This is a genomic window from Thiorhodococcus mannitoliphagus, from assembly GCF_010915725.1.
In the GTDB taxonomy this organism is placed as follows: Bacteria; Pseudomonadota; Gammaproteobacteria; order Chromatiales; family Chromatiaceae; genus Thiorhodococcus; species Thiorhodococcus mannitoliphagus.
In genome coordinates this window covers 1-56,412 of sequence record NZ_JAAIJR010000025.1, presented here as the reverse complement: position 1 = coordinate 56,412, position 56,412 = coordinate 1, and the positions used below count along the sequence as shown (strand labels likewise).

General features: G+C 63.6%; 47 protein-coding genes, 2 tRNA genes and 2 pseudogenes. 32 read left to right on the top strand and 19 right to left on the bottom strand.

The window, feature by feature from the left end:
• Positions 1–111: 111 nt before the first annotated feature.
• From G3480_RS08345 to G3480_RS08320, 6 genes are all read right to left on the bottom strand, one after another.
• The gene (locus tag G3480_RS08345) at positions 112–2,181 is read right to left on the bottom strand and encodes a response regulator (protein WP_164653414.1); all 2,070 of its coding nucleotides are present in this window, start codon (positions 2,179–2,181) and stop codon (positions 112–114) included.
• 444 nt (positions 2,182–2,625) lie between these two features.
• The gene (locus G3480_RS08340) at positions 2,626–3,918 is read right to left on the bottom strand and encodes a DUF4340 domain-containing protein (protein WP_164653413.1); all 1,293 of its coding nucleotides are present in this window, start codon (positions 3,916–3,918) and stop codon (positions 2,626–2,628) included.
• Entirely contained in the window at positions 3,915–6,848 is a 2,934-nt protein-coding gene (locus tag G3480_RS08335; RefSeq protein ID WP_164653412.1) for a Gldg family protein, read from the bottom strand. Before G3480_RS08335 ends, G3480_RS08340 begins: the two co-directional genes overlap by 4 nt.
• Positions 6,841–7,779 (bottom strand): ABC transporter ATP-binding protein, encoded by a 939-nt coding sequence (locus G3480_RS08330; protein ID WP_164653411.1) that lies wholly within the window; start codon positions 7,777–7,779, stop codon positions 6,841–6,843. The genes G3480_RS08335 and G3480_RS08330 overlap by 8 nt, the downstream gene beginning before the upstream one ends.
• Positions 7,780–8,435: 656 nt before the next feature.
• Positions 8,436–9,431, bottom strand: a complete 996-nt coding sequence (locus G3480_RS08325; protein WP_164653410.1) for a YhdH/YhfP family quinone oxidoreductase — start codon at positions 9,429–9,431, stop codon at positions 8,436–8,438.
• A 178-nt stretch (positions 9,432–9,609) separates the two neighbouring features.
• On the bottom strand, positions 9,610–11,136 hold the full coding sequence (locus G3480_RS08320; protein WP_164653409.1) for a fumarate hydratase: 1,527 nt from the start codon (positions 11,134–11,136) through the stop codon (positions 9,610–9,612).
• A 152-nt stretch (positions 11,137–11,288) separates the two neighbouring features.
• Here G3480_RS08320 and G3480_RS08315 point away from each other — a divergent pair.
• From G3480_RS08315 to G3480_RS08245, 15 genes are all read left to right on the top strand, one after another.
• Positions 11,289–11,365 (top strand) — tRNA-Val (locus G3480_RS08315).
• Positions 11,366–11,572: 207 nt separating this feature from the next.
• Positions 11,573–13,492 carry a threonine--tRNA ligase gene (gene thrS / locus G3480_RS08310; protein WP_164653408.1) on the top strand — a complete coding sequence of 640 codons (1,920 nt, stop codon included), beginning with the start codon at positions 11,573–11,575 and terminating at the stop codon, positions 13,490–13,492.
• Positions 13,493–13,536: 44 nt separating this feature from the next.
• Entirely contained in the window at positions 13,537–14,085 is a 549-nt protein-coding gene (gene infC, locus G3480_RS08305; protein WP_164653418.1) for a translation initiation factor IF-3, read from the top strand.
• Positions 14,086–14,239: 154 nt separating this feature from the next.
• On the top strand, positions 14,240–14,434 hold the full coding sequence (gene rpmI, locus G3480_RS08300) for a 50S ribosomal protein L35 (RefSeq protein ID WP_164653407.1): 195 nt from the start codon (positions 14,240–14,242) through the stop codon (positions 14,432–14,434).
• Positions 14,435–14,465: 31 nt separating this feature from the next.
• Positions 14,466–14,822, top strand: coding sequence for a 50S ribosomal protein L20 (rplT, locus tag G3480_RS08295; protein ID WP_164450357.1), 357 nt, complete (start codon positions 14,466–14,468; stop codon positions 14,820–14,822).
• A 284-nt stretch (positions 14,823–15,106) separates the two neighbouring features.
• Positions 15,107–16,138 (top strand): phenylalanine--tRNA ligase subunit alpha, encoded by a 1,032-nt coding sequence (gene pheS / locus G3480_RS08290; protein WP_164653406.1) that lies wholly within the window; start codon positions 15,107–15,109, stop codon positions 16,136–16,138.
• 212 nt (positions 16,139–16,350) lie between these two features.
• Complete coding sequence (gene pheT / locus G3480_RS08285) at positions 16,351–18,729, top strand: phenylalanine--tRNA ligase subunit beta (protein ID WP_164653405.1); 2,379 nt, start codon at positions 16,351–16,353, stop codon at positions 18,727–18,729.
• A gap of 4 nt (positions 18,730–18,733) precedes the next feature.
• Positions 18,734–19,033: an integration host factor subunit alpha gene (gene ihfA, locus G3480_RS08280; RefSeq protein ID WP_164653404.1), complete on the top strand. Its 300-nt coding sequence runs from the start codon at positions 18,734–18,736 to the stop codon at positions 19,031–19,033.
• Positions 19,014–19,388, top strand: coding sequence for a MerR family transcriptional regulator (locus tag G3480_RS08275; protein ID WP_164653403.1), 375 nt, complete (start codon positions 19,014–19,016; stop codon positions 19,386–19,388). The genes ihfA and G3480_RS08275 overlap by 20 nt, the downstream gene beginning before the upstream one ends.
• A gap of 37 nt (positions 19,389–19,425) precedes the next feature.
• Positions 19,426–19,502: transfer RNA gene (locus G3480_RS08270), tRNA-Pro, on the top strand.
• A gap of 840 nt (positions 19,503–20,342) precedes the next feature.
• Complete coding sequence (locus G3480_RS08265) at positions 20,343–21,317, top strand: hypothetical protein (protein WP_164653402.1); 975 nt, start codon at positions 20,343–20,345, stop codon at positions 21,315–21,317.
• On the top strand, positions 21,307–22,134 hold the full coding sequence (locus tag G3480_RS08260) for a hypothetical protein (RefSeq protein ID WP_164653401.1): 828 nt from the start codon (positions 21,307–21,309) through the stop codon (positions 22,132–22,134). The genes G3480_RS08265 and G3480_RS08260 overlap by 11 nt, the downstream gene beginning before the upstream one ends.
• A 415-nt stretch (positions 22,135–22,549) precedes the next feature.
• Positions 22,550–22,696: a hypothetical protein gene (locus tag G3480_RS08255; RefSeq protein WP_164653400.1), complete on the top strand. Its 147-nt coding sequence runs from the start codon at positions 22,550–22,552 to the stop codon at positions 22,694–22,696.
• 406 nt (positions 22,697–23,102) lie between these two features.
• Entirely contained in the window at positions 23,103–23,435 is a 333-nt protein-coding gene (locus G3480_RS08250) for a hypothetical protein (protein WP_164653399.1), read from the top strand.
• Between the two features lie 142 nt (positions 23,436–23,577).
• Positions 23,578–25,848, top strand: coding sequence for an ATP-dependent helicase (locus G3480_RS08245; protein WP_164653398.1), 2,271 nt, complete (start codon positions 23,578–23,580; stop codon positions 25,846–25,848).
• A gap of 255 nt (positions 25,849–26,103) precedes the next feature.
• Here G3480_RS08245 and G3480_RS29455 read toward each other — a convergent pair.
• The 11 genes and pseudogenes from G3480_RS29455 to G3480_RS08190 all read right to left on the bottom strand — a co-directional run.
• Positions 26,104–26,235, bottom strand: a pseudogene (locus G3480_RS29455) (transposase); the annotation flags it as partial.
• A 6-nt stretch (positions 26,236–26,241) separates the two neighbouring features.
• Complete coding sequence (locus G3480_RS27840; protein WP_206171585.1) at positions 26,242–26,673, bottom strand: hypothetical protein; 432 nt, start codon at positions 26,671–26,673, stop codon at positions 26,242–26,244.
• Between the two features lie 18 nt (positions 26,674–26,691).
• Positions 26,692–28,539: an ATP-dependent helicase gene (locus G3480_RS08230; protein ID WP_164653397.1), complete on the bottom strand. Its 1,848-nt coding sequence runs from the start codon at positions 28,537–28,539 to the stop codon at positions 26,692–26,694.
• Positions 28,540–28,546: 7 nt separating this feature from the next.
• Complete coding sequence (locus G3480_RS08225; protein WP_164653396.1) at positions 28,547–30,358, bottom strand: ATP-dependent nuclease; 1,812 nt, start codon at positions 30,356–30,358, stop codon at positions 28,547–28,549.
• Between the two features lie 308 nt (positions 30,359–30,666).
• Positions 30,667–30,876, bottom strand: a complete 210-nt coding sequence (locus tag G3480_RS08220; protein WP_164653395.1) for a hypothetical protein — start codon at positions 30,874–30,876, stop codon at positions 30,667–30,669.
• A gap of 317 nt (positions 30,877–31,193) precedes the next feature.
• A complete protein-coding gene (locus G3480_RS08215) occupies positions 31,194–31,742 on the bottom strand; it encodes a class I SAM-dependent methyltransferase (protein ID WP_240905678.1) in 549 nt (182 codons plus the stop codon).
• Positions 31,743–31,880: 138 nt separating this feature from the next.
• Complete coding sequence (locus G3480_RS08210; RefSeq protein ID WP_206171584.1) at positions 31,881–32,162, bottom strand: hypothetical protein; 282 nt, start codon at positions 32,160–32,162, stop codon at positions 31,881–31,883.
• Positions 32,159–32,635, bottom strand: a complete 477-nt coding sequence (gene sixA, locus G3480_RS08205; protein ID WP_164653394.1) for a phosphohistidine phosphatase SixA — start codon at positions 32,633–32,635, stop codon at positions 32,159–32,161. The genes G3480_RS08210 and sixA overlap by 4 nt, the downstream gene beginning before the upstream one ends.
• A 44-nt stretch (positions 32,636–32,679) precedes the next feature.
• Positions 32,680–33,468, bottom strand: coding sequence for an SDR family oxidoreductase (locus G3480_RS08200; protein WP_164653393.1), 789 nt, complete (start codon positions 33,466–33,468; stop codon positions 32,680–32,682).
• Positions 33,461–33,760, bottom strand: a complete 300-nt coding sequence (locus G3480_RS08195) for a hypothetical protein (protein ID WP_240905677.1) — start codon at positions 33,758–33,760, stop codon at positions 33,461–33,463. Before G3480_RS08195 ends, G3480_RS08200 begins: the two co-directional genes overlap by 8 nt.
• A gap of 165 nt (positions 33,761–33,925) precedes the next feature.
• Positions 33,926–34,222, bottom strand: coding sequence for a hypothetical protein (locus G3480_RS08190; RefSeq protein WP_206171582.1), 297 nt, complete (start codon positions 34,220–34,222; stop codon positions 33,926–33,928).
• Positions 34,223–34,363: 141 nt separating this feature from the next.
• Here G3480_RS08190 and mobH point away from each other — a divergent pair, with 141 nt between their 5' ends.
• The 6 genes from mobH to G3480_RS08160 all read left to right on the top strand — a co-directional run bounded on the left by mobH (position 34,364) and on the right by G3480_RS08160 (position 42,649).
• Positions 34,364–36,553, top strand: a complete 2,190-nt coding sequence (gene mobH / locus G3480_RS08185; RefSeq protein WP_338114095.1) for a MobH family relaxase — start codon at positions 34,364–34,366, stop codon at positions 36,551–36,553.
• Entirely contained in the window at positions 36,543–38,333 is a 1,791-nt protein-coding gene (gene traD / locus G3480_RS08180) for a conjugative transfer system coupling protein TraD (RefSeq protein WP_206171580.1), read from the top strand. The genes mobH and traD overlap by 11 nt, the downstream gene beginning before the upstream one ends.
• A gap of 53 nt (positions 38,334–38,386) precedes the next feature.
• Positions 38,387–40,339: a phospholipase D-like domain-containing protein gene (locus G3480_RS08175; protein WP_164653392.1), complete on the top strand. Its 1,953-nt coding sequence runs from the start codon at positions 38,387–38,389 to the stop codon at positions 40,337–40,339.
• A gap of 152 nt (positions 40,340–40,491) precedes the next feature.
• Entirely contained in the window at positions 40,492–42,048 is a 1,557-nt protein-coding gene (locus G3480_RS08170; RefSeq protein WP_164653391.1) for a hypothetical protein, read from the top strand.
• 120 nt (positions 42,049–42,168) lie between these two features.
• Positions 42,169–42,495 carry a nucleotidyltransferase family protein gene (locus tag G3480_RS08165; protein ID WP_164653390.1) on the top strand — a complete coding sequence of 109 codons (327 nt, stop codon included), beginning with the start codon at positions 42,169–42,171 and terminating at the stop codon, positions 42,493–42,495.
• The gene (locus G3480_RS08160; RefSeq protein ID WP_164653389.1) at positions 42,488–42,649 is read left to right on the top strand and encodes a hypothetical protein; all 162 of its coding nucleotides are present in this window, start codon (positions 42,488–42,490) and stop codon (positions 42,647–42,649) included. The genes G3480_RS08165 and G3480_RS08160 overlap by 8 nt, the downstream gene beginning before the upstream one ends.
• A gap of 9 nt (positions 42,650–42,658) precedes the next feature.
• Here the strand turns inward: G3480_RS08160 and G3480_RS08155 are convergent, their stop codons facing one another.
• Complete coding sequence (locus G3480_RS08155; RefSeq protein WP_164653388.1) at positions 42,659–42,913, bottom strand: type II toxin-antitoxin system Phd/YefM family antitoxin; 255 nt, start codon at positions 42,911–42,913, stop codon at positions 42,659–42,661.
• Between the two features lie 295 nt (positions 42,914–43,208).
• On the opposite strand from G3480_RS08155, the gene G3480_RS08150 reads away from it, so the two are divergent.
• The 8 genes and pseudogenes from G3480_RS08150 to traN all read left to right on the top strand — a co-directional run bounded on the left by G3480_RS08150 (position 43,209) and on the right by traN (position 51,115).
• Entirely contained in the window at positions 43,209–43,523 is a 315-nt protein-coding gene (locus tag G3480_RS08150) for a hypothetical protein (protein WP_240905676.1), read from the top strand.
• Positions 43,520–43,864, top strand: coding sequence for a type II toxin-antitoxin system PemK/MazF family toxin (locus G3480_RS08145; RefSeq protein ID WP_164653387.1), 345 nt, complete (start codon positions 43,520–43,522; stop codon positions 43,862–43,864). The genes G3480_RS08150 and G3480_RS08145 overlap by 4 nt, the downstream gene beginning before the upstream one ends.
• 66 nt (positions 43,865–43,930) lie before the next feature.
• Positions 43,931–45,589 (top strand): annotated as a pseudogene (gene traC / locus G3480_RS08140) (type IV secretion system protein TraC); the annotation flags it as partial.
• Positions 45,582–45,941 (top strand): hypothetical protein, encoded by a 360-nt coding sequence (locus G3480_RS08135; protein WP_240905675.1) that lies wholly within the window; start codon positions 45,582–45,584, stop codon positions 45,939–45,941. The pseudogene traC and the gene G3480_RS08135, both read left to right, overlap by 8 nt.
• On the top strand, positions 45,928–46,500 hold the full coding sequence (gene lepB, locus G3480_RS08130) for a signal peptidase I (RefSeq protein WP_164653386.1): 573 nt from the start codon (positions 45,928–45,930) through the stop codon (positions 46,498–46,500). The genes G3480_RS08135 and lepB overlap by 14 nt, the downstream gene beginning before the upstream one ends.
• Positions 46,487–47,698, top strand: coding sequence for a TrbC family F-type conjugative pilus assembly protein (locus G3480_RS08125; RefSeq protein ID WP_164653385.1), 1,212 nt, complete (start codon positions 46,487–46,489; stop codon positions 47,696–47,698). The genes lepB and G3480_RS08125 overlap by 14 nt, the downstream gene beginning before the upstream one ends.
• A gap of 2 nt (positions 47,699–47,700) precedes the next feature.
• A complete protein-coding gene (locus tag G3480_RS08120) occupies positions 47,701–48,759 on the top strand; it encodes a TraU family protein (RefSeq protein WP_164653384.1) in 1,059 nt (352 codons plus the stop codon).
• Positions 48,734–51,115 carry a conjugal transfer protein TraN gene (gene traN / locus G3480_RS08115; protein WP_164653383.1) on the top strand — a complete coding sequence of 794 codons (2,382 nt, stop codon included), beginning with the start codon at positions 48,734–48,736 and terminating at the stop codon, positions 51,113–51,115. Before G3480_RS08120 ends, traN begins: the two co-directional genes overlap by 26 nt.
• A 36-nt stretch (positions 51,116–51,151) precedes the next feature.
• Here traN and G3480_RS08110 read toward each other — a convergent pair whose 3' ends face one another.
• Positions 51,152–52,186, bottom strand: coding sequence for a protein kinase domain-containing protein (locus G3480_RS08110; RefSeq protein ID WP_164653382.1), 1,035 nt, complete (start codon positions 52,184–52,186; stop codon positions 51,152–51,154).
• Positions 52,187–52,323: 137 nt separating this feature from the next.
• Here G3480_RS08110 and G3480_RS08105 point away from each other — a divergent pair, with 137 nt between their 5' ends.
• The 3 genes from G3480_RS08105 to G3480_RS08095 all read left to right on the top strand — a co-directional run bounded on the left by G3480_RS08105 (position 52,324) and on the right by G3480_RS08095 (position 56,271).
• Positions 52,324–52,995, top strand: a complete 672-nt coding sequence (locus G3480_RS08105; protein WP_164653381.1) for a vWA domain-containing protein — start codon at positions 52,324–52,326, stop codon at positions 52,993–52,995.
• A 196-nt stretch (positions 52,996–53,191) separates the two neighbouring features.
• Complete coding sequence (locus G3480_RS08100) at positions 53,192–54,982, top strand: protein phosphatase 2C domain-containing protein (RefSeq protein ID WP_164653380.1); 1,791 nt, start codon at positions 53,192–53,194, stop codon at positions 54,980–54,982.
• A 161-nt stretch (positions 54,983–55,143) separates the two neighbouring features.
• On the top strand, positions 55,144–56,271 hold the full coding sequence (locus G3480_RS08095) for a hypothetical protein (RefSeq protein WP_164653379.1): 1,128 nt from the start codon (positions 55,144–55,146) through the stop codon (positions 56,269–56,271).
• The last annotated feature ends 141 nt before the right edge of the window (positions 56,272–56,412 follow it).

Here is a 56,412-nt window from a genome sequence, read left to right as displayed (position 1 = left end):
AGAGGCTGTCTGAAAAACCTCAAGGGGCGACTTTAGTCGCCCTTGGCACTGGCGGGAGGGCGAATGAATTCGCCCCTACAGCTCGGGCGATTGCAATATTCAGACAGCCTCTCAGCACTGCGTCGCGAAGTGCAGCACGATTTCTTCGAGGATGTTGGGATTCAGCGGCTTGGTGATGTGTTCGTCCATGCCGGCTTCGAGACAGCGTTCGGCGTCGCTCTCGAGTGTGCGGGCCGTCATGCCGATGATGGGGGTGCGCTCGCCGTTCCGCTCGAGTTCGCGCAAGGCGCGGGCGGTTTCGATGCCGTCCATCCCAGGCATGTAGAGGTCTAGGAACACCAGGTGGAAACACTGGGAGCGATAGAGTTCGACCGCCTTCTGTCCATCCGTCGCGATGGTGACCTCATGACCCCACTCCTTGAGCAGGCTACCGGCGAGCTTTTGGGCGACGGGGTTGTCGTCGACCAGCAAGATGCGCAGTCGCTGACGGTGCTCGACCAAGTGATGTCGGGTCAAGAGCGGGGCGTCTGATGCGCTGTCGTTGGCGCTCAGAAAGTGTGTCAGGGTCTCACGCAGCTCCAAGGGCGTGACTGGCTTGGTCAGAAAGGCGCCGATCCCAACCTCGCGGCACCTGAGCGCGTCGCCGCGCTTGCCGGCGGCGGAGATCAGAATCATATGGCTCTGGCTGATCAGACCTGCGTCTTTGAGCAGGCTCGCGAGGCCGAAGCCGTCTACCTCCGGCTGAGCGGCATCGAGGAGATAGACATCGATCGGTTTGCCGTCGGACTGGCTCGTCTGGGCGATCTCTAAGGCTTGCTGGCCGTTGGCGGCCTCCTCAACCTCGAACCCCCATTGTTTGAACCAATAGCCCTGGGCGCGCCGGTTGGCCGGATGCGCGTCGACGACAAGGGCGCGCTTGCCTGGCCAGTGATGCAGCGGGGTTAGCAGCGCCGTTGGCGAGTCGGCGCGCGCCAGTGGCAGGCTCATGTGAAAGGTGCTGCCGACGCCTTCCTGGCTCTCCACCCAGATCCGCCCACCCATCAAATCGACGAGCCTGGCGCTGATGCTTAGACCCAGACCGGTTCCGCCGAAACGTTGCGTGACGGCGGTATCGCCCCGGCCGAAGGCCGTGAAGATCTCCTCGAGCTTCGCGTCTGGAATCCCGATGCCCGTGTCGCTGATCGCGACATGGATGTGGTCTCTGTCCGGTTCCCCTCCCGTGTCCGCTTGAACCTTGATGCGGATCTCGCCCTGATCCGTGAACTTGATGGCGTTGTCGCACAGCTGCCCGAGGATCTGACGGATGCGGCCGGGATCCCCGAGACTCTGGTGTGGTAAATCGCCAGCCTGATCGAAGACGAAACCAAGCCCCTTGTTGCTGGCGATGAGGGCGAAGGATTTCAGCATCTCAGACAGCATCACCGGGAAATTGAAGGGGATCTGCTCGACCTGCATCTGGTCCATGTCGATCTTGGTCAGGTCCAAGATGTCATTGAGCAGATTCAGCAGGGTGTCGGCCGAGCTGCGAATGAGTTCCATGTAGTCGTGCTGCATCGGACTCGGTCCGGAGTCGATCGCCAGCTCGGTCAGCCCCAAAATGCCGTTCAATGGGGTGCGAATCTCCTGGGCCATGCTCGTGACGAAGCGGCTTTTGGCGTGTTGGGCCGACTCAGTCGCGAGCTGCCGGTGCTCTATTTCGTGTTGCAGTCTTGACTCCAGAAGACAGGCACGCGCTGCGTTTGCGAGCTTCTGCCACAGTGGGGCGAGCGCCTGCTGAAGCGGCGTCGACAGTACCCCGGTGTCTGCATCGCGGATAAAGATCAGGACGCCAAAGTCGGGGAGGCGGAAGGCGTGGATGGCACTGTCCCCAGTCAGGGTGACGACGGGCGCGCCTTCAGGGCGCTCGGCCAGCGCCTTGTCGAGCGCGTTCGGGTGCCACTGCTCCCAGAAGCCCTTGTAGTCAGGATGGCGAGGAAGGTCTTGCGGCGTCATGCAGACGACCGGCGCAGACGCGGTCTCCGCCGTCTCGGGCTGATGGAACTGCAGGACCGCAGCGCCGGTGCCATTGACGAGCTCGCGCATCTGGGTGATGACTCGGTCGAGCATGGTCTCCAAATCCATGGAGCTGCCGATGGCCAGTGAGAGTTTGAAAAGGGGCTCGATGTCGGTCGCTGGGGTCATGGTCGGGTGCGGGGTGACCTTGCAAGGCTGTGGATTCTACCCCGAGGATGGGCAAAGCGCAGCGTGCGCGTCTTGTGAGTGCCGAGGTGTGAACGATGGGCGCCTGCCCAACTCCAGGGCTCTGATGCAGCCACCGAGCACGGGCGCTGCCCATCTTCGGCATGGGGACAGTATAGGCTTTCCCGGAAACCAACTTGGAAACTCTGAATCAACAACTTCCCCCCTTTCGCAAAGGGGGGGCAGGGGGGGATTTCGGGAGGCATCTCTGAGGACTAGATCATCCTCCGGCCCAAGCGCGTGGACGGTGGGAGCGGCGCCCCGCCGCGACGGGCGTGAGCCCAGGGCGAGACGGCCTGGCCTCGCGGATTTGCGGGCCTGTTGCGAGCCGAAGCACCGCGCCGCCGACCGGTTGGGCTGGTCGGCGGCGCGCGCTGACATGAGGGGCTACTCGGACGCTGGTTGGGAGACGTCTTCAGGCGCTGGCGTCGGAGCGGTTGCTTGCTCGGGCGCAGGCGATGCGGGCTGCTCGCTGGCTCGCCTTGCCTTGTCCGCCTCGATCGACTCCGTTTGTTCGACTTCTGGGCTAGGCTCGACTTTGGGGTCAGGCTCAGCTTCGGCGCTAGGCTCGGCTTTGGGGGCAGGCGCGACTTCTGGGCCAGGCTCAGCTTCGGCGCTGGGCTCGACTTCTGGGCCAGGCTCAGCTTTGGCGCTAGGCTCGACTTCGGCCGCAGGCACCGGCGCCGGCGGCTGCTCTTCCTCGGTGGGCTCGGGCTGGACGATCAGCTTCGATCGCTCCAGGTCAAGCAGCCCTTCGAGGTCGTACTCCGAGAGTTTGAAGTAGTAGGGCATGGCATCGGACTTAAGGACATAGTCCTCACTGTCCTCGGCCTTGGAGACCCGATAGGTCTTGGTGCTGCCGTCATCGAGGCGCAAGCCGATCTCGAGCACCGGTTCCTGCTGCTTGTAGGCAGGGTCGTCCGCGATGCCGAGCACACCCCGGTAGCGCAGGCCGGCCAGCTTCATGACGACGTCCTTGGCGGCGTCTTCATCCAGCGGCTCGTCGCTGTCGTCGAGGGTCCAGCCGTCGTCCGACTTGGTCAGGGTCCAATCCTGTCCGCTGATTGCGGCGATGGTCTCTGCGTCGAGGCTCAGCAGCCCGGTCTGTGACCAGTCGTCGCGTCGGCTTGAGATGTCGGAGAGGGCGAGCGGCAGATCGTAGACCGCGTCATCGCCGTCGGGACGACCGTAGAGGCGCCGGAAGCCGGGCGTTTCACCCAGAATGAGCGTCACCGCCTCGCCGTCCTTGGTCGCGACCGTGAGCCGACGCACGAAGTCGTCATCGGCCACCTTGAAGCGTTTGAGAGACGCCTCGCTGGTGCCGACGGGCAGGGGGCGCTTGAGGTCGGCAAGCTGCTTCAAGAGCAGATCGACCTTGCTGGTGGTGACGGGGAGGTCGGCGAGTTCGGCGATGACCCAGCCATCCTCCTCGCCCTTGCGGCTGAGCGTCACGCGCTCGCCTTCATCCGAGCCCTCGATCGTGATCGAGGTGACCTGCTCAGGATCGACCGCAACGAGGGGCGTTTGCGGGTTGAGTGCCGCCATGCCGGGCTTGCTCAGGCTTTGCCCGAGCGCGATCAAGAGCTGGAGCGCGAGCACCAGCAAGAGCCCCATGATCAGCGGCGAGCGCAAATCCTGCCCCCAGCGCAGATCGGCCTTCGACGTTTTGAGCTGATTCATGACTGAGTGCCTCCGTTACCCAGGATGTCGGCATAGGCGCGCTCGCGACGCGCGCGGCTCTGGCGATAGAGCAGATAGACCAGGGCCAGGCCGGCGAGGGCCAGGACATAGTTCAGCGACTCCCAGAACAGCCGCGTCTGCTGGCCGACCGGCTCGAGCATGCGGCTGAACTGACCGCGTCCGCGCAGCGCCAGCAGCCCGCGGTCCTCGAGCGACCATTCGACGGCGTTCTGCACCAGTTCGATGGGCTTGAGGTAGCGGGTCTGGGTGGCCTCATTGGCCAGGCTGATCGCGGTGTCCGTGAGGAAGCTGGACGAACCGATGAGGATGAGCCGGGCCGACTCTGGCGAAGACTCCACCACACCTGAGATCACGGGCGCCTGCGCTGTTTCGGGCTCGTCCGCAGTCGCTGTCGGATCCGCTGTATCGGCATCCTCCGCTTCGTCTGCAGGGGCGACGCTGGCGTCCGGCAGGAGTGGCGAGGGCTTGCCGGCGAAGGGCGACTGGAAACGTCCCTCAACGGCGACCGCGAGCAGCTTGCGGCCCTCGTCGTCGCCGACGGGGAAGCCGAGTCCGCCGTGCGCCTCGAAGTCTGGCTGCATCTCGGCGGAGTCGCTCGTCCAGGCGCTGGCGGAGCTTCGGATCAGCTTGGTGATGGCGCGGCTCGCGTTCTTCTCGGCATCAATGGTGATGGGGGACGACCAGTTCATGGTGATCTGTCCCAGGTTCGAGGTCATGCCGTTGTCCTCGGCCAGCCCGTCGCTGCGCACGTCCGGGAAGTAGGGGTAGTCCAGGGTCTGGATCTCTTGAACAACGAAACCGCCGACGTCCCGCTGTACCGGGATGGGGAAGGGGGTGTTCTGCGGGTCCAGTACCAGCGAGGGCTCGAGCCTGATGCCCTGATGATCGAGCCAGTCCTCGAGGCCGGTCGGGGCCTTGCGTGCGGAGATGCTGCCGCCGCCAAGGTCGATGTTGAAGCTGGATGCGGCCAGGATCACGGTGCCGCCCTGCATCAGGAACTGGTCGATGGCGAACTGCTGCTTCTCGTCCAGCGCCTCGGGACCGACGACCATGAGCAGGTCGGCCTCTTCGGGCACCTGGCCGGAGCTGAGATCCGTGTCGCGCAGCGAGAAGCTTTCCTGAAGGCTCTGCTGCAACAGGCCGTAGTCGCCGCCCTGGGGGCCGCCCATATAGGGGTTGGTCGGTGCCGGGGTGGGCGTATAGAGCGCGACGGTCCGCATGACGCCAGGGGCGAAGCGCTTGATCCCCGCCTCGATGGCACGGCTGAGACCAGCGCGATCCAGCGCCTCGGGCAGTGGGATCGGAATACGCTGGTCGTCGCCCTCCAGGACCATGTAGAAGTAGAAGGGTGTCGGATCGAGCAGGCTGATCACCAGCGGCTCGAAGCCGTACTCCTCTTGGATGGTCTTGGCCAGGCTGCCGTCACCCGCGCCTGGATCCTGGATCTCGAAGCTGAAGGTGTCCGGCGCCTGTGCCTGCAGCTCGCTGAGTACAGACTCCAAGTCTGCTCGCAGGGCGGGCAGGGGTTCGGGGAGCTGGTCCGCGGGAGAGATGTAGCCCTTCAGCTGCAGCGGCTTGCTGATGTTGGTGAAGACATCGCCGCCGCCCTGGTAGCCATAGAGTACCTTCTTGATGGTGCGCGTGAGGTCGTACTCCGGATTGCGCAGACGCACGTCCAAGTCGGTCTCGCTGCGGACCTTGACGTCGATGAGGTCCTGGAAGCCCAGGGTCTCGAATTGGTCGCCGTACTTCACCAGGATGTCGAAGTAGGAATTGACCACGGCGGACTGGTATTTGGAGGCGGTCTGGAAGGCCACGGGGCGGATGCCGTACTGCTCGCCGGCCTCGCGCTCCAGCTCGGGGGACTGCTGCGGGTCGACGATCTCGACGCGGACCTTGCCCTTGCCGGCGATCTGATATTCCTCGAGCAGGTCGCGCAGCTGCGGGACCAGGGGCGCGAGCAAGGGATGGGTCTCGGCGCTGAAGTAGCCGCGGATGAGCAGCGGCTCCTGGAGCTGGCCGAGGTAGTTCCGAGTCGCATCCGAGATGGTGTAGAGGTTGCCCTCGGTCAGGTCGGTGCGGACGTTGGTGACGCCCTGCATCCAGAGATTGGCCGCGATCAGGTTGGCGACGGTCAGTCCGGTGATCAGGGTCCAGCGATGGTGGCGACGCGGACTGGCGGCGTGCTCCGCCCAGCGCAGCCGCTCCAGGCTGTAGACCGTCAGGGCCAGGAAGGCGCCGACGATGCTCAGGTAGTAGTAGAGGTCGCGCAGGTCGATGACGCCGCGGGTGATGGACTCGAAGCGCGAGCCGCTGCCGATGAGCCGCAGGATCTCGCCGCCGCTGTGGCCGACCAGGCTGGTGAGCGCCGGCGAACCGAGCAGATAGAAGACGCCGCAGACCAGGGCGCTGCCGATGAGGGCGACGATGGGGTTGTCGGTCCGCGAGGAGATGAAGAGTCCGATCGACAGATAGGCCGCCGCCAGCAGGAGCGTTGCGAGATAGGCGCCGATGACCGGACCCCAGTCCAGCGGGCCGAGCAGGGACACCGTGATGGGCAAGGGTAGGGTCAGGGCCAGCGCGATGGCCACCAGGCCGAGCGCCGCCAGGAACTTGCCGAGCACCAGCTTGGGTGTCGCGACCGGCAGGGTTAGCAGGGTCTCCAGCGTGCCGGCCCGTCGCTCCTCGCTCCACAGGCGCATGCTCAAGGCGGCGCAGAGGAAGATCAGCAGGACCGGCATCCACTCGAAGAGCGGGCGTGCGTCCGCGATGTTGCGCGAGAAGAAGGCGTCGACCCAGAAGAAGACGAAGAGGCAGACCGCCAAGAAGGTCCCGATGAAGATGTAGGCCACCGGGGAGCCGAAGAAGGCCGCCAGCTCGCGGCGGGCCACGCGCGTGACTTCACCCATGGGCCACCTCAACTTGCTCGAGGGTGACGGCGCCGAACAGCGCCTCCAGGTCCTGCCGCTCGGGCTCGAGGCCGTAGAGTGGCCAGCCCTGCTGACTGACGGCCTGAGCGACCAGGGGCGATGTGGCGCGCAGATCGGCCGTCTCCAGGGCGAAGCGGCGCAGTCCGGCGTCCGCGTCGAGGACGCTGACGCTGCTCACACCGGCCAGCTTGGCGAGGATCGGCTGCACTTCGTCCGGGTCGCGGTCGAGGCTCACCAGCAGTCGCTGCTGACGCCCGATGGCGTCGAGCTGGCTGTCGAGGGCTAGACGGCCGCCACGCATGATGAGGACGCGTCCGCAGACGGCCTCGACTTCTTGCAGGATGTGGGTCGAGATGATGAGGGTCGCATCCACGGCCAGCTCGCGCACCAGGCTGCGCATGTGCTGGATCTGCGCTGGGTCCAGGCCGTTGGTGGGCTCGTCGAGGATGAGGATCTTGGGCTCGTGCAGGATGGCCTGGGCGACGCCGACGCGCTGCCGGTAGCCGCGCGAGAGGGTGCCGATGAGCGCCGTTGCCTTGGCCTCCAGCTCGGTGCGCTCCACGGCGCGGCGGATGGCCGAGCGTCGGGCTTGGGGCGCGATGCCGTGCAGCGACCCCTGATAGTCCAGGTAGTCCAGGACCGTCATCTCGGGATAGATGGGGCAGTTCTCGGCCAGATAGCCGATGCGTCGCTGGGCCTCGCGGCGTTGCTCGGCGATGTCCAGTCCGTCGATCCGGATCTCGCCGCCACTGGGCTCGAGATAGCCGGTCAGCATCTTCATGATGGTCGTCTTGCCGGCGCCGTTGTGGCCGAGCAGACCGACGATTTCACCATGTCCGATGCTGAAAGAGACGTCTTGGACCGCCTTGAGCTCGCCATAGCTGCGACTGAGCTCGCGAACCTCGATCATTGAGCTTCTCCTTGACTCGATTGCTCGTTAGTTGTGGGTTGTTCGGTCCCGGATATGGGGGCGTCGCGCGGGCGTAAAGATCCTTGCCCAAGGGGCGCCTCGAGCTGAGGCAAGCCTGGCCGCGCGGTCTGCCTCGGGTCCGATCCGAAAATGAAGGCTGCAGGCAGCGTACCGGCGCGGATTTCAACCAAGCCGCTCAGCTTGCGCAAGAGGCGAACTCGGCAGGCGTCGCAGTCGTTGCGGTTCCCGTGTCGAAAAGTCCTTTTCGATCAGAATCTAAAGCCTGTCATCTCGCGAGCGCGCACAGGGTTAAACTTTGGTAAGGCCAGCCGCGCGATTGGCCGGTAGGATCGGCGCCCCGCCGCGATCGGGTGCGCGTCGCGCCGAGCCGGGTAGGGTGGACAAGCACAGCGCAGTCCACCAAGGACGCCGCGGGATTCGGTGGACTTCGCTCGCGCTCGTCCACCCTACGAGTTCGTCCAGCCGCAGGGGCTCAATCGATTTCCACCAAGACCCGTCCATGCGTCTGTCCGGCGAGCATGCGCTCGAAGCCGGGTAGGGTGGACAAGCACAGCGCAGTCCACCAAGGACGCCGCGGGATTCGGTGGACTTCGCTCGCGCCCGTCCACCCTACGAGTTCGTCCAGCCGCAGGGGCTCAATCGATTTCCACCAAGACCCGTCCATGCGTCTGTCCGGCGAGCATGCGCTCGAAGACATCCGGCAGTCCCGCGAGATCGACCCTCTCCGTGAGCATGTCCTCCAGCTGCCCCGGCCGCCAGTCGCTGGCTAGATGACCCCAGAGTTCCCTCCGCACGGGAGCGGGAACATCCACTGAGTTGCAGCCGAGCAGGCTCACCCCGCGCAGGATGAAGGGCATGACCGTTGTATTCAGTTCATGCCCGCCCGCCAATCCAATGGCGGCGATATTGCCGTTCGGGGCCAGCGTGCGGGTGATCTGCGCCAGCATCTCACCGCCGACGCTGTCCACCGCGCCGCCCCATTCGGCCTTTTCCAGTGGTCGCTTGGCCTCGGACAAGGCATCGCGGCCGACGATGCGGGTCGCGCCCAAGGCCGTGAGCCAGTCGTGCAGCGCTGCCTTGCCGGAGACGGCGACGACCTCGTAGCCGAGTCGGGCGAAGATGGCCACGGCCATGGAGCCCACGCCGCCGCTCGCGCCGTTGACCAGGATGGGTCCCAGCTCCGGGCGCTGGCCGTTGACCAGCATCCGATGCACTGCGAGCGCGGCGGTGAAGCCGGCGGTCCCCAGGATCATCGCCGACCTGGCATCCAGACCCTCCGGCATGGCGACCAGCCAATCACCCGGCACGCAAAGGTATTGTGCATAGGCGCCGTCGTGGTCGAAGCTCAGGCCCCAACCGGTGGCGATGACGGCGTCTCCCGCCTTGTAGTCAGGATGGCTGGATGCCTCGACCTGTCCGGCCGCGTCGATGCCGCCGACCAGCGGGAAGGTCCGCAGAATTTTGCCCTTGCCGGTGCCCGCGAGGGCGTCCTTGTAGTTGACGGCGGAGTGTGTGACCCGGACCAGAACCTCGCCGTCTCCCGGCACGGGCTTCGGCAACTGCTCGATGCCGGCATGGTGACCCTGGTCGTCTTTGTGAATGCGGAAGGCGGAGTAGGTGTTCTTCGACATGACAGAGCCTCAGAATGATGGGTGTTGAATGTTTGTAGACCAGTGAGCTGGTGTTGATGGGCGCCCTTGACCGACGTCAGGCTGCAACTGACAACTGACAACTGACAACTGACAAAGGCGGCGCGGAATTCGGTGGACTTCGCTCTCGCTCGTCCACCCTACGCGGCCTATGCGTTGGTCAAGCGACGACCTCGACCGGGATGAGCCCAATCTTGCTGCGCCATTTCGCCGGGCCGCTCTGATGCACCGAGTCGCCGCGACTGTCGACCGCGACGGTCACCGGCATGTCCTCGACCTCGAATTCCCGGATAGCCTCCATCCCCAGGTCCTCGAAGGCGACCAGCCTGGAGCCCTTGATCGCCTTGGCGACCAGATAGGCCGCGCCGCCGACGGCCATGAGATAGACGGCACCATGGCGCTTGATCGCCTCGATGGCGGCGGGTCCGCGCTCGGCCTTGCCGACCATGCCGATGAGTCCGGTCTGGCTGAGCATCTGCTCGGTGAACTTGTCCATGCGGGTCGATGTGGTCGGGCCAGCGGGACCCACGACCTCGTCCCGGACCGGATCGACCGGGCCGACGTAGTAGATGAATCGGTTGGTCAGATCGACGCCGTCCGGCAGCGGTTCGCCGCGATTCAAGAGGTCGATGATCCGCTGGTGCGCGGCATCGCGGCCGGTCAGCAATTTGCCGGAGAGGAGAATCCGATCGCCTGGCTGCCAAGTTGCGATGTCCTCGCCTGTGACGCTGTCGAGATTCACCCGCTTGGCGCTGCTGTCGGCCTCCCAGACGATGGCGGGCCAGTCCTCCAGGCTCGGCGGGTCGAGCGTGACGGGGCCGGAGCCGTCCAGGGTGAATTCCAGATGACGCGTCGCGGCGCAGTTCGGAATCAAGGCCACCGGCAGGGACGCGGCGTGCGTCGGGTAGCTGTGGATCTTGACATCCAGCACCGTGGTCAGGCCGCCGAGCCCCTGGGCGCCGATTCCCAATGCGTTGACCTTCTCATAGAGTTCCAGGCGCAACTCTTCGATCGGATCGGAGGGGCCGCGCGCCTTGAGTTCATGGATGTCGATGGTCTCCATCAGCGCCTCTTTCGCCATCAGCATGGCCTTCTCGGCCGAGCCGCCGATGCCAATGCCGAGCATACCAGGCGGGCACCAGCCGGCACCCATGGTCGGCACCGTCTTCAGCACCCAGTCGACCAGGCTGTCGCTCGGGTTGAGGATGGTGAATTTGGACTTGTTCTCCGAGCCCCCGCCCTTGGCGGCGAGCTTGACCTCGACCTTGTCTCCGGGCACCAGCTCCATGTGGACGATGGCGGGGGTGTTGTCCCCCGTGTTCTTCCGCGCGCCGATCGGCGGGGTCACCATGGAGGCACGCAAGACATTGTCGGGATGCCCGTAGGCGCGGCGCACGCCCTCGTCGACCATGGCCTGGATGCCGCTTTGCGTCTCCCAACGGACCTCCATGCCGATCTTGAGGAAAACGACGACCATCCCCGTGTCTTGGCAGATAGGGCGATGGCCCTCGGCGCACATGCGTGAGTTGTAGAGGATCTGCGCCATGGCGTCGCGCGCGGCAGGCGATTCCTCGGCCTCGTAGGCTGCGGCCAAGGACTGGATGTAGTCGCTGGGGTGGTAGTAAGAGATGAACTGCAGGGCGTCGGCGATACTCTGGACGAAGTCGTTCTCGCGAATGGTGGTCATAGCTCTGGATGCTGATTGCTGCGGGTCGAGGGCCTGGGAGTATAGCGATGGTGCAGTGCGGAATTCGATGGGGCGGTGACTGTGGCGAGCGATGCGGAAAAAGTGCTTGCGGATCCCGAAAGCTGCTTGTAGTATGCGCGGCTCCTGACGACAGGCGCGTAGCTCAGTTGGTTAGAGCACCACCTTGACATGGTGGGGGTCGTTGGTTCGAGTCCAATCGCGCCTACCAAATTCTGAGGCTGCCAGCCTTCAGCGATCAGCTTTCAGCGATTTTCGGCTGAGAGTCGAACGCTGAAGGCTGGCAGCTTTTTTCTTGCCGCCAGGATTCACTGCTCCCGCCGCGGCTTCCGACGGCCAGGGTCGCCGACTGAATCAGCCGCGCAAACCGCATCATGTGATCCCTCGTATCGATCACCACTGAGACCAGGACCTCGACATGCCTCTGATTACGCTACCCGACGGCTCCGAACGTCAGTTCGACCAGCCTCTGTCTGTTCATGATGTCGCCGCCTCCATCGGCCCGGGCCTCGCCAAGGCCGCGCTGGCCGGTCGCGTGGACGGCCAGCTGGTGGATACCAGTCATGTCATGGATCGGGACGCGGCCTTGGAGATCATCACCAGCAAGGACGAGGAGGTCGCGCTCGAGCTGATGCGCCACGATGCGGCGCACGTCATGGCTCAAGCCGTTCAGGAACTCTATCCGGGGACGCAGGTGACCATTGGCCCGGCGATCGAGAACGGTTTCTACTATGACTTCGCGCGTGAAGAGCCCTTCACGCCCGCCGAACTGGAGCAGATCGAGGCGCGCATGCATGAGATCGTCAAGCGCGATCTCCCCATCGTGCGCGAGGTCATGGATCGCGAAGAGGCCAAGCGCGTCTTCGGTGAGCTGGGCGAGCAATACAAGGTCGAGATCATCGACGACATCATCCCCGAGGGCGAAGCGGTCTCCATCTACCGCCAGGGCGAATGGTTCGATGTCTGCCGCGGTCCGCACCTGCCGAGCACGGGTAAGCTGGGCAATGGCTTCAAGCTGACCAAGCTCGCCGGGGCCTACTGGCGCGGCGATTCCAGCAACGCCATGTTGCAGCGCATCTACGGCACCGCTTGGCGCGGCAAGAAGGAGCTGAAGGCCTATCTCCACCGCCTGGAGGAGGCCGAGAAGCGTGATCACCGCAGGCTCGGCAAGCAGTTGGACCTCTTCCACTTCCAGGACGAGGCCCCCGGCATGGCCTTCTGGCACGCCAAGGGCCGGGTGATCTACCGCCTCGCCGAGGCCTACATGCGCGAGAAGCTCGACGAGTACGGCTACCAAGAGGTCGAGACGCCTCAGGTACTGGACCGCTCGCTATGGGAGCGCTCGGGTCACTGGGAGAAGTTCGCGGACGACATGTTCACGACGCACCTGGACGACCGTGACTACGCCATCAAGCCGATGAACTGCCCGGGGCATATCCAGCTCTTCAACCAGGGGCTCAAGAGCTATCGCGACTTGCCGTTGCGCATCGCCGAGTTTGGCGTGGTGCACCGCAATGAGCCTTCGGGCACCCTGCATGGTCTGATGCGCGCGCGTCGTTTCACGCAGGATGACGCCCACGTCTTCTGCACCGACGAGCAGCTTCAGCCCGAGGTTGCGACGCTCATCGACATGGTCTTCGAGACCTATCGCGACTTCGGCTTCACCGAGATCGAGCTGGCGCTGTCGCTGCGCCCGGAGAAGCGCGTCGGCTCTGACGATCTGTGGGATAAGGGTGAGGCCGCGCTGGCGCAGTCCCTCACCGACAAGGGGCTGGCGTTCAAGGTCAAGCCGGGCGAGGGTGCCTTCTATGGCCCCAAGATCGAGTTCACCCTGCACGACAGCATCGGTCGCGCCTGGCAGTGCGGCACCATCCAAGTCGACTTCTCCATGCCGGGTCGACTGGGCGCGCACTACATCGCCGAGGACAACAGCAAGCAGACGCCGGTCATGATCCACCGCGCCATTCTGGGCTCGGTCGAGCGTTTCATCGGCATTCTCATCGAGCACTACGCCGGCTTGCTGCCGGTTTGGCTGTCGCCGGTGCAGGCGGTGCTGCTCAACATTACGGACCGCCAAGCAGATTTCGTCACAGAGTCTGCTAAGACGTTGCGCAACAAGGGCTTCCGCGTCGAGACGGACTTGAGAAACGAGAAGATCGGCTTTAAAATCCGCGAGCACACCCTGCAGAGGGTGCCCTACCTGCTCGTGGTAGGTGATCGGGAAGTCGAATCCCGGTCCTTGTCTGTTCGCGATCGCCAAGGCCAAGATCTGGGCACTTTTACGCTCGATGCCTTCGTCCAACGGCTGAGCGAAGAGGTCGCGAACCGAATTCACTAGCGTATGGCTAGGCGGGCCGGCTCGCGACACTGCTGGCTCGGCCCATTCTATTTGCGTATTCGGAGGAGTTTGCTATCGCCGCACCAAAGAGAAACCGCGTCAATAACGACATCAACGTGCCGGATGTCCGGCTCATCGGCGCCGATGGAAATCAAGTTGGGGTCGTCAGCACGCGTGAAGCGATGGAGCTTGCCACGGAGGCGGAGCTCGACCTCGTTGAGATCGTTCCTAACGCGGATCCACCGGTTTGTCGGTTGATGGACTACGGTCGGTTTCTCTTCGACCAGAAAAAGAAGAAGAACGAGGCCAAGAAGAAGCAGAAGCAGGTTCAAGTCAAGGAAGTCAAGTTTCGTCCAGGCACGGATTCAGGAGACTATCAGGTCAAACTACGCAACCTGACGCGTTTCCTACATGAAGGGGATAAGGCCAAGGTCACCATGCGTTTCCGCGGGCGTGAGCACGCCCACCGCGAGCTCGGTCTAGAGCTGCTGCGGCGTGTGGAAACGGACCTGGCCGAAATCAGCATCGTTGAGCAGCAGCCGCTGATGGAAGGGCGGCAGATGGTGATGGTGCTGGGCCCCAAAAAGAAATAGCGACGATCAAACGCCGGCCTCGGGGCGAATCCCACTGAGTGAGGCCAAGGAATGCATCGGGCGCCGCTCTGGCGCCCGATGCTTTCTTGGTGCATGCAGGGGTCGTCGTTCGTCGCATGACATCACATCAGCAATAGCGGAGTAATTGAGACCAATGCCCAAGCTGAAATCCAATCGCGGAGCCGCGAAGCGCTTCAAGCGCACTGCCTCCGGTGTCAAGTGCAACGCGTCGCACAGACGTCACATCCTGACGAAGAAGAGCACCAAGCGGAAGCGCCATCTGCGCGCCGCCAAGCAGCTCCACAAATCAGATGTGCGGTCTGCGCTGCGCATGATTCCTTATTGCTAGTTGCCCTTGATTTGAATCCGGAGAGTATTAGATGCCTAGAGTCAAACGCGGCGTCACCGCCCACGCCCGCCACAAGAAGGTCTTGGATGAAGCCAAGGGCTATTACGGCGCCAGAAGTAAGGTCTATCGTGTCGCCAAGCAGGCCGTCATCAAGGCCGGCCAATACGCCTATCGCGACCGTCGTCAGAAGAAGCGCCAGTTTCGCGCCCTGTGGATCGCGCGTATCAACGCCGCCGCGCGTGAGAATGGTCTCTCTTACAGCCGTCTCATCGATGGTCTGAAGAAGGCCGGTGTCGAGGTCGACCGCAAGGTTCTGGCGGACATCGCCTACCACGACAGCGTGGCCTTCGCGGCGATCGCAGCGCAGGCGAAGTCGGCCCTGGCCTGACCTAGCGCCGTCCCGTCCGCGTCCGCTGTCGACCGAGAGGGAAAGGCCATGGTCTTTCCCTCTTTTCGTTTGAGCGGGACGCGGCGAACCCATTGCAGTCGGAAGTGCCATCCCAAATCCGGCAATTGGAACCGCACAGGCGCGAAGGGCACGAAGAAGAGCCATGCGTCGTCTTGCCTGCGTCATTCACCCTGAGGGTGAAGGCCGCAGGCGAGGCAAAGCATCGAAATGCTTAGCGATCTTCCTGCTCTTGGCGGTTCAACTCATCTTTCTAGGTTCATAGCATGGCCGAGAATACCGAGCTTGGGCTCGACTCCTTGCAAGCGGCCGCTCTGACGGCCATCGCCGATGCCGCCGATCTGGCAGGCCTCGATCAGGTGCGGGTGCGCTATCTGGGCAAGAGCGGCGAGCTGACCGCGCTGCTCAAGCAGCTGGGCAAGTTGCCCGGGCCCGAACGCCCCGCAGCCGGACAGGCGATTAACCAGGCGAAGGTTGCTGTTCAGCAGGCGATCGATGCCCGCAAGTCGGCCCTCGAAGAGACGGCGCTGGCAGCCCGTCTCGCCGCTGAGCGGATCGACGTCACACTGCCCGGACGCGGACAGCGCCCCGGTGGTCTGCACCCGGTGACGCGCGCGCTGCGACGCATCGAGCGCCTCTTTGCCAATGCCGGCTTCGCCGTGGTCGAGGGGCCGGAGGTCGAGGACACCTACCATAACTTCGAGGCGCTCAACATCCCCGAGCACCACCCCGCCCGGGCGATGCACGACACCTTCTACTTCGACGCCGATCGGCTGCTGCGCACGCATACCTCCCCGGTGCAGATCCGCGTGATGGAGGAGCAGGCGCCGCCGTTGAAGATCATCGCGCCGGGCCGCGTCTACCGTTGCGACTCGGACTTGACCCACACACCCATGTTCCACCAAGTGGAGGGGCTGCTGGTCGACGAGCAGGTGAGCTTCGCCGACCTCAAGGGCGTGCTCTACGACTTCTTGACCAACTTCTTCGAGCGCGATCTCCAGCTGCGCTTTCGTCCCTCGTACTTCCCCTTCACCGAGCCCTCGGCGGAGGTGGATATTCAGTGTGTCATGTGCAACGGCAGTGGCTGTCGGGTCTGCAAGCAGACCGGCTGGCTGGAGGTGCTCGGGTGCGGCATGGTCTATCCCGAGGTGTTCCGCCACATCGGCATCGACCCGGACCAGTATCTGGGCTACGCCTTCGGCATGGGCGTCGAGCGCCTGGCCATGCTGCGCTATGGTATCGACGATATTCGCCTGAATTTCGAGAACGATTTGAGGTACTTGCGGCAGTTTGCTTGATCACGGCCGCCCCCTCGGAGCGGGGATGAGTTGAGCCGCAAAGGCGCAAAGCGCGTACAGGACTTTTCGGGTGACTGGATCTCTCGATGCGCTCGTCCGCAGCTCAGCGATGCTGCGATCAGTGCTTCAACTTTCCCCGATCGAAGACAACGACTTTTCAGCTGCCTCATCCGTTTTCGTGATGACGCGGCTAAGACATAGGACAGCGGGACATGCGATTCAGTGAGGCGTGGCTGCGCGAGTGGGTGAGCCCACCCGTCGACACCCAGCAATTGGCCGATCAGCTCAGCATGGCGGGTCTCGAAGTGGACGCCGTCGAGCCTGCGGCTCCGGTGTTCAATGGCGTGACCATTGGTCTGGTGCAGGGCATCGCGCCCCACCCGGATGCCGCCAAGTTGCGGATCTGTACCCTGGATGTGGGGCAGGGCGACCCGCTGCAGATCATCTGCGGCGCGGCTAACGTGGCCGAGGGCATGCGGGTTCCCGTGGCGACCATCGGCGCCGTGCTGCCGGGCGATTTCAAGATCAAGAAGGCCAAGCTGCGGGGCATCGAGTCCTTCGGCATGATCTGCTCGGCGAGCGAACTGGGCTTGGCCGAATCCTCCGACGGCATCCTGCCCTTGCCTGTGGACGCGCCCATTGGTGAGGACTTCCGCCGTTGGCTGAGCCTCGATGACCATTGCATCGAAGTGGATCTGACGCCCGACCGCGGCGATTGCCTCAGCCTTGCTGGGCTGGCGCGTGAGGTTGGCGTCATCAACCGCGTGCCGCTGACAGCGCCCGTCATCGAGTCAGTCGCGCCCGCCTCTGACGAGCGGTTCCCGGTCCAACTCCTCGCCCCCGAGGCCTGCCCGCGCTACCTCTGCCGCGGCATCCGCAACATCGACGCGAGCGCCGAGACGCCGATGTGGATGCAAGAACGGCTGCGCCGCAGCGGCCTGCGCACCATCAGTCCGGTCGTGGACGTGACCAACTATGTCCTACTCGAGCTGGGGCAGCCGATGCATGGCTTCGATCTCGGCAAACTGGCGGGCGAGATCCGCGTGCGCATGGCCGAAGCCGGCGAGAAGCTCGCCCTCTTGAACGGCGAAACGGTGACCCTGCGCGCGGATACCCTGGTGATCGCGGACGCCGAAAAGCCGGTCGCGATGGCCGGTATCATGGGTGGATCCGACAGCGGAGTGAGCGAGGGTACACGCGACATCCTGCTCGAGAGCGCCTTCTTCGCGCCCATTGCCATCAGCGGCAAGGCGCGCAGCTACGGCTTGCACACGGACTCCTCGCACCGCTTCGAGCGCGGCGTGGACCCTGACCTGCAAGCGACGGCCCTGGAGCGGGCGACGCGACTGCTGCTCGACATCGTCGGCGGTGAGCCCGGTCCAATCGTCGAGGCCTGCTCCGACTCACATCGCCCCAAGCGCGAGCCGCTGCATCTGCGCGAGCGCCGCGTCACCCAGATCCTAGGGTTGGCGCTGCCGGCCGAGACCATCGTCGACATCCTCGAGCGCCTGGGCATGCGTCTGGAGCGGCTGGACGACGGCTGGCGGGTTACGCCGCCAAGCGCGCGCTTCGACCTCCTCATGGAAGTCGACCTCATCGCCGACATCGGGCGCATCCACGGCTACAACGAGATCCCGGTGACCCACGCCAGCGCGGCGTCCGCGACCAAGGCCCCGCCGGAGACCGCCTTCGATCTCGACCGCGCACGCCTGGCCCTGGTCGACCGTGGCTTTCATGAGGTCATCACCTACAGCTTCGTCAGCCCGGAGATGCAGGCGCTCGTCGCCCCGGATGCGGAGACCCTCAAGCTGGCGAATCCGCTGAGTTCCGAGCTGTCGGTCATGCGCACCAGTCTCTGGTCCGGATTGCTGCAGGCCGCGACCTACAATCAATCGCGCCAGATGGAGCGCGTGCGCATCTTCGAGTCCGGTCTGCGTTTTCGTTCGACCGACGATGGGCTCGATCAGACACCGGGTCTTGGCGGCCTGATCCTGGGGGCGCGGCTGTCTGAGCAGTGGGGCGAGCCTTCCAGCACGACCGACTTCTACGACCTCAAGGCGGACGTCGAAGCCGTGCTCGGGCTGACAGGTGCCCTGGAGCAATTCCGCTTCGTCGCGACCACCCATCCGGCGCTGCATCCCGGGCAGACGGCCGCGATCGAAAGGGACGGACAAGCGGTGGGTGTGATCGGAATGCTCCACCCCTTGCTGGCCAAGAAGCTCGACCTCGACGGCGATGTCTTCCTCTTCGAGCTGGATCTCGAGCCGATCGCCAAGGGCGTCCTGCCGAAGTTCGAGAAGATCTCACGCTTCCCGAGTATCCGGCGCGACATCGCCTTGGTCGTCGACGCCTCGGTCACCTTTGAGGCCGTCGCCGACTGCGTGCGTGCCGCGGCGTCCGATCTCTTGAAAGACATCATCCTCTTCGATGTCTACACCGGTGAGAACGTCGAGACTGGACGAAAAAGTCTGGCTTTGGGATTGATTTTACAGTCTTCTTCTCAGACACTTGAAGACAACATCATTGAGACGACGGTGGGGCGAATCGTCACAAGCCTCACCACCCAGATTGGCGCGAGATTGAGGGACTGAAGGTATGGCGTTGACCAAAGCCGAGATGGCTGAGCATCTTTTCGACCAGCTGGGTCTGAACAAGCGCGAGGCCAAAGAAATCGTCGAGATGTTCTTCGAGGAGATCCGCACGGCCTTGGAGCGCGGGGAGCAAGTCAAGCTGTCGGGCTTCGGGAACTTCGATCTGCGCGAAAAAAAGGAGCGCCCGGGCCGTAATCCCAAAACAGGCGAAGAAATCCCCATCACCGCCCGCCGAGTCGTCACCTTCCGCCCTGGCCAGAAGCTCAAGTCACGGGTAGAGGCCTATGCTGGAACCCACCGATAGCGCCGAGGATGTCGGAGACGGCGATCTTCCGCCGATTCCCGGCAAGCGCTATTTCACCATTGGTGAAGTGAGCGAGCTGTGCGGCGTCAAGCCGCACGTCCTGCGCTATTGGGAGCAAGAGTTCCCGCAACTCAGTCCAGTCAAGCGCCGTGGTAACCGGCGCTACTACCAACGTCACGACGTGCTCATGGTTCGGCAGATCCGCAGCCTGCTCTACGACCAGGGATTCACCATCGGCGGTGCCCGCCAGCAGCTCAGCGGCGAAGGTGCCAAACACGACCTCAACCAGACCCACCAAATCCTTCGCCAGATGCGCACAGAACTCGAAGAGATCCTTCAGGTCCTGAGACGTTGACACCTTTCGAATCAAACCGTAGTATTGCTCGTCTTTACGGGGCGTAGCGCAGCCTGGTAGCGCACCTGAATGGGGTTCAGGTGGTCGGAGGTTCGAATCCTCTCGCCCCGACCAATAAAATCAACGGCTTAGGTTATTTAATACCTAAGCCGTTTTTGTTTGAGTCACCATAGAGTCACCACGCGGTTGCAGGTCGGCTCTGCACCAACCACGGCCCTCTCGTTACCGCTCGTGCGGCTACCGCAGCATGCCCGCTGCTGGAGCGCACGGCTAAGGCGTGGAGCCGTGAACTCCCTCCGAGACGATCCCCCGTGCGTCGCACATCTCCGCAATGGTCCAGACGGGAAACCGCGGTACCACTCCGCATCCGTGCTCGACGCGTTTAAGGCTCATCCAGGTCACTGTCTGGCAGGGCGTAACCCGAGACGGCTGGCTGCGGTTATTAGCGGGGGTGACCTGTCCTTAAGCGCGGAATGACACCTCATTGAGTCAATGACTTGCGCTTCTTCGCTGGCTCAGACGCGCAGCACCGCTGGAGCACCGCTAGAACGACAGCGGTGACCGCTCCAGCGGACGGCGTTGCTCTTCGTTAGAAATTCTCTCCGGCACAAAGACTTGCCTGACATGATCGTGTCGCTCTGACCTGGAGAGCGGCGTCGATCCATCCCGCCGGTCGACGCCGGAGCGCACCAGCCGTCCTTCACTCCTTAGTCAAGATATCCGGAAGACCGGTATCCGGGGCAAGAGGAGCTAACGCTCCTGTCGTGTGAGACCGCTCTGGTGGGTGGACGATGCGGATTTTCCTGCTGAGACCCTCACACGCTCGGTGACTGCACCGCATCGATCTCCACGCCCAAACGGTCTGATGAGCGAGGGACCGTTAAAGGGGGCAGAAGACGGTCGAGATTTGCGATAGTCCCCGCCCATGTCATCCGCCCGGAGGGAAGGGGACCCATGCGAACCAGCTGGAATCGTCGCGAGCACGAGGCACTGAGGGGACTCTCGTTGCTTGCCAAAACCCTGTACTTACTCGTCTTTCGCCATCGGATGGACTATGCCACCGGGATCGCTGGCGGGGCGGCGTTTCCCATCACCTACCAGACCGTCCTCAGCGAGCTGGAATTCCTGCCAACCCCCGGCAGTACGCGGTCACGCCAGCTTCCGAGCAAAGGCGAAGTGCGTGCCGCGATCCGCGCCTTGGAGCGCCGCGGACTGCTCACCGATGCCGGCTCCGACCGGCGGCAAGGCTACGTCAAGCGGCTCGCGCTGGCAGACTGCGATAAAGCGCCGTCCGCGCAGCGGCCCGGCTCTGTGCCAGCAGATATGTCGACCCAAGCGACCCGGGTGCGACGTCCGCGCCAAACGCCATCGATGACACCACCTCCGGCGCCGACCGCTCCTGCGCGCGATCGGCCACCGCCGGCCGTGGCCGCTGAAAGCTCTACCCTCAGGGTGACCTCGGACCCGACGCCGGTCACACCTCAGGCGATCTCGCCGTCCGTACCCGTCCTGGAGTCGCTGGCGTACCGAGCGCTGACGTCTGAGTGCGTCGATCCGGAGCGTCCCGATCCTGTTTCGCAGGTCTTCGACTACTGGCACGCCACCATGAACAAGACCCGTTGCCGGCTCGATAACAAGCGCCGGCGCGCGATCGCAGGGCGCTTGAAGGACGGCTACAGCGTCGAGGAGCTACGCGAGGCCATCGACGGCTGCAAGGGCTCCGCGTGGCACCAGGGCGCCAACATCAACCGGCGCGTCTATGACGACATCGAGTTGATCTGTCGTGACGCCGTCAAGGTCGACCAGTTCCGCAGCATTGCCGATGCGGCCCAACGCGAGCAGCGCGAGCTGGAGGACTTCCTCAGCGGCGGCAATGGGAGCTCGGACAGCGCACGCACCTTCGACGGTGAGTACGCCCGTGTTGACTGAACTCCAGCGCCCGGCCTTTTCCGACCTGCTCGATCGCGCCAGTCGTCTCTACGGCCAGCCGCCCCTGCCAGCCGGCGTGAAACAGCTCTGGTGGGAGCTGCTCGCGCCCCGCTTCGCGCTCGAGGGGCTCCAGCAGGCGCTCGAGCGTCACCTGTGCGACCCCGATCGCGGCAGACGCTTTCCCCTGCCGGCCGACGTAATCGCGGCCGCCGAGGCCGATCAGGCGGGCGCGCCCAGCGCTGACGAGGCGTGGAGCATCGCCCTGGCCAGTTTCGACGAAACGCAGACGGTGTGCGCGACGACCGAGATCTTGGAAGCCCGCAATCTAGCGGCGTCAATCTACAACGCCGGCGACGTGGTGGGTGCCCGCATGGCCTTTCGCGCGGCCTACGAGCGGCTGCAACGTCAGCGGCGCGAGGACGGAACCCCCGTTTGTTGGACCCTGTCCTTGGGCTGGGATCCAGAGGGGCGCTCGATAGCGCTCCAACAGGCACGCACGGTGCGGCGTCTGAGCCATGTGCCCCAGGCGGTGACCGAAGGTCTGCCAGCCCGGTCTACGCCCGAGGCGCGGGGGATTCAGGCGGCACTCCTGAGCACCGCGTCACCCGGCGCCAAGGCACCGCCCCAGCGATGGCTCTCGGAACTGCGCGCCATCCTTCGCCACACGGAGGAAACGCTCGACGCACCACCGTCATCGGTTTCCGCCAGCGAGCAGACCTGGCAACAGGTGTCCCAGCTAGCCGTGGACGCCGTGTCATCCCAACCCTCCTGCTCCGAAGCATCCACGGCGAACGACGCGCCTGACGGTTCGTTCTAGGCGCCCGACGCGTCGTTGGGCGAGGCGCTCCCCGCAGGACTGTCTCAGAGGATGGACGGCGCGTGTGTCTGATGAGAAAGGCTTCTTTCCTTCTCCAAGGATCCTGCCTCGCCGCGAGGCCTCCAAGGGCGGTCGCGACGACGGCGGTTGCGTGAATCTGGTCGATTCATCGCGCTGAGCAAGTTCATCGTCATCGACGCTGTTGGCTACGGGCAGATGACTGAGCACCTGTGTCATTGGTCCGGACGTGACAGGTCGTTGAGGGCTGGCGCCAGGGCATCCCGGTGATCAGCGAGGCCCTGGAAGCCGGGTGTATGTCTTCGGCGAGCGCGATGTTCAGGACGCCCGCGAGGGTGCCCTGAAGCTCTACAGCTGGCTGCTTGGGTAGCCGAGCGCGCGCGCCCATGAGCGCGCCATGCTGCGGATCGGCCCCAAGGCACAGCGCAGCGAAACTCGGCGTGATACCGCGCTCGCCACCCTGGAGCAGGCGCGGCTGGTCTACCGCGACGGTTCTCAGTGGGGTGTGATCACACGCCCGGATGAGGAGGAGGGTGGCGCATGAACGTCCTCGACCTTGTCGCCGATTTGTTGACACCCGCCCTGGAAGAGGCCGCTCAGGCGTCCTCCAACCGGGGCGACAGGGGCGACACGGGCGACAACGCTTCTGTTTCAAGGTCTTGCGCTTCACTCCAAGGGGGCGACACGGGGGCGACAAAGGGCGACATTGAGCCGTCCTTGGTGGCGATGTCGCCCCTTGTCGCCCCTCTGTCGCCCCCACAACAAAGGCGCAAGCGCTTGTTTCGAGGGTAATGTCGCCCTTGTCGCCCCTGTCGCCCAGCCCAGATTCACCATCGAGTGAGATGAATTGTGAACCGTGTACAATCGCGCCGATGGCCGGATGCGCGCCTTCGACGCTAACACCACCTGAAAAGCGGGCTTTAACCGGAGGACGGTTTGCGACAGGAGGGGTGACCGAGCCGCTCGATCCGCAGGTGCTGAGCGATGAACGGGCCACTCGGAGTGCGCGTGATCAGACGGGACCATCGGCGTCGGAGCCTCCAGCGACAGCATCGCCGTCTGGAGAACAGGCGGCAGGGCGCCGGCGTGCGTCCGACTCGGAGCACCTCAGCGATCGTGACGACACCCGCTATCGGCTCTGGGATGCGATCAAACCCCATGGGCAGAGTCTGTCGGTGTCGCTGATCCCGCCCGCGACCCATGCCGAGATGCAGGAGGCGCATCCGCAGTGGTGGATCACGCCCGTGATCGAACCTAGCGAAACGAATTCAGGCGGCCGATGAGGCTGGGTCAGCCTCTCCGAGACAGGTCACGTTGACCTTGGCGGACGCCGCTTCAACAATGCAAAGCGCGTCGTGACGCACTGACCACCCAGGCGCATCCTCCTGACACGCCACGGCCATCGCTTCAGAGATCCGTTCTATCATGCCCGCGTTGACCTACACCGAGGAGCAAAGACGCTCGATCGAGCACCCCAGGGGCCACTCCCTGACCTTCGCCGTGGCCGGCTCCGGGAAGACGCACATGCTCGTGGGGCGCGTGCTCTTCCTACTCGAGCAGGGCCTGATGCCCGAGCGCATCCGGGTGTTGGCCTTCAACCGGGCCGCCGCGACCGAATTCCGCGATCGTCTCACCGAGGCGCTTCCCGTTGGCGCGAAGGTGCCTGAGGTGCGTACCTTTCACAGCCTGGGCCTGAGGCTCACGGCGCACTTCGAGACGGTCGGCCTGCTGCCGCGGCGGCGCTTGGAGACCAAGGAGGCCGTGGCCAAGGCCCTCGCGCGTCAAGCCGCCCAGGCCGCCTTGCGCGAGGAAGGCGCCGACGACTATCCAAGCCCGGACGACCTGGAGGCCTTCGCCCGCTTCATCGACCTGGTGAAATCCGACCTCCTCTCCGCGGCCGACGCCTTCGAGGCGCTCTCGATCCCGCCTCAGTATGGCTATTTCATCCGCGGTTTTGCGCGCTTCGAGGAGGCGCGCGCACAGCAAGGTCTGCGCTTCTTCGCCGACCTGCAAAGTGAGCCCGTCGCGCTCTTGTCTCACAGCGCCGAGGCACAGCGGATGGTCACCAACAAGCTCGACGCCGTCATCGTCGATGAATTCCAGGACGTCAGCCGGGTGCAGGTCGAACTGCTCCGCCACCTCGTCGGCACACGCGCAAGCCTCAGTGCGGTCGGCGACGACTCCCAGTGCATCTATGCCTGGCGTGGCAGCAAACCGCAGTTCATGGGTGATGATTTCGACCACTGCTTTCCCGGTGCGACCCGCTACAGCCTCTCGCGCACCTTTCGCTTCGGTCATTCAGTTTCGCTCGCCGCCGCCCAGCTCATCGCGCACAACGCCGATCGCATCGACACCTTATGCGTCTCGGCGCCCGGAACGCCCCACACGCGCATCGAGGTGATTCGTGGCACCTCGAGCGGGGATCAGGCGGACGTCGTGGCGGCCATCGAGGCTTGGCACCACAGCGGTCGGCGCAACCGTGACTGTGCCGTGCTCGGGCGGCTCTGGGGCCAGACCCTGGGGCTGGAACTCGCCCTGCTCGAGCGCGGCATCCCCTTCACCAAGCCCGGCAAGGACACCGCCTTCCAGGTCCCCGATGTGGCCGGTCTGCTCGGCTACCTGCGCCTCGCCGCCGGCACCCTGTTCGAGGCGCCGAACGCGCGCGAGATCATCCGACACATGCTGGGTACCCCGAGCCTGCGCCTCGCCAATCGCGTGCTCGACGCCCTGATCGAGGCGATCCTCCAAGCCCCCGAGCAAGGCGCCGTGGCCATCGCCCAGGTCGCCAAGCGCGTCAAGACGCCCTTTCACGCCGAGAAGATCCGCGAGCGCGCGGCGCTGTGGCGCGAGGCCACCCAATGGCGTGCGTGGCCGGCCGCCGACGCCCTGCGCCTCTACGCCGCGCGGACGGACCTCCTGCGCGCCTATGCGACATCCGCCGACAGCGACACCGCCTCCGAAAAGCAGCTGGCCTACGACACCCTCCTTGGATGGGCGACGCGAACCGCGACCTCGGTGCCGGACTTTCTGTCCCGGATGGACGACCTGCGCCGCACGGCCGAGCGCTACGCCGCCGGCGGCGACGTGGTCTTGATCTCCTCGATCCACCAGGCGAAGGGCCGCGAATGGCCCATGGTGGTGGTCCTGGGGCTCGAGGAAGGCCTGTTTCCCGCAAAACGCGCCGATCGCCAGGAGGAACGGCGCTTGGCCTACGTCGCCTTGACGCGTTGCAAAGAGGCACTGCATCTAGTGATCCCCCCGGATGCACACTTCGACGCCCAGTGGCGTGGCGAGCCGATGAAGCCCTATGGTCTGGCTAGATGCAACGCGAGCCCCTTCGCGTTCGAGGCGCGCCTGCGGACCAGCCGTGAACTCGGTGAGGCCATCACCCGCCATCTTGAGGGTGAAGAACCGCTTGCGACCCTTCCGCCGGCGCCGACCGCTCGGCTCGCGGTGCTCAATCGCTATCTCGGTGAGGTCGGCATCGAAGCGCGATACGAGCGGCCGGCGTCGATGGCTCCTCGCAGCGGTGAGCCTCAGCGCCCGCCGCGTTGGGCGTTGAACGACCGCGTTCGGCATCGCGTATTCGGGGAAGGCTTTATTGTCGGCTTCGTTGATCGTGATATCGTCGACATCGATTTTCACGGCCAACTGCGACGGATCAAAACGAGTGTGGCTCCGCTGGAGCGGCTGTGACGGTTGATGGCCCGCTCTGCGCGTTGAGAGCATTGCAAGCGGGGTGGGGGGCTCGATGCGCCTTTTCGCCATCTCCGGTAAGCCGACGCTTAGTCTTCGGCGCGATCTGGTCGCAATGTCCCAGCTACAGTCGCTGACGCTGTCGAGGCCAGCGTCTGGAAGACGCGCATTGCTGTCACTCACGCCCGCGAGAGTCCACAGGCCGCTGGGACAAGAAGCGGACACTCCATCTGCAGCGGTGGGGCGAAAATGTACGGATTGCGGAATATCACCGGCATCCTCGGCTGGCTCGAAGACCCCGTCGATGACGCAGCAATGGTAATGGACGTGCCGGTTGAGGGAGGCACCGAAGCGGGGATGCGAGCCGGTGCGGCTGCCCTGGCGCAGAGGGGCCTAGATGACGCGCAGCAGGATGTGCAGCACCGCGCTGATCGCCCGCGGCTCGCGTTCCAGATACCAGCGCAAATGTTTGGGCACCAAGAGAACCCACTGGCACCATGTGAATATCGGTGCTGATCCCCTGGTGGTCAGAGACGGACAGTCGATGATCTCAAAGCCGGCGAGGTTGAACGCGGGTCGGAAACTCTGGTAGAGACCTGAGGGTTGAAGGTAGCAACGGCGGACCAGTATGCGACGCCGCGCCTCATCTGGCGCGGGCTGGGGCAGATCCAGTGAATCGACCAGCCAGTTCATCCACCGCTGAGGCGTCCTGGCGAACCGGTCGGCGACCGACGGATCGAACTTGCAGAGCCCGGAATAGACGCTGTCGAAGTCGACGAAGAGTGCGCTTTCCAAGCCGATGTTCCCGCGGAATCCGTGCTTCACGACGACGGCGCGCGTCTGTCAGGTCAGTCCGAGCTGCTGAAGGAAGCGTGAGGGTATCTGCGCTTTGGACGAACCCCAAGGCATCATCCGTTGCTCCGCATAGGAGAAGCACAGAAGGCGCTTGGAACGGGTCGCGGCGACGAACAGGTTACGTCGCTCTTCATCCAACGCCGATCCGGCCGCACGGTAGTCGGGGAAGACACCCTCCATCATGCCCATGATCACGACAACATCGAACTCCAAGCCTTTTGCTGAGTGCACCGTCAGCAGCGCAAGCCCGTCCTCGCGCGGCTGCTGGGTAGCGCCTAGAGCGATCTGCCCGAGGAAGGTCCGCAGGCTTCGTTGCAGGCCCGAAGCGCGGCGCACGAAGCGGTCCCAATCCTTACGCCATTGGCTTATGTCCTGCAGGACCATCGCGCGGTCATCGTCCTTCAGTGCATCGTCGGCGTAGGCCGCAAGGTGATCGAGCGCCGGCCCGAGACGGAGCTCACTGTCATTCAAATCCAAGCGTTGCACCGCTTCAAGGATAACGCGGCGAGGATTCCCACTCGGGAAGCGCTCCAGCTGCTGCATCAAAGCGCTGCAATCTAACGGTTCCGGGCGATCTGACTCCGAGACATCGATACGCCACCGATTCAAGAGTTGTTCCAAATGCAGGCGGTCACCGGGATTCGCCAAGAGGCGCAGACATATTTCGAAGTCTTCCAGCAGATCGGATTCGCTCTCCTGTTGCGTCGAGAGGTGTTTGTAGTAGGTCCAGCCCTCTCTAGATAGTGCGGGTTCCAAGCGGTTGAAGACGTAGCGGTTGCGTCCCAGGATCGCACACCGATCTAGCGTGATCTCTCCCTCGATATCCGCGTGTCCCGAGGCCTGTAGGTCGAGCAGATAGGCGATGACTTGGCGTGCTTCGTCCTCCTCATCCCGACCCCGAAGCACGGTGACCTCGCCGGCAATGGGGTACTCGCCTTCCACCTCATAATCGGGGGACAGCCGGACGGCAATCTCCACGACCGCGGCTGACGAGCGAAAGTTTTGGTTCAGAGCGATTCTCTGTGCCTCAAAGTCGCGCTCGAACAGGTCCAGGTACTTGGGATGAGCACCATTCCACTGGAAGATCGCCTGTTTCGGGTCTCCCACCATCATCAGGTTGCGGTAAGAGGAGCCGCACAAGGCCTGAAGCAGGCGGTACTGTGCCTCGTTGAGATCCTGTGCCTCGTCGATGCAGATGTAGCGGTAAAGCCTGCGGTAGAAACCGGCGATCTTCGGGCGCTCCAAGAAGAGGCGATAGGTGAGCAGCAACAAGTCATCGTAGTCAATGGCGCGCGACGCCCGCATCCCTTGATCATAAGCGAGGTAGAGCCTGCCGAAACGAGAGTCTTCAACCGCGTCCGGAAGCAACAGCTGTCCCTTTGCATCCGAGATCGCGTCGAGGAACTGCCACAGCGCCTTGTCTTGATCGCGGACCGATCCTTTCGAGAGCAAGATCTGCCTGAACTCGGGGTCGGCGAGCATCGCTTGGCGAAGTACCTGCTTGCGATCCTGGAACTGTTCGAACAGATTGGGCGCCCCATCGATGCCGACCTGCTGGCCGCGGCTGGTTAGGACCTCCATGCAGAAGCTGTGCAGGGTGCCGATGAAGGCGCGTTGATGGATGTCCGGAATTTCCTTCAGGCGCTCGCGCATCTCATTGGCGGCCTTATTGGTGAAGGTCAGAGCGAGTACGCGAAAATGCCCATCGCTCTCACACACGAGCCGCCGGACGCGTTCCGTCAGCACCCGTGTTTTACCGGAGCCGGGGCCGGCCACCACCAACAGGGCGCCTTCACCGTGCTGGACGACGCGGGCTTGGTCTTTGGAGAGGTTCATGGCGTGCTCAGGTCGCTTGGGTCAAGCCCAAGCGTAGGGACATAGTCTCGAGAAGCTCTCGGATCAATGTCGGGAAACGCGACGTCGGGTCTGTCATCGACGTGATGGCCAAGGCAAGCGGCAAGGCGTACCGCGTCTTGTTCGCCGATAGTTCCTGCTCGATCTTCGCGAGCTTGTTTGATTCGTTTGCCCATTGATGCCTCAGCGCCGCCTCATGCTGAGGCGTCCGGGAATTCTCTTTGATAATCATTTCGACCAAAACGGCCTCATAGACAGGTTGGATCAAGTAGGCCTCGAAGTCCTTGCCGCCAGGAATCACGAGGACGTTGTCGTTGGCGCTGTCGCTTAGGTCGGAGGGGCGACCAAGATTTCCGAGCATCGTGAGCAGACTAGCGATGGTTTGGGGCTCACCATCGGAGAAGATGAACCAGGGGATATCAAAGCTCTCGGCGAGGCGCACAAAGGGCAGATAGGCTTGACCGCCAACGCCAATCATCGAGATCCCCAAGGTGTGTATATGCTCGCCCCAGTAAGCCTTCGCGAAGAAGGGCAAGGCCTGTTCCTCCGTCTCGCCCTCGAAGAACACCAAGGCCCTGGCGAACAGGAGTTCGCCGCGAGTATTGAGCACCATGCGGTCGATCTTGCGCAGGTCTTCCGGACTTAGGCCGGAAAGGGTCATTTGGGAGACCGTCGTCTCGGCGCCTTCCTTGCGAAAATGCCTGAACTGGCCGATCTCGGCCTGGGCCGCAATGTACGGGGAGTGCGTGCTGATAAAGCGCTGACCGGGGATAGCCTCGATCTGGGCGAACAATGCCCTTTGGGCCTGGGGATGGAGGTGGGCCTCTGGCTCCTCCAGCGCTAACAGGGAATGTACGGCGCCGCCGCTGTCCCGTATTTGGCGCCACTGGCTGTAGGCGCGAAAGGTCAAGACCGCCGCTAGGCTGCGGGTTCCCATGCCGTGGCGGACCAGCGGAAAGGTCTGGGCACCCTTGGTCGAGAAGCCAATGTCCATACCCCGGCTGAGATCGCGCAGATGACGGGCCAGCGGCGTCACGTTGACCGCTCCCCTGCCGGACGAAACCGTCTTGTAAAGATCGTCGAGATGGGTTTGAACATGTGAGAGCACCGGGCTGCCATCGACGATGCTGGCGTTGAGCTTTGACAGTATCCGCTCGATCTTGGCAACCGTCTTTTCGGGCAGACCCGGATCGGAGATCAGCTTGTGCCAGAAGGAGCTGCGGCTTTGCAACTCGTCCTGGATGTCCCTCTTGGCATCCAACAGGTACAGGGCGATGGGTTCGAGCTGCGCGGTAGCGACAGCACCAGGCACGGTATTGGCGGCGTCGAGATCCGCCGCCGACGACCATTCGGCGAGAAATTGTCGCTTGGTCTCGTACTCCGCCTTACCCATATTCCAAGCCATCTTGGTACGGATGGCCATGAAGTCGTTGTCGTCCGCGTCTTGCGATATGCCGGTCCCCCAGAGCTCAAGCCAGTAGGAGCCTACGGGAAATTCGTCCAGGATTCCGGACGGATCCGCCGGGCGGAACAGCAGATCGATAACGATCGTCCGCTCCTGCGGCACCTTCGCCTCGCCGATGCCCAGAAATAGGTCGTCGGACGTGAGGACCCTGCGACCTGCGCCGATTGCAGCATAAAGGGCTTCCAAGAGACTGGTCTTTCCCGAGTTGTTCTCACCGATCAAGACCGTCAGCTCGTCGAATCGAATGTCCACCGCGCGCAGCGAGCGAAAGTTGCGAATGCGCGCCTCGACTAAGCGCAAGCCGCTGTCGACGCTGGTGGGGTTTACGGATGCCATCTACAAAGTCTCTGAATCTATGTGGTTTGCTGAACAACGACACCATAGTAGCAAAGCACTCCCGAATGCGATTGCTCATGGACGGATAGGCAATCCAACGGCCTCTGGGCGTCTGGCGGCGCCCGGGGCGACACCTGGGCGTTGAAGCGACCGGTGGATTGACGATCGGCCAAGGCGCCATCTGGGCGCTCAGCGGCCTCACGATGGAGCAGACATGCCGTGTTGCCGAGCGCTGGAACGCGATCCCCGGGCCCAGCGGACGGGCGGCACACAGGGGCGGTTGCAGCCTCGCTTGCAGGAGGAGGCGGCTACCAGGCGATGCGCTGATCAAACTCGACATGGGGCTCGGGCTGGCCGTGGAGGTCCCAGTCGGGCATCGGCCCGAGATCATCGTCCCAGCCGGTCAGTCCGCGCGCGGGGGCGATCCGGGGTGGGCGTGACGGCTCACCGATATGGTTGAGGATCTGCTCGATGGGAGCGGCATCCGTAATCAACGCAGCGCTCGTCTTTGCGTTCACGGGGCCGCGAACGGCCTATTGCCCACCGGGAATTTCTAGAGCCCGAGAGGGTGAAACCGTCTGCGGGAGATCGCCTCGCAACGTTCGCTTTGTGTAACCTTTTCCGGATCGTCTCTTCGGCGGTCAGTGACGGCAAGGCGTCCTGAGCAGTCACTGTGAGCATAAAGGGGAGTGCCCGGTATCCGCGTGATACGGACACAGCACGAGCAAACTCCCCTGTCCGCTTTTCTGGGGCGACGGGCTCATCACCGAGGGTCTGTCGGAAGGTGCAAGACGCGTCCCGCGTGGTTGACAGCGCGCCCTGGCGATGCCCCTGATCAGGGATGACGTTTGCGGAACCGGATGAAGAAGTTCTCGCGCAGTTCGAGCGGCTCATCAATGAGGTCGAACCCGGCCTGCGTGACCTCCTTGATGACGGTGCGGCGATCAGCGCGGACATGCTCGATGATCCAAGGCGCGCTGACGTCCGGCTCCCGTCGGTCGTCGATGATCGCGAGCACGCCGCCGGGTGCCAGTGCTTCGCGGATAGAGGCGAGCATCGCGTCCGGATACTCGAAGTGATGATAGGTGTCGCACAGGAAGACCAAATCGACAGTGGCGGTATCTAACGCGACGCTTGTCTGCTGGTTGACCACCGGCACCACATTCTCGAGTCCTTCGGCGCGTGCATGACGCCGAATCGAGTCGACGAAGGATTCCGAGACGTCCACCGCATAGACCCTCCCGCTCGGACCCACCGCCTCGGCAAAGCGCAGTGTGAAGAGTCCGGTTCCGGCGCCAACATCGGCGATCCACAGTCCGGGAGGAATCTGAGGCGATTTCCGGGAAACAACATACCTGCGGTTTCGATCCCGTAGGATGGGCAAAGCCCTGGCGATGCGCTTCTTTCGGAGTGCCGAGGGTCGCGGGGCGTGCCCATCATCCCAGCTCAGCGTCTTGCAAGATGGGCACGTCCGTCTGGCGTCGAGGCTAGGATCGAGCCCAGAGCGCGGACTTTGCCCATCCTACCGATCCGGATCTATTTGGGTAAGATCATTTCCGGAAATCGCCTGAAGCGCCTGCAGGATCTCGACGCGGCGGTCGAAGACCTCTCGACCGCTGCGCTCGAAGATGGATTCCCAGCGCTGGGGATCGGCGCCATGGTAGTGGGCGTTGATCTCCGGTCCGACCGCCGGGGTCTCGGCGGCCGACAGGACGGGCAGGAGGAGCCACAGCGCGATCAGCGCTGGGCCGCGGAGATGTTGGGCGATGGGCATCAGGCGTTGACCTCTGCGCGTCAATCTCATCGGGAGACCTCCGTCAAGAGCTCCGGTCGGAGCATCCCGGCCAGCCTCCAGTGACCGTCCGCGTCGCGCTCCAGACAGGCCAGGCTGCCCGGCTGAAAGGCGAGCAGCGCCTGGTTGGCGTCGGCAACGAGCAGGTGGGCGGCGAGCCGCCCCACAAAGGGCAGATGCCCGACGATCAAGGTGTCCGCTGACCAGTCGGCGATCTCCGAGGCCAGCGCCTCCACCGGGTCATTCGGCTTGAGGCCGCCGCGCGCCTGCGGCGCTGCGCTCGCCCGCAGCGGTCCGGCCAGGATCTTCGCGGTCTGCGCCGCCCGGGTCTTGCTGCGGTGCAGCACCGGCTCAACCACGATCCGGGCTCGACCCAGGCGCGCCGCGAGACGCTCAATGTCTGTACGGCCCTGCGGGCTCAAGGGACGCTCGGGATCGACGTCCTCGGGGACGGCCAAGCCATGCTGTGCGAGGTAGAGGTGCATCTTGGACTCCGAATCGTTTGGATAGCAGGCTCCCCCGGCCCGGCTCACTCCGCATAGCGCATGGTCCGCGTCATGCCGCCGTCGACCACCAGGTTCTGCCCGGTGATGAAGCCGGCTTGCGGGCTGGCCAGAAAGGCGACTGCCGCGACGATGTCGGCCGGCTCGCCGATCCGCCCCACGGCATGCTGGGCCTGGTCGATGGAGCGGTGTGTCGGGTTTTGGCGCCTGCCCGGTTTTTGCCAGGGGCCGGTCTCGATCCAGCCCGGACTGACCGCATTGACGCGGATCTCCGGTCCCAGGCTGATGGCCAGGGCATGGGTGAGGGCCAGCAGCCCACCCTTGGCCGCTGCATAGGCCTCGCACTGCGGCTCGGATTGGAGCGCGCGGGTCGATGCGATGTTGACGATGGCCCCGCGCCGCGCGCGCAGCCCAGGGATGGCCGCGCGGGTGCAGAGAAAGGCGCCGGTCAGATGACTGTCCTGCCAGCGGCGCCAGGCGGCGAGTGTCAGGGATTCCAGCGGACCGCTGACCGGATCGGCAATGCCCGCATTGTTGACCAACAGATCGATCCCCTCGGGCTGGTTGGTGCGTGCCTGCCACTCGGCCAGGGCCGCGAAGGCCGCGGTTACGGCCGCTTCCTCGCCCACATCCGCTGTGCATCCCAATAGGTCCTGGTGCTTCAGGCTGGCCTCCAGATCGGCTATGGCCTCGGCATCACGGTCCAGGACCAGGACCCGCCAGCCCGCGCTCAGGAAATGCTGCGTCAGGGCGCGGCCGATGCCTTGCGCGCCGCCCGTGACGATCGCGACCGGCGTTTGGTCCGCCTCAGTCATCGCCAGTGCTCCTCTGTGCGGCGGCGTTTGTGGCCCCGGCCGGGATGCCGTGGCCCACGTCGATCGGCTCGGGCCTCACCTGCCGCCGATAGCCCCGCTGCTGGCGTCGCCGCGTGATCGCCTCGAGCTTTCCCAAGCCCTCCGCCTCAGAGGCCACGCCGACGATGCGCAGGCGTCCGCGCCGTGAGCCGAGTGCGCCCCAGCACAGAACCAGCGTCCAGTCGCCGAGCAGGTCCTGAACCAGATCGACCAGGTCGTAGCGATCCTTCTCCGCATGGATCCAGCGTTGCATGGCGTCCGCCCACCAGGAAACATTGGTCCAATGATGGCACAGGAAGGGTTCATTGCTGGCTGGACCGTTTCAGGTTGAGGAGGACGTGTGTGCGGCGCAAAAAATCCCTGCCAGGGCGGCAGGGCAAGGACGGCCGAACAGGAACTGGAGCACGCGTCGCTGAGATCAGCCCGTGGGCGTGGGCCGCGGCCGGGATGGTGGCGTTGACTCAGCCATCGGACGTTGGCAGTGCACCTCACCGCCGTGTGTCAGACCGCAGACCTGCCCGTCGAGCGCCAGTGCATGTGTCCGCAGCCCGGCGCGCCACGCGGCGCCGGCGAGCCTCGGCTCGGGCGCATGGGTGGCACAACGCGGTAAGGGCATGCGGATCAGATGCGGGGTCGGTGGTGGCTGGATCGGTGGTGCGGCACAACCGACCAGACTGGCGAGCGCGGCGATGCTGAGCAAGGGATGCAGACGCATGGGGCAGGGACTCCGCGGATGGCACTGTCTGCGATCCTAGTCCGCCGACCTCACCCGCAACAGTCGAAAACGGTCCCCGGAGCGAGAGACCGTTTCGACTGTCCTGGCGTGTGCACATCTGCTGTGATGCAGCCATCTTCGGTGACTGATCAACCGCTTCTCCCGACCGCAATGCCGACCTTGCTGACCCGCTGCCGTGCAGCCTGGAGCGCCTTTCGCGTGGGCGAATCCGCCGCTGATCCAGCGTCGCCTCCAGCTGTCAGTGTCGCCATCGCCGAGTCCGACATCCCACGCTATCCGCCCTTTCTCCAGGGCCTGCCGGTGGCCAGCACCGCCCAGATCCTCGCCACCCAGTCCGAGCTGATCGCCAGTCTCCAAGAGGCGTTGGCGATGACCGACAGCGACTACCAGACCCTGGTCCTGCCGCTCATCGAGCGCTATGCCGCCTTCGCCCATTTGCTCCCGGCTTCGGAAACTCATCATCATCGCGGCGCCGGCGGACTCTTCCGCCATGGGCTCGAAGTCGCCTTCCAGTGCGCGCGGGCGAGTCGGGGACGCCTCTTCGCCGTCGATCGCATGCCCGAGGAGCGTCGCCTGCTCGAGCCGCGCTGGCAGCTCGCCGCCGCCGTCGTCGGACTGCTGCACGACGTTGGCAAGCCGGTCGCCGATCTCTTGGTGCTCGACCGTGAGGGCACGACCCGCTGGCAGCCGGTCGACGAGACCATTCTCGACTGGGCGACCCAGCACGGCATCGACCGCTACTTCCTGCGCTGGAACGGCCAGCGGCTGCATCAGGGGCATGAGGTCTTCACCACCTCGGTGTTTCCGCAATTCATCACCCGCGAGCTGCGCCGCTGGTTGATGGATCCCGATCCCCTGGTCTGGTACAGCCTGGGCAGCGTGCTCGCGGGGCGTGACGACCAGGCGCTGCTCGCCCAGTTGATGCGCGAGGCCGATCGCATCAGCGTCGAGCAGGACCTGCGCGAGAATCGCCTCGACCCCGAAGCGCTCTCGCTCGGGGTGCCGATCGAGCGCTATCTGATCGACACCATGCGTGCGTTGCTGCGCGATGGGACTTGGGCGGTCAACAGTCCGGGCGCACGGGTCTGGGTCTTTCCCGCCGGCCTCCATCTGGTCTGGCCCGAGAGTGCCCAGGACCTGGTGCAGCGCCTCGCCGAGGCCCGGGTGCCCGGCATCCCGCGTGATCCCGACACCCTGGCCGATCTGCTCCTGGAACGGCAGCTCGCCATCCCCTGTCCGCTGGAGGGGAGCGAGCGTCCAGCGCGCACCTGGCAGCTCGCCCCGCAGGCTCTAACGCGCGATCAGCCGCAGTGGCTCAGCTTCCTGCGCCTGGCCGAGCCCGAGCTGCTGTTCTCGGGCGTGCTTCCACGCGCAACAGCGTTGATCGAGGAGTCCACCGCTTCAGCACCGGCACCGCGCTCCGTGCCGACCGAGCTGGTGACCGAGGAGGCGCAGGCGAGGGCGGTTGGGTCGCCATTAGAGGCGGACGATACGGAGGCGATGCCCAAGGCGCTCCAGCCGCTGAAGGCGACGTCGAGCGCAGACACCGAGGCAGTGCCGGCGGCGGCGCCGTGGGGATCGTCGCGACCATCCAATCGAGCCGCACCATCCGAGTCGCCTGAGCCATCCCTTGCTGAATCGGCGCGCGCCTGGCTCGACCAGCATCCGCCCGCCGGTCCTGGTCTGATCGCACTCATGCGCCGGGTGGAGGAGGGGCGCCAACCAGCCGAGGGACAGCCCCGCTGGATCGACGGACAGTGTTTTCTCCCCTATCCGCACGCCTTCCTCGGGAGCGAGGACGATCCGGATCCGGAGCGGATCCTGGACGATCTCTGGATGCGCGACTGGATCACGCGCGATCCGCGTCGGCCGCTGGTTCGGGTGCGTGCGCTAGATGGCGTCAGCGGTGTCCTGCTGACATCGGCCATTTCTGAACGGCTGCTGGCCTTGGGCAACCCGGCCTCCAGCGTGTCGGCGGAATCCTGTCGTCCGGCCCCCGAGCGAGACGCACCGCCACCTCCGAAGTCGATGTCATCGACCACGAAAAAGCCGCGTTCGCGTCAAGCCACGCCAGCGCGGAGCCGCACCGGTGCGGCCGAGTATGCGCTTGCCCTGGAGCAGCGCCTCCTGGCCCGTGATCCGACGTTGGGACCAATCCAGGTGCATGAGAACGCCCTCTCGGTCGCACTGCACGGCCCGGTCCTGGACGGCGCCAAAGCCGCCGGCATTGCCGAGGCGACGTTGCTCCGAGCGCTGCGTAAACGGCCTCGGGGACAGGTCGAGCAGGGACGCTTCAGCCTTGGCCTATAGCCCACCCTGGCGACCCAACTTCGAGGGTGCGGCATTGCTGACCTGGCTGGTGGTCGCGTTCGTCGCTGCTGTGCTCCAGAGCCGCTGGCCGCTGCACCAGGCCCCCTTTCAGGCCCTCACGCTATTGGCCGTGGTCATGGCCCTGCGCTGGTTGCCCTCTGCGCTGCGTCACAGCCACCGCCGGGCCAAGCTGGCGGGGCTGCCGCAACGCTTTCTCACCCCCGCCGAGCTGACCCGGCAGCGGCGCGCACGCCCCGGCGACCTCTGGCTCGGCTGGGGCTTCGACTGGAACAGCGAGCATGCCCAGCTCGCACTCGATCTGATCCGCGCCGGACCCCATCGACTGATCCCCGGCGACGCCGAGACCCTCGGCGCCCACTGGCTCCATGGCCTGGCGGAGCGCGAAACGCCGGTGTGGCTGCCCATCGCCCACAGCGCCGGCCATCTCCTCATCGTCGGCACCACCGGCGCGGGCAAGACCCGGCTGCTCGATCTGCTGGTCACCCAGGCCGTATGCCGGGGCGAGGCGGTGGTCATCCTCGACCCCAAGGGCGACCAGGAATTGCAGTCCTCGGCGCGTCGCGCCTGTGGCGACCAGCCGGGCCGCTTTGTCAGCTTCCATCCCGCCTTCCCCGATCGCAGTCACCGCATTGATCCACTCTATTCCTTCAACCGCGCCACCGAATTGGCCAGCCGTATCGCCGCGATCCTTCCCAGCGAGACCGGCAACGACCCCTTCAAGAACTTCTCCCAGATGGCCCTCTCGCACGTCATCGGCGGGGTACTCGCTGCCGGGGAGCGCCCGAGTCTCGTGATGCTGCGCCGCTATCTGGAGGGTGGGGTGGATGCTTTGGTCGAGCGGGTGCTGCGTGAGTATCTGAAGACCCAGGTCCCCGGCTGGGATCCGGCGAGCAGCCGCTCGCTGGGCAAGGCCAACGACACCAATGCCCGGGCACGCGCCCTGGTGCGGCTCTATCAGGAGCAGCTGCGTCCGACCAAACCCTCGACGGTCATCGATGGCCTGGTCTCGCTGTTCGAGCACGACAAGGTGCACTTCTCCAAGATGGTCGCGAGCCTCTTTCCGCTGCTCAACATGCTGACCGCCGGTGCCTTGGGTCCCTTGCTCTCACCCGACAGCGACGATCCCAAGGATCCGCGCCCCATTACCGCCATGGCGCGCATCCTGGAACGCGGCCAGGTCGCCTACATCGGGCTGGACTCGCTTTCCGACACCCTCGTCGGCTCCGCTATTGGTTCCATCCTCATCGCCGACCTCGCCGCCGTGGCCGGGGATCGCTACAACTACAGCCCCAAACCGCCCCCGGTGAACGTCTTCATCGACGAGGCTGCGGAGCTCGTCAACGATCCACTGATCCAGCTCCTGAACAAAGGTCGCGGCGCGGGCCTGCGCCTGACCATCGCCACCCAGACCTTTGCCGATTTCGCCGCCCGCACTGGCAGCGAGGCCAAGGCACGCCAACTGCTCGGCAATCTCAACACCCTCATTGCCCTGCGTGTCCTCGATGCCGAGACCCAGGAGTACGTCACCGCGAGCCTGCCCAAGACCCGGCTCAAGACCCTGATACGCACCCAGGCGACCTCGACCCAACGCAATCCGCTCGAGCACGCCGGCAACGTCGGTGAGCGGCTGATGGAAGAGGAGGGCGAGCTGTTCCAGTCGGCGCTCTTGGGGGTGCGACAGAATCTCCTTAATGAGGGATTAACCTTGGCTCCAGATCTAGCCCCAACCCAAGGATGCGAGCAGACTACGCCAACCTGACGAACCTCCGGGTCTGGGCGACCGCCTGAACGTCACGTCATCAAGGAGCGAACATGGAAACGACGGCCCACTTCGAGAACATCCCCAAAGAGATCGCCAAGCGGCTAACCGCGGCATCGGCACACATCGCCATCGCCGTCACCCGCTTCACTGACCGCGACCTGTTCGACCTGCTATGCCGACAGGCCGGTCGCGGCCTTCAGGTGCAGTTGGCCGTCCCAAACGACGCGCACAACGTCGGCCCCGGACGACTCAACGTCCAGCGCTTGCGGGACAGCGGCGGCCACGTCTTCCTGCTCCCCGCCGGCAGCGACGATGCCCCGACCCTCGATCACAATTTCTGTGTCATCGACCAGGCTACCGTCATCACCGGCTCCTACCCCTGGACCCAGCCGGCACAGGACAACCCTGACGGACTCATCCTCGTCATCACGGACGGTACCCCCAATGGATTCGACAGCGAAAGCGATCTCAGCCGCACCATCGCCGCCGATTACCTCGACGCCTTCCAGACCCTGCTACGCGACCACGGCCTCGGCTTCCAGGGCATCGACCCCGCCGAGATCCGCCGACGCCTGGAGATCGTCCGCAACCTCCTGCTGCTGGAAGACTGGGACACCCTGGCCGCCCAGCTCGACAAACTCCAACCCGCCCGCCTTGCGCTGGGGCTCGATCCGCTGTTCGCCGCCCTGCAAGATCAGCACGGCGACGACGCCCTGATCTGGATCGATGACTATCTCACCGGCAGCGCCGAACGCGCCCCCGTCAAACATCAACAAACCGCCCTGCTGCATCTCGCCCTGCGCGCCCTGGATCTGCAAATCAACGCCCTGCGCGACGAGCAGGCCGAGATCGAGCGTCAGATCCACGCCTTTTCGCTCCGCGCCAGCCACGCGCTCGGCGACCTGACCAGCCGTTATCTGGAACTGCAAGCCGAGAAACAGCGCCGCCAGGCCGCGACCGATCCAGCCCTCCAAGCGGAGGCCGACCGCGCCCAGGCCGACTACGAGCAATATCGCGACGCCAACGCCCGCGCCCACGAGACACCGCCGCCCCCGCCGCTCAAGGCCGAAGACCTGGGCGAGCTGAAACGTCTCTATCGCGAGGCCAGCCAGCGCTGCCATCCGGACAAGGTGAATGCGGAAGACCAAGAGCGCGCTGGCGAGCTTTTCATCCAGCTCCAGGCTGCGTATCGCAACAACGACCTTGCCACCGTGCAGGCCATCCATGCCAGGGTGCGCGAGGGACAACTGTTCGTCACGCAGGGCGTGCCCCTGACCGATGCCGAAACGCTGCAACACGCCATCGTGGTGCTGCGCCACGACCTTGACCAGCTCATGGCCGAGCTTCAAGCACTGCGCCGCAACGACACCTATCAGACGCTCAAGGCGCTGACCGACTGGGACGCCTATTTCGACGAACAACGCCTCACCCTCGAAGAAGCCGTTTTCCAGCTCGAAGCGGAACTGGCCCGGATGGGATGGCAGGACAGGGATACGGAGGGCCAGGACATGGCCGAGCGCACCCGGTTCAAAGCCTTCCTGCAAGCGCACCCGCAATTCCTGCTGCCGGGCCTGTCCGGTCAGGCCCCCCTCGGTTTCGCGCTGCTCAAACGCTATCCCCAGCGCTGGGATTGGCAGGCGCTCTCCGCCAACCAGACCCTGCCGTGGAGCACGGCGCTACTCGTGCGCCTGACCGAGCATTGGGACTGGTCGGCCCTATCCGCCAATCCATCGCTGCCCTGGACTCCGGAGCTAATCGAACGCTTTGCGAATCGGTGGGATTGGGACGCGCTCTCCGACAACGCCGCACTCCCCTGGAGTCTGGAGCTGATCGAACGCCATGCCAACCGCTGGCATCCGACGGTCACGCGGCATCTCGCGGCACTCTGGCAGCGCCTGCACCGGCAGGACATCTTGGAGTTGATGGACAGCACGCCGGAGCCGCTCGAAGAAGACCCGGACGACGCCGACGAGTTTTCGGATGATGACGAGAGCCCGTTCTGACGGGTCTAACCAATCGACGATCAATCGAAAGGGCGCCCGAGTCCATCACGGCGCATCGGGTGCGACATGGACGAGTGAAAATCATGCTGGCGACCGTTCAGCCGCCCCTGTCCACCGACTGACGAGCAGAATCGATCAGGAGAATCCATGCAATGAGTGACGACTTACCCCATCCCACACGCGCCCTAGTGCCCGCCACCAGCCGCGCCTTGGCGCAGGTCACGGATCGAATACTGGCGGTTGCGGCCGTTGCCAAGAACGAGGTCGAGCGCGAGAGGTTTAAGGCGTTTCTTCGAAAGCGTCCAGATTTCTTGGTATCCGGCTTGTCGCTGCATTACCCAATCAGCAAAGATCTGATTGATCGCTATATAAGTTCATGGGAAATGGATTTTCTCTCGTCGAACGAAAATCTACCTTGGAGCCTAGAGCTTATCGAACAGTATTCAGATCTTTGGGCTTGGGCTCCAGCCTGTGATGCAGAATATGGTTTATCGTTCAATAAGTCTATTCCATGGGAAATGGATTTTATTCAGCGACATGCGGAGAAACTTATTGGCAGTCATATTTTGTCAAGCGTCAATTCGGAATCGATTTTATCTTATATTGATGGCTATACTGGATTAAATAATGATATTTTTGAAGCTCTTTCAGGAGCAGAGGGTTTTCAATGGGGCCTGGAACTGATTGAACGCTATGCGGAGCGTTGGAAGTGGGATTACCTGTCATGTAATAACGATTTACCTTGGAGCCTGGAACTGATCGAACGCTATGCGGAGCAGTGGGATTGGCATGGACTGTCTGGTAACAACGCCCTGCCCTGGAGTCTGGAACTGATTGAACGCTATGTAGATCGGTGGAGTTGGTATGGACTGTCTGGTAACAACGCCCTGCCCTGGAGCCTGGAACTGATTGAGCGCTATGTGGATCGGTGGCGTTGGGATGTACTGTCCGGCGATTATCATTGTCCCAATCTACCCTGGAGCCTAGATCTCATCGAACACTTTTCTGATCGATGGAACTGGGGATGTAAGGGGCTGTCCATCAATAACGATCTGCCTTGGAGCCTGGAACTGATTGATCGCTATGCGGAGCGGTGGGTTTGGGGATGGTTGGGACTGTCTAGCAATGACGCTCTGCCTTGGAGCCTGGAACTGATTGATCGCTATGCGGAGCGGTGGGATTGGGACAGCCTGTCAAGGAATAGCGCTTTACCCTGGAGCATGGAGCTGATCGAACGCTATGTAGATCGATGGAAGTGGGATGAACTGTCCGGCAATAATGCTCTGCCCTGGAGCCTGGAATTGATCGAGCGCTATGCGGAGCGGTGGAATTGGGATTTTTTTGGACTGTCTGGTAACAACGCTCTGCCCTGGAGTCTGGAACTGATCGAACGCTATGTAGATCGATGGAGGTGGGATGGTTGTAAGGGGCTGTCCAGTAATTCAGCCCTGCCCTGGAGCCTGGAATTGATCGAACGCTATGCTGATCGTTGGGAAGTATCATTCGAGTTGCTAGAAGTTCTCATGTGGCACCTCTTGCGTCGTCAAGACATCATCGAACTAATGGACGCCCTGCCTGCACAACCACAATCAGCCATCTCCCAAGCCGATCTCCCCAACACACAGCCCGCTCTCCCGAATCAAGAAAACCAGCCACCACCATCCGAGACTGACTACGGCCCCATAGATTTCGAAGACGATTTACTCTAGCCGTGCCCAGCCAGCGTCGAATACGTTCACTCACAGCGTCTGCCAAGCCATGCACCTCCATCCGCTTAGGATCAGGCTAATCACACAAAACGCAGTTTTGAATCAGGCATCAGATGCCCCATGACCAGAGCGCCCAACACCTCGCACGGCTCGCACTCGTCCCAGGATCAGGTACTCAGCACCCTGCGCCAATTCAAAGCGTCTCAGGGCGACGCCTTGGGGATCCTCGAACTGGGTATTTTTGGCTCCTTCGCGCGCGGCAATCCAACCGCCGCCAGTGATCTGGATATCTATGTCACGACCAGAACGCCCAACCCCTATCTTCTTGTTCATATTGAGGACGCCATCGAAGACCGTGTGCGCCGCAAGGTCGATATCGTGCGTCTGCGCGAGCGGATGAATCCCCTGCTCAAGGCCCGCATCGAGCGGGAAGGCATCGATGTCTGACCGCACCCTGGCGCTGGACATCCTGCGCCAGATCGATGAGGCACTGGGGAAGATTCAGGCGCGCTATGCGGGACGGGGTATTCACCCCCGTCCCGTACGTTTGGAGCGCTTCGAGAGGGCGACAGTCACTGATTCCTTCAGCGCATCAGGATGAAAGGCCAGTTCATAGGTCATCCAAGGACACCTTCAGCGGTGTCTGACCGTCGGCAAGACGGGCATCGGCCAGCGCATTGAGTTCCAAGTCTTCCAGCCGATCCATCAGCGCCTCGTAGGCGTGAGCCGGCACGCAATAGAACGCCGGCTCATTGCGGTTGAGGATCGCGACCGGAAAGCCTTCGCCAGCCGCCACGGTTCCCATGGGATTCCGCTTCAATTCGGTGACACTGGCGGTGACTTCCGCCAGGATGTGATGGGTCATCATGCTCTCCCGCGATCAAGAGCACTCAGAATAGCATCTGCAATCGGTCTTTGTTCAACCGACGGTCCTGCTGGCGTCCGGGCCGGAGGCGGGCCATGAAAGGCATCGCTTCCAGGGTGAGCACCGCTGCGCGCCGTCGTCGGATGCGATCAGGCACGAAACGCATCGATCGCGAAGACCGCGCCACGGAATGGTGCGGTTCGCGCTCGCTCATCGTATCCTGCGTGCTCAGAGTTTCCACGCTGTCTCTCGACCATGATCCTCCGGTGGGTGCTCGTCTTCTCGAAGAAACAGGATGAGTCATACGGCCTTTGGGCGCGCTTCGCGGACCTTGGCCTGCGCGGCACTGGAGCCGGCTTCCGATCACCGACTGATCCTTGCAGAGGTCCCCATGCCCAGCATTACCCTGAACGCCCATTTCGACGGCCAGTCGATCATTCTCGATGAGCCGTTCCAGCTTCCCAGCAATGCTCGGCTGTTGGTGACAGTGGTGTCGCCTTCAATGGACGCCGAACGCGAACCCTGGGCGGACCTCGCGGGAACGGGTCTCGCGCAAGCCTATGGAGACGACGAGCCCGAGTACAGCCTGACCGATGTGAGACATCCATGAACGAGGGCGATGTGGTTCTGACGCCGCTTCCCCAAGCTGACGGGCGCGCGAAGAACCGCCCGACGATTGCCCTGCGGCGCATGCCAGGTTTCGGGGACTGGTTGGTCTGTGGCGTCAGCACTCAGTTGCATCAGGAGATCGCGGGATTCGACGATCCGATCCTGGCGGACCATGCCGACTTTGCCGCCAGCGGTTTGAAGTCTCCCTCGCTCATCCGCCTGGGCTTCTTGGCCGTGCTGCCCGACAGGCGATTGCTCGGCGTTATCGGTACGCTCGCACCGGATCGACATCGCCGCCTATTGGAGCGGTTGTCCGCGTACCTGATCAAGACATCGGGCTGATCCGGCGATTGGCTGTCTTGTCAGTGGAGTCAGGTCCGCTGACACGAGAAAGACACTGCAACCTCCGCTGTTTCACAGGCTACTGCGCGTCGCTACCGCCAAACGCGCGGCATCCCGCACAACCTGCTGGTCTGTCTGAACCTCCATTTCCCCGAGCCCGAGGCAACCCGCGCGGTGCTGCAGGCGCAGAGCCAGTGGGCGACCAAGATGGCGGCGGGGCCGGTCGCCATGTATCTGCCGCGTCTGGGGGAGCGGGCACGCGGATTCCGTGTGCTGTTCGAGCGCCTGGATGCCGGGGACCGGCCGGTGCGGGCCTATCTGGGACTGGTGTTGTTCTCCCATCGCGATGAGGCGACAGCCGCCGCGTCCAATCTGCGCACCTACTGGCGGGAACTCGGGTTCCAGGTCGTGAGCGACCGCTTTTTCACCCTGCCGCTGTTCTTGAACTGTCTGCCCTTCGGCGCCGATCGCGGGGCGATTCGCGACCTGCAGCGCTACCGCACCCTATCCGCTACCCATGCGGTGAACCTCATGCCGGTGCATGGGGACTGGAAGGGGACCGGAACCCCGGTCTTCAACCTCATCAGCCGGGGTGGACAGCTGATGAATCTGTCGCTGTTCGACTCGGCCTCCAACTACAACGCTTGCATCGCCGCCCAGTCGGGCTCGGGCAAGTCGTTTCTGACCAACGAGCTGATCTCCACGACCTTGTCGGTCGGGGGGCGCTGCTGGGTGATCGACGTCGGGCGCTCCTACGAGAAGCTCTGCGAGGCGCTGGAAGGGCAGTTTCTAGCCTTCACCCGTGAGTCGACGATCTGTCTCAATCCCTTCCAGCTGGTCCACCACTGGGATGAGGAGGCGGACATGATCGCGACTTTGCTCGCGACCATGCTCGCGCCCTCGGAGCCGCTGGGGGATTACCGCCTCTCCGGGCTCAAACGCATCCTCAAGCAGGTCTGGGACGCGCTGGGGGCGGACATGACCATTGATGCGGTCGCCGCAGCGCTCGCGGCGGAGGCTGACGCACGGGTGCGGGATCTGAGCACCCAGCTCTATCCCTTCACCACCCAGGGCGAGTATGGGCGTTTCTTCAACGGACCCAACAGCATTGAGTTTTCAGCCCCGTTCGTGGTCCTGGAACTCGAAGAGCTGAAGGGCCGCAAACACCTCCAACAAGTGGTGCTGCTGCAGCTGATCTATCAGATCCAGCAGGCGATGTACCTCGGCGAGCGCGAGCAGCCCAAGCTCGTCATCATCGATGAGGCTTGGGATCTGCTCACCCAAGGCGATGTCGCCCGCTTCATCGAGACCGGCTACCGGCGCTTTCGCAAGTACCGCGGCGCGGCGGTGACCGTGACCCAGTCGCTCAACGATCTCTACGCCAACCCGACCGGACGGGCCATCGCCGAGAACTCGGCCCATACCTTCCTGCTCGCGCAGCCCGCGCAAGCCATCGATCAACTGCGCGAGGCCAAGCGCCTGCCGCTGACCGAGGCGGGGGCGGAGCTGCTGAAGACCGTCCACACACTCCCCGGCGCCTATTCCGAGATCATGACCGTCTGCGACAGCGGAGCGGGCATCGGCCGTTTGGTCGTCGATCCCTTCCGACAGCTGCTCTATTCGACCCATCCCCGGGATGTGGCGGCGCTTGATGCGCTGCGGCAGCAGGGGCTTTCGGTGACCGAGGCGATTCTGCGGCTGCTGAAGGAGCGGGGGCATGGCTGAAATCCGCACGCCGCCGCGGCGCACCTGCAAACCAACACCAACCGGTTATGGCTGGCCGCCAAGCATGCTCGCGCTACTTGTGTCGGTGGTTGTGACCGGCACCGGGCTGATCTGGATGCAGCGGGAACTGAACCGGTCACTCGCCGTGCGTCCGCCGATCGTGGTGCTCGACCTGTCCGCTGCTGCGCGGGAGGCAGATCCAGCGCGGTTGAAGGCGCTGCTGGACGACTATCGGACGACCGCCGAGCGGCTGGCTGGGCAGGGACTCCTGGTCTTTGATCGTCAGGCTGTCCTGGCAGCGCCGGCGGGTCTGATCCTGACGGAGCGGGAGGTGCGGCATGCAGCGGATTGAGCCGCTCGCCCAACGACAGCGCGGGCTTTTCGAGGCGAGGGCCGCGCATCCCCAGATCCGGGGACGCTCGCGGCGATTCCTCTGGCTGTCGTCTGTCCTGCTGCTTGTGCTGGTGGCCGCCGCGCTCTATGGGAGCGCACGCTATCGCCTCGGCATCGACACCCAGGCGCGGGTGAGTCTGGCCCCCTATCGCGTCTTCCTGGTCGATACCTGGCAGGGGCCGGAGGAGATCACCCAGGGCGATCTGGTGGCCTTCCGTGCCCAGGGGCTCGCGCCCTGGTTCCGTGATGGTCAGCTGCTGATCAAGCATGCCTTAGGGGTGCCGGGAGACTGGGTGACGGTCGATCCCGAGCACACCTGGATCAACGGGATGCGCATGGCCGACGGACTGGCCCTGGCGGTGACCCTGAAGCAGGATCCGACGACCTTTCTGCGTCATGAGCGGGTGCCGGTCGAGCATTTCTGGATGCTCGGCGAGACGGCGGACAGCTTCGACTCGCGCTACTGGGGCTTTCTGCCGCAGGCTCAGGTCGTGGGGAAGGCGTATGCGCTGTTCTGAGTGCTGGCTGGCGGCATGGGTGCTGGGACTCGTCGTCGGCAGCGGCGCAGTGACCTTCGCGTTGGCGCAGTCCGCGTTGCCCGAGACCAAGCTTCGGGACGAGGCCGTCCGCATCGAAGAGCAGGCGTTGAGGACGCCGTTGCCGGGATGGCTGACAGACCAGAAGGCGTCAATCGAGGCGTGGTCGCGACGGTTGAGCGATCTGGAGGCTGGTGCTCCGGCGTGGGTCATACCTCTGGCCCCCGATGCAGCGCCGACGGGGCAAAGCGACCGTGGGCTGACCCTTACCATCCTGGCTTCCCGCGCACTGGGTGAGGCTCAACTGCGCGACCTTTTCGCGCAGGCGGCCGGGCGGCCCGAGGTGCGGGTGGTCTTTCGTGGCGTGGCGCCCGGTGAATCGCTGGGTGCCTTCATCCGCCGGATCCACGGGCTCTTGCGTGGAACGAGCAACGACATGGATAGCGACGCACTTCCCCGCATCGAGATCGATCCGCGCCCCTTCCAGCCCCCGCTGGTGGCGGTCGCTCCGACGCTGATCGTCACCGATGGGGCCGGGAAAGAGGTCGCCCGCGTCAGCGGCATCAGCCGCCCGGACTGGGTCCTTGAGCAGGTAGAGGAGGGCAGGCGCGGTGATCTGGGCGTGCGTGGACCCACCGTCGCCGTCAGCGAGCCCGATCTGATTGCTGAGCTGCAGCGGCGTCTGTCCGGCATTGACTGGAGCGCCCAGCGTGAAGCAGCGTTAGCGCGCTATTGGGAGCGGGCGGCCTTTGCCGAGCTACCGGTGGCGGAGAAGCCCTGTGAGCGACGTCTGGATCTGACGCTCGTCGCTCAAGCCGATGCGACCCACCCGAACGGGACCACCCTGATCCGCGCTGGCGAGCGTGTCGATCCGCTTGCCGTCATGCCCTTCCGTCAGCGCCTTTTCGTCTTTGACGCCACCGACCCACGCCAAGTGGCCGAGGTCGCGCGGCTTGGAGCGGCGAGTCGCGTCGAGGGACGGCTGCCGCTCTATCTGGCAACACGGTTGGATCGCGCCGCCGGTTGGGAGGGCTATCGCGCCATTCAGACGGCCTTGCACGATCCGCTCTACCTCCTCACCCCCGACGTCCGGCGCCGCTTCCAGATCGAGCGAGTGCCCGCCGTGGTCGAGTCGCGTGACGGCGCACTGGTGGTCGCCGAATGGCCGCCGGAGGGCTGAGCATGCGCAGGATGCTGAGCTGCCGCTTCCTTCAGGCCGCCGTGCTGGTTGGTTTACTGCTCGCGCTGGCCCTGACCGTGCGCGCCCAGGAGGCGGCCACGACGGGTCTGGGCAACGCCGTCTGTCCCGATGCCGAGTTGCTCGGACCCAAGCTCATCACCGACATCTGCTGGAGCTGTCTCTTTCCGCTGCGCATCGCCGGGGCGCCGATCGGGGGCGGCTCGGTGCCGAGCGGTGCCAGCGACCAGGCGCTGTGCGCCTGCACCGACCCAGCCGGGCTGCCGAGTCCAGGTGTCGTGATCGGCATGTGGGAGCCAGCACGCATCGTCGAGCTGGTCCGTGTTCCTGGCTGTATGCCCTCGCTCGGCGGTGCCCGGCTCGATCTGGGTGCCTTCCGCACCCTCGGCACGCCGGGACAGGCCGAGTACGACGGCTCGGACAAGGCCTTCTACAACTATCACTACTACGCCTTCCCGGTCCTGGTGATGCTTGATCTGTTCTTCCCGGACCGCTGCAACGTCGACCACCTGACCGACTTCGATGTGCTCTATCTTTCCGAGCTGGATCCGACCTGGAACAACGACGAACTGGCCTTCTTCACCAATCCAGAGGCGGCCTTCGTGGCCAATCCCATTGCGCAGGCCGCCTGTCTGGTCGATGCCGCCTCGGCGACCACGGTGCAGCAACCGCTCGACACCCTCTTCTGGTGCGCCGGTGCCTGGGGCGGGCTCTATCCTTTCACCGGACGCATCCCGACGCTCAACGGCCGTCCCTCGGAGATGAGCCTGGCGAGCGCGCGGGTGCTTGCGGCCCTGCACCGGCGAGGACTGGCCCGCCAGACGGTCGGGGATGACGCCCTCTGCGAGGCGCCCTTTGCGCTGATGCTGCCCAAGACCCAGTACCGACTGTCCCAGTTCTATCCGCTCCCCGAGGCCAATTCCAACCACGTCATCGGCGAGAGCGAGCTGCGCTGGGGGATGTGGCGCAACATCCCTGGGGTCGGCGAGGACCACCTCTATCTGATCTGGCGCTGGCATGACTGCTGCGTTACCTGGTTGTGACCCCAGGCCGCTGGGTTGGTGCCGGCGCCTGTTGGTCGGCGTTCTGACCCTCGTCATCGTCTGGACCCCCTGGGCCTTGGTCTGGGGCGATGACCTGCGCCAGGCGCTCGACTTCGATCAGGCAGCCACCGATGGCCAGGATCTGGGAACCGCACTCGGGAGCGATTCGACGCTCTTGAGCCCCTTCGATCAGCCCGGCGACTATCGGGTCTACTTCCCGGGTGCGGACGAGGGCGAAGTCTCCGACTGGAGCACGCTCTATGGGAACCCCGCGGCGCTTGAAGCCGCCGGGTTGCAGACGCAGCAAGATCTGGTCGACACGCCCTATGCCGAGTCTTCAGCGACCGGTCAGGCGTACCAGACCCTCCTGGAGCCAGTGGATCGCGACCGCACCGATCTGAGCAGCGATCCGCTGTGGGACTTCACTGATGCGACCGTCAGCTCACTGGACAACTTCACCACGACCTATGCCGACTGCACCTGGGACAATAGCTTTCTCAGCCGTCCGCGCAGGGTGCATGTCCCCGAATACGAAGCCTGCCTGATCCCGGACAAGGATCAGCCAAAGCTCAGCTGCTTCGCCAGTCGGACGCTGGATGCCACGGTCTACTGGGACCCCGTGGAAGTGGGCACCGATCCCGAGACTGGCGAGCCGATCATCGAGTATGTCAGGCGGGTCGAGAAGCGCGTGGATCTGTGGAGTTGGGAGTCGGCCGCCTGCCTTGAAACGATCAGCGAGCGGTTGATGGACGGCTTCTGCCGCAGTACCACGACCTGCAGCAGTAACCCGGATGCCGACTGCGTCCCGGTCTCCGGCGGCGAACTCTGTGGCAGCGAGTTGGTTGCACCACCCTATCTGGGCGAGACAGGCAACGAGCCCTGGGAGCAGTTCTCCGGCATCGGCGCCGCCTGCATGCAGGTCAGCGTCGCCCTTGACTGCACCAGCTTCAACGAAGGCCAGATGGACTGCTGGACCGATCCGGACGGTGTGACGCACTGTCCCGAGAATCCCGGCGATCTGGACAACTGCGCGGTCCTCGACGCCAATCCCAACTGCCGACGGGTGAGCCGCCAGTGCGCCGAGGATGCGACCGGGAGGAGTGGCGTTTGCTACGTCGACCAACTGGTCTACGACTGCGGCACCGACCAGGAGATCGCCGGCATCGAGCGCACCTCCGAGCTGGACTGCGGCGGGGAGATCCGCTGCCTGGGCGACGACTGTGTGGCGATCGAGCCCGAGTCTTCCGACGACTTCGACGCGGCGGTGGCGGCGCTCAACGCCGCAGAGATGGTTTCGCTCGATGCCGACTGCACGACAGGGAGCTGTCAGGTCTTCAAGGGCGAGGCCCTGGAATGCAAGCGCGCGGTTGGCGGGATCGTCAACTGCTGCGAGCGCCCGAGCGGCATTTCGCTCGGGCTCTATCTGCAGCTGATGTTCTCGGTGGCCAAGCTCGACAGCGTCACGATGTCGCTCATGAAGGCCGGCGTCTCCAATCCCGCCTTCGGTGCCTGGGAGACCCTGCGCTCACCGCTGGTCGACACCTGGTCGGCGGTGAAGGACGCCTTCACCTCGGCGGTCAACAACATCACCGGCAATACCACGGCGGTGACGACGGAGGCGGCCAAGCAAGGTCTGATCGCCACCTTCAAGCAGCAGCTCCTGCAGCAGACGGTGCAGTGGACCGCTGAGGTCTTCGGCACTCAGGCGGCCAACGCGCTCTTCGTCGATGCCGCGACCGGTGGCGCTGCCGTGGCCGCCGATGGCTCGGTGGCCTCGACCGTCGCGCTCAATCCCGCCATTTCGGTCGTGCTCTACTGGGTGATGTGGGCCTATCTGATCTACACCATCGTCATGATCCTGATCCGGCTCATCTGGGAGTGCACCGAGGACGAGTTCACCCTCGGCGTGCAGCGCGAGCTGAGGTCTTGTCACCGGGTCGGCGCTTACTGCAAGAAGAATTTCTTCGGGGCCTGCATCGAGAGCCGCGACAGCTTCTGCTGCTTCAACTCACCGCTGTCGCGGATCCTGAATGAGCAGATCCGGGGCCAGGCCGGCATCGGCGGCTATGGGAGCGCCAAGCATCCCAACTGCACAGGGATCGCGGTCGAGACGCTGGCCCAGGTCGACTGGAGCCGAATCGATTTCTCCGAATGGCTGGTCATGCTGACCGAATCGGATCTGATCCTGACCACGACCGATCTGGATCTGGAGACGCTGACCGAAGGGCAGGGCAACCGCACGGCGGATCGGCTCCAGCATCTGAGCGACGTCCAGATGGTGGGGGAGGCCAATCGGGGGGCGGAGGCGCAGGGGTGGGACGAGACTCTGCCGGCGTTGCCGATGCCAGCCGACTGACCTGCGCTGCATCGACTGAAAATCCATCCTTGGTCATCAGCTCACCCAGTTCGACGCTTGAAGTGGTTGCTTGTTGAGTGTGTTCGCCAAAGCGCCTCGGAGCTTGCCTTGTGGTTTCGGTGCGGCTGGCCGGATCTCGTCGGAGAGCCAACCTTGCCTGATCGAATACTGATACTGCTTGAGCAGCAAGAACCAGTCGTCGATTCCGGGACGGGCCTGCGGATTGGCGGCGCCTTCCGTAAAAGTTTGGATGAAGGCGTTTTTCAGGCTGCCGGAGAGATGGCTCCATAGCAGATACCATGGCCCTTGGGGAATGGCGCCCTGGCTGCCGGGACGGGCGCCTCCCTTGCCATAGGGGAAATGTCCTTGCCTGAGATTGTCCACCGGATTGCAGCCACCCACGCTGTCATAAGGATGCCGTCCGAGCATCAGGCATTGGAACATCAGGATCGCCAGTGAGAAGGCGTCGCTTGCCGACGTGCGCCGAACGCGCGCGAAATCCACTCCCAGATGTTCCGGGGCCGTGGTGTCCTGGCTGCCGACCGGGCAGGGGAAAAAGGGGCCATTAGACTGCGCGATCTGGAAACTGTCGCAGTCGATCAGAGTGACTTGGCCGCTGAACGGGTCGCAGAGGAAGTTGTTCAGATTCACATCGCCCAGATGGATGCCCTGGCGATGGAGGATCTGGACACAGCGCAACACTTGCAGCAGGGACTCCACTACGAAGTGACGTGAAAGGCCGGGAAAATGTTGGTTGCTCAGCTTGGGATGAGCGAGCTTGCGCAACGTCACTCCAGCACCACGGCGCATCACGTACCCGATCCACTGGCCCTTATCGTCATAGATGCTCATTCGCGGCCAGGCAAGTGGCTCGTCCTTCAGGCAGGGCCAGGTCGCGATCTGGGCCTCGACCTTATCGCGCAATTGTTCGCCCCGCGAGGCCAGTTTCTCTGGGGCGTAGATCTTGACCACCAGATCGCCGCGTTCTGGAAGGAGGTAGACGGTTCCCTCTCCGCCCCGATCCAGTTCGGGACCAAGCGTTTTCCCCGCGCCCGCCGCATCGAAGACCACTTCGCTCATGTCTTGCTCCTGTCCAAGGGTGTTTCTCTGTCAACGCACTGCGCGAACGGATTTTCAACATTTCGGTTTTGAAAATATGGCTCGAAAGCGCGTTGTATCAGGTATCCAAACCTCACGAGGAACACATCATGGAATTCACGACCGCACTCACCCCCTACGCCGACCTCATCGAGAACCCCGTTGCCCGCTGCGCCTGCATGCTAGTCCTGGATGTCTCCAGCAGCATGGATGGCGAACCCATCCGGGAACTCAATGATGGCGTGCAACGCTTCATCGCCGAGATCCAAGAGGACGAGTTCGCCAGTCAGGCGATCGAACTGGGGATCGTTACCTTCGGCTCACGGGTGAATGTCACCTTGCCAATCACGCCCGCTCACCTGATCACCGATGTGCGGCCCTTGGAGGCCGACGGCATGACTCCGATGGGGGATGCGGTCGCCCAGTCGATGCAGGCGCTCGCCGCACGCAAGGCGGAATATCGTCAGACCGGTACCAGCTACTACCAGCCCTGGTTGGTCCTGATGAGTGATGGCGCCCCGAATGACGATTGGCGGGCGACGGCGGTCCAGTGCCGATCGCTCAGCGCAGAACGCAAGCTCGTCGTGCTCCCCGTTGGCGTGGGGGAAAGCGCGGATCTGGCGATCCTGGGCCAGTTTTCCCATCGCCCAGCAATGCCGATGGCAGGGCTGCGTTTCCGGGAGTTCTTCCAATGGCTCTCGGCCAGCATGAGCCGGGTCAGCCAATCGACACCGGGCACTGGTGTGAACCTGCCCCCGACCTCCGGCTGGGATCAGATCTAACCGCACCGTCCGGCTGGGTTCGTCGTGGTTGGCGGCTACTGCATCTGGATACCCAGAAGACCAGTTCGCCAGCCAGCGCCAGCCAATGTGGTGTGGGCGTTCCCGATTTTGTCCATTCGCGACCTGTCACTGGAAACCTGCAATGAAACAGCCTTCGTTCAGCACCTCTCATCCCGATCGCACAGGAACATCGCCCATGATCGCTCGCCGTGCCTGCATGCTGATCCTCGACACCTCCGCCGCGATGCGGGGGGTGTCGCTTGTCCAATTGCAGGACGTGCTGCAAAAGCTCGTCGCTGGACTGAAAGCGGAGGCGGTCACCACCGATGTGCTCGACCTTGGCATCCTCACCCTGGGCGCGAAAGTGCATCGCTTGCACGAGATGGTGCCGTTGCACCGGATCGCCGTTCCGACCCGACTGATAGCGGCGGGGCCGGCGCCCCTGGGGCAGGCGGTTGCTCGCACATTGCAGACGCTGGAGTCGCAGGAAGTGCAGTACCGGCAGCATGGCATGACATTCAGCCCTTCCCGGCTGGTGGTGCTTGGGCGGGGACGGGCAACCGATGATTGGCAACCGGTGGCGGCTGCCTGCCGCGACCTTGTGCATCAGGGCAGACTCGAAATCATTGCGGCCGGCGTGGGGGCAGATGCCGATTTGTCCGTGCTCGGCGCGTTCGGCGACGGACACCCTTTGTCGCTCGCTAGGCTTGGGATGCGAGCGTTCCTGGACACCTTGCAGAGTCGTCTGACGGGAGACGCAGGCAAGCTGGGCACGCTGAGCCTGGTCCAGCCGACGAACCAGGGTGCCAGCGTGTCCGATCAGCCCCCCGTGAGGGCGTCACGGGCAGCGGCGGATAAGACGCCAACGCCATCCTTGGGGTCGGATTCGAGCAGATCGGCTGCGCTGACCGCTGCCCCGGTGGACGGCACCGACGACCAAACTCCGAACTCGCCGGTGGAAATGCTTCACGACGCCGCAGTCCAGCTCCAGTCCGGTCGGATGGAGGCTCCCGAGTCCGCAGACGACCCGTGGCAGGGTTCGTGTTTCCGGCGGCGCCTCATGCTGACGCGCAATGAACGCAAGAACTGGGGGCGCAAACCTCAATCATGGCCTGAACCCTCTCCCGCGCAGAAACTCAAGCGGCGTCTGGCCAAACGGCACGCACGCTCGGCCCACATCCTTGAGCCGGCACCGGAACTTCGAATCCCACCCGCCCGCGCTTGGTTCGGCGCGGCCGACACCTGTGTTGGGGCCGCCCATCTGCGCCACGAACCTCCGACACCCTGCCAGGATGCCGCACTGGTCGTCGCTGGTGATCGCCCGATGCTGGTGGTCGCCGATGGGGCAGGATCCTCGCCGGTCTCGGATCTAGGAGCCGAAATCGTGGTGATGGGTCTGCGCCGTCTGGTGGACAGCGTCTCGCGTCAGTTCCGAACCGTGCTGGATGCGTCCGACGCTCCGCCCGATGCGACGGCCCGGGCGCTTGCACATACCTTGGTGCGTCATGCCTGCGGTCTGCTCGAGGATTTGGCCAGTCTTCACCGTCGCCCCGTCACGGATTTTCGCAGTACCCTGCTGGTGGCGGTCGGCGGGCGATCCCACTGGTTGTGGTCGCGGGTCGGCGATGGCGCTCTGGTTGTGGAGCGTGACGGTGCGTTGAAGCTGCTAGGGGAGACAGGCAAGGGTGAATTCGCGAACCAGACCGTCTTTCTGGGGCGGGAACTGCGGCCCGAGCAGGTTCAGTGGGGTCTCGAACCGACGCTGGGAATGACCGGCCTGGCCGCGATGACCGACGGTGCCGCTGAGCGTCTGGTGAGCCTGGATGGCTCCCGGATCAGCGGCCAACTCGCCACCTTCTTCAACGAGGCGCGGAACGAAAAGCTAAGCCGGACCGGACTGCGGTCATTCCTGCAGGAGCGCGAGGTCTGGCGCAGCACCTCCGGTGATGACCGCGGACTGGCGATTCTCGCTTGTGATGGTGAATAGATGCTACTACGTGTTGAATCCCGTGCGATTTAGAACTGAATTTTTTTAAAGCGGAACAAAAGCGCATAACTGAAGATCACGTTGTGCAGCTATAAATCGACAAGCCTGTTGGGTGTTCATACACTTGAGGATTCGCTATGAAATTAGGTAGACAGTTAAACGTGAGGATCATTGAGTACATCAGCGACAGAAAGGCTCGGGTCGTCGATGAGAACAACAAAAATCCTGGCATCCTCCTGATAAAAGGAAAACCTAATGAACGAAAAAATGGCATCATCAAAGCATGGGTGATTCAGTATGATAGAAACCAGGGTTTGTATCTATATGCAAATGCCTACTTCGGCAAGCATGACATATCTCAAGGCCTTACCGAAAGATATGTTGGTATTTTGCGAAAAATGTTTGATCATCCCGAAGCATTGGTCGACACTGACATCAGTGTTTTAAAAGGCATGTGCAATCGGTGCCTCAAGAAAGATCAATGGGACTGGTTTACAACTTACAAGTATCTTGGGTACCCCGTTCATCCCGTGCTACGGGAGTTCGTCGCCGACGCATTGGTTCAAAGGAATAAACTGAGAACAGGAGACTACGTCGGTCTACCAGAGTTCAGAAGAAAATATCAATTTATGTTGAGCAGTATCTTGTTTCATTTGACTGAGGAATTGGAAGATGAAAATCTGTACGTCGACATTCCGATACCCGACTTCGACCAGATTCAGTGGAAAAAAATGTCTTATGCTTCGCGCAGAAATCTCAAGATAGCTGAGCGAATTTTTAAAAAATCATCACTTTTTAGTTTAATGCACTATTTTGTGACACTTGAGCAGGAATTCGACGACCATTTTATTCAGCCATTTATCGACCTGCACAGAAACAAGCTATCACAAACGTCATGTCACGGCGTTCGCTATCAACGCACGCACGATGTATTGGTTGGCAAGAGCCGCTTAACGCTTGGGGCAGTGAATTTTCTCAGAGCGCACATCAAAAGTAATAATGCATGCGCGAAGAGCGAGGCAGTACGGATGTTTTCTGATTTCCTTGAGCTCAAGCGAGATGCGTTCTCGGAATTATGCTCACTGATCGCCGAAACAAGAGTCAACGGTATTCCGCTGCCTCAGCTTAGAAATGGTCTCGCTCATGGAGACGTGGATGTGACCGTGCACATTGACGGTGCGGCCTTCGACAATCTGCGTTCGTGCCTTCTTGATCCGCCAGTCCAGATCTTCAGTAGAATTCTTTCAAATTCATTGCAGGATTCGGTGCCAGCAAAGTTGGACTCCTGAAATCCTGTAACTATGGCTGAAAGATGGGTGCAACCCGCCTCCCGCGCCCTTTATTCTGCCCCCGTTGAAAGCTGAGTCTGCTACAGCTCCCGCTAGCGAGGGTGTAGACAGCGGCCCGGTGAAGAGTCAGTCTCTGTGAAA

Excerpts from the sequence above, each read along its gene's own strand:
- G3480_RS08175 (WP_164653392.1), top strand. The coding sequence starts at position 38,387 with ATGGAAACGACGGCCCACTTCGAGAACATCCCCAAAGAGATCGCCAAG.
- G3480_RS08225 (WP_164653396.1), bottom strand. The coding sequence starts at position 30,358 with ATGGCATCCGTAAACCCCACCAGCGTCGACAGCGGCTTGCGCTTAGTC.
- G3480_RS08125 (WP_164653385.1), top strand. The coding sequence starts at position 46,487 with ATGCGCTGTTCTGAGTGCTGGCTGGCGGCATGGGTGCTGGGACTCGTC.
- rpmI (WP_164653407.1), top strand. The coding sequence starts at position 14,240 with ATGCCCAAGCTGAAATCCAATCGCGGAGCCGCGAAGCGCTTCAAGCGC.
- G3480_RS08210 (WP_206171584.1), bottom strand. The coding sequence starts at position 32,162 with ATGAGATTGACGCGCAGAGGTCAACGCCTGATGCCCATCGCCCAACAT.
- G3480_RS08200 (WP_164653393.1), bottom strand. The coding sequence starts at position 33,468 with ATGACTGAGGCGGACCAAACGCCGGTCGCGATCGTCACGGGCGGCGCG.
- G3480_RS08170 (WP_164653391.1), top strand. The coding sequence starts at position 40,492 with ATGAGTGACGACTTACCCCATCCCACACGCGCCCTAGTGCCCGCCACC.
- G3480_RS08150 (WP_240905676.1), top strand. The coding sequence starts at position 43,209 with ATGAGTCATACGGCCTTTGGGCGCGCTTCGCGGACCTTGGCCTGCGCG.
- G3480_RS08230 (WP_164653397.1), bottom strand. The coding sequence starts at position 28,539 with ATGAACCTCTCCAAAGACCAAGCCCGCGTCGTCCAGCACGGTGAAGGC.
- ihfA (WP_164653404.1), top strand. The coding sequence starts at position 18,734 with ATGGCGTTGACCAAAGCCGAGATGGCTGAGCATCTTTTCGACCAGCTG.
- G3480_RS08335 (WP_164653412.1), bottom strand. The coding sequence starts at position 6,848 with ATGGGTGAAGTCACGCGCGTGGCCCGCCGCGAGCTGGCGGCCTTCTTC.
- G3480_RS08275 (WP_164653403.1), top strand. The coding sequence starts at position 19,014 with ATGCTGGAACCCACCGATAGCGCCGAGGATGTCGGAGACGGCGATCTT.
- G3480_RS08155 (WP_164653388.1), bottom strand. The coding sequence starts at position 42,913 with ATGACCCATCACATCCTGGCGGAAGTCACCGCCAGTGTCACCGAATTG.
- traN (WP_164653383.1), top strand. The coding sequence starts at position 48,734 with ATGACTGCTGCGTTACCTGGTTGTGACCCCAGGCCGCTGGGTTGGTGC.
- pheS (WP_164653406.1), top strand. The coding sequence starts at position 15,107 with ATGGCCGAGAATACCGAGCTTGGGCTCGACTCCTTGCAAGCGGCCGCT.
- G3480_RS08330 (WP_164653411.1), bottom strand. The coding sequence starts at position 7,779 with ATGATCGAGGTTCGCGAGCTCAGTCGCAGCTATGGCGAGCTCAAGGCG.
- G3480_RS08245 (WP_164653398.1), top strand. The coding sequence starts at position 23,578 with ATGCCCGCGTTGACCTACACCGAGGAGCAAAGACGCTCGATCGAGCAC.
- rplT (WP_164450357.1), top strand. The coding sequence starts at position 14,466 with ATGCCTAGAGTCAAACGCGGCGTCACCGCCCACGCCCGCCACAAGAAG.
- pheT (WP_164653405.1), top strand. The coding sequence starts at position 16,351 with ATGCGATTCAGTGAGGCGTGGCTGCGCGAGTGGGTGAGCCCACCCGTC.
- lepB (WP_164653386.1), top strand. The coding sequence starts at position 45,928 with ATGCAGCGGATTGAGCCGCTCGCCCAACGACAGCGCGGGCTTTTCGAG.
- G3480_RS08120 (WP_164653384.1), top strand. The coding sequence starts at position 47,701 with ATGCGCAGGATGCTGAGCTGCCGCTTCCTTCAGGCCGCCGTGCTGGTT.
- thrS (WP_164653408.1), top strand. The coding sequence starts at position 11,573 with ATGCCTCTGATTACGCTACCCGACGGCTCCGAACGTCAGTTCGACCAG.
- G3480_RS08105 (WP_164653381.1), top strand. The coding sequence starts at position 52,324 with ATGGAATTCACGACCGCACTCACCCCCTACGCCGACCTCATCGAGAAC.
- G3480_RS08145 (WP_164653387.1), top strand. The coding sequence starts at position 43,520 with ATGAACGAGGGCGATGTGGTTCTGACGCCGCTTCCCCAAGCTGACGGG.
- G3480_RS08165 (WP_164653390.1), top strand. The coding sequence starts at position 42,169 with ATGACCAGAGCGCCCAACACCTCGCACGGCTCGCACTCGTCCCAGGAT.
- G3480_RS08325 (WP_164653410.1), bottom strand. The coding sequence starts at position 9,431 with ATGTCGAAGAACACCTACTCCGCCTTCCGCATTCACAAAGACGACCAG.
- G3480_RS08195 (WP_240905677.1), bottom strand. The coding sequence starts at position 33,760 with ATGCAACGCTGGATCCATGCGGAGAAGGATCGCTACGACCTGGTCGAT.
- G3480_RS08265 (WP_164653402.1), top strand. The coding sequence starts at position 20,343 with ATGCGAACCAGCTGGAATCGTCGCGAGCACGAGGCACTGAGGGGACTC.
- G3480_RS08320 (WP_164653409.1), bottom strand. The coding sequence starts at position 11,136 with ATGACCACCATTCGCGAGAACGACTTCGTCCAGAGTATCGCCGACGCC.
- G3480_RS08190 (WP_206171582.1), bottom strand. The coding sequence starts at position 34,222 with ATGCGTCTGCATCCCTTGCTCAGCATCGCCGCGCTCGCCAGTCTGGTC.
- sixA (WP_164653394.1), bottom strand. The coding sequence starts at position 32,635 with ATGCACCTCTACCTCGCACAGCATGGCTTGGCCGTCCCCGAGGACGTC.
- G3480_RS08255 (WP_164653400.1), top strand. The coding sequence starts at position 22,550 with ATGCTGCGGATCGGCCCCAAGGCACAGCGCAGCGAAACTCGGCGTGAT.
- G3480_RS08160 (WP_164653389.1), top strand. The coding sequence starts at position 42,488 with ATGTCTGACCGCACCCTGGCGCTGGACATCCTGCGCCAGATCGATGAG.
- G3480_RS08340 (WP_164653413.1), bottom strand. The coding sequence starts at position 3,918 with ATGAATCAGCTCAAAACGTCGAAGGCCGATCTGCGCTGGGGGCAGGAT.
- G3480_RS08100 (WP_164653380.1), top strand. The coding sequence starts at position 53,192 with ATGATCGCTCGCCGTGCCTGCATGCTGATCCTCGACACCTCCGCCGCG.
- G3480_RS08135 (WP_240905675.1), top strand. The coding sequence starts at position 45,582 with ATGGCTGAAATCCGCACGCCGCCGCGGCGCACCTGCAAACCAACACCA.
- G3480_RS08345 (WP_164653414.1), bottom strand. The coding sequence starts at position 2,181 with ATGACCCCAGCGACCGACATCGAGCCCCTTTTCAAACTCTCACTGGCC.